This window comes from Pantoea sp. Cy-640, assembly GCF_011752635.1.
In the GTDB taxonomy this organism is placed as follows: domain Bacteria; phylum Pseudomonadota; class Gammaproteobacteria; order Enterobacterales; family Enterobacteriaceae; genus Pantoea; species Pantoea dispersa.
In genome coordinates this window covers 515,424-573,094 of sequence record NZ_VWXB01000003.1, presented here as the reverse complement: position 1 = coordinate 573,094, position 57,671 = coordinate 515,424, and the positions used below count along the sequence as shown (strand labels likewise).

The 57,671-nt window shown below is 51.7% G+C and carries 50 protein-coding genes (2 of these 50 cut by a window edge); 14 read left to right on the top strand and 36 right to left on the bottom strand.

Annotation, left to right across the window (positions count from 1 at the left end; genetic code table 11):
* The 8 genes from hisA to F3J36_RS11425 form a co-directional block, all read left to right on the top strand.
* Positions 1-368, top strand: the 3' end of a protein-coding gene (gene hisA / locus F3J36_RS11460) for a 1-(5-phosphoribosyl)-5-[(5-phosphoribosylamino)methylideneamino]imidazole-4-carboxamide isomerase (protein ID WP_166719726.1). The gene continues 370 nt to the left of window position 1, outside the view; the window shows 368 of its 738 coding nt (coding positions 371-738); the start codon falls outside the window, past its left edge; the stop codon is at positions 366-368.
* Positions 350-1,126, top strand: a complete 777-nt coding sequence (hisF, locus tag F3J36_RS11455; protein WP_021509351.1) for an imidazole glycerol phosphate synthase subunit HisF — start codon at positions 350-352, stop codon at positions 1,124-1,126. The genes hisA and hisF overlap by 19 nt, the downstream gene beginning before the upstream one ends.
* Entirely contained in the window at positions 1,120-1,731 is a 612-nt protein-coding gene (gene hisIE / locus F3J36_RS11450) for a bifunctional phosphoribosyl-AMP cyclohydrolase/phosphoribosyl-ATP diphosphatase HisIE (protein WP_021509350.1), read from the top strand. The genes hisF and hisIE overlap by 7 nt, the downstream gene beginning before the upstream one ends.
* 117 nt (positions 1,732-1,848) lie before the next feature.
* Positions 1,849-3,165, top strand: coding sequence for a type II toxin-antitoxin system HipA family toxin (locus tag F3J36_RS11445; protein ID WP_166719725.1), 1,317 nt, complete (start codon positions 1,849-1,851; stop codon positions 3,163-3,165).
* Positions 3,162-3,497, top strand: coding sequence for a helix-turn-helix domain-containing protein (locus F3J36_RS11440; protein ID WP_166719724.1), 336 nt, complete (start codon positions 3,162-3,164; stop codon positions 3,495-3,497). The genes F3J36_RS11445 and F3J36_RS11440 overlap by 4 nt, the downstream gene beginning before the upstream one ends.
* Positions 3,484-3,960: a YbaK/prolyl-tRNA synthetase associated domain-containing protein gene (locus F3J36_RS11435; protein WP_166719723.1), complete on the top strand. Its 477-nt coding sequence runs from the start codon at positions 3,484-3,486 to the stop codon at positions 3,958-3,960. Before F3J36_RS11440 ends, F3J36_RS11435 begins: the two co-directional genes overlap by 14 nt.
* 66 nt (positions 3,961-4,026) lie before the next feature.
* A complete protein-coding gene (locus F3J36_RS11430) occupies positions 4,027-4,824 on the top strand; it encodes an ABC transporter substrate-binding protein (protein ID WP_058782016.1) in 798 nt (265 codons plus the stop codon).
* A gap of 112 nt (positions 4,825-4,936) precedes the next feature.
* The gene (locus F3J36_RS11425) at positions 4,937-6,052 is read left to right on the top strand and encodes a succinylglutamate desuccinylase/aspartoacylase family protein (RefSeq protein WP_166719722.1); all 1,116 of its coding nucleotides are present in this window, start codon (positions 4,937-4,939) and stop codon (positions 6,050-6,052) included.
* 142 nt (positions 6,053-6,194) lie between these two features.
* On the opposite strand, the gene F3J36_RS11420 is transcribed toward F3J36_RS11425, so the two are convergent.
* The 31 genes from F3J36_RS11420 to wbaP form a co-directional block, all read right to left on the bottom strand.
* Positions 6,195-6,515 carry a cupin domain-containing protein gene (locus F3J36_RS11420; RefSeq protein ID WP_166719721.1) on the bottom strand — a complete coding sequence of 107 codons (321 nt, stop codon included), beginning with the start codon at positions 6,513-6,515 and terminating at the stop codon, positions 6,195-6,197.
* The gene (locus F3J36_RS11415; RefSeq protein ID WP_166719720.1) at positions 6,512-7,228 is read right to left on the bottom strand and encodes a glycosyltransferase family 2 protein; all 717 of its coding nucleotides are present in this window, start codon (positions 7,226-7,228) and stop codon (positions 6,512-6,514) included. The genes F3J36_RS11420 and F3J36_RS11415 overlap by 4 nt, the downstream gene beginning before the upstream one ends.
* Complete coding sequence (locus tag F3J36_RS11410) at positions 7,225-7,854, bottom strand: HAD family phosphatase (protein WP_166719719.1); 630 nt, start codon at positions 7,852-7,854, stop codon at positions 7,225-7,227. The genes F3J36_RS11415 and F3J36_RS11410 overlap by 4 nt, the downstream gene beginning before the upstream one ends.
* The gene (locus F3J36_RS11405) at positions 7,851-8,486 is read right to left on the bottom strand and encodes a hypothetical protein (RefSeq protein ID WP_166719718.1); all 636 of its coding nucleotides are present in this window, start codon (positions 8,484-8,486) and stop codon (positions 7,851-7,853) included. The genes F3J36_RS11410 and F3J36_RS11405 overlap by 4 nt, the downstream gene beginning before the upstream one ends.
* A 1-nt stretch (position 8,487) precedes the next feature.
* A complete protein-coding gene (locus F3J36_RS11400; protein WP_166719717.1) occupies positions 8,488-9,243 on the bottom strand; it encodes a glycosyltransferase family 2 protein in 756 nt (251 codons plus the stop codon).
* Position 9,244: 1 nt separating this feature from the next.
* Positions 9,245-10,162 carry an FkbM family methyltransferase gene (locus F3J36_RS11395; protein ID WP_166719716.1) on the bottom strand — a complete coding sequence of 306 codons (918 nt, stop codon included), beginning with the start codon at positions 10,160-10,162 and terminating at the stop codon, positions 9,245-9,247.
* A 2-nt stretch (positions 10,163-10,164) separates the two neighbouring features.
* Positions 10,165-11,358 carry a hypothetical protein gene (locus F3J36_RS11390; RefSeq protein WP_166719715.1) on the bottom strand — a complete coding sequence of 398 codons (1,194 nt, stop codon included), beginning with the start codon at positions 11,356-11,358 and terminating at the stop codon, positions 10,165-10,167.
* Positions 11,355-12,722 (bottom strand): glycosyltransferase, encoded by a 1,368-nt coding sequence (locus tag F3J36_RS11385; protein ID WP_166719714.1) that lies wholly within the window; start codon positions 12,720-12,722, stop codon positions 11,355-11,357. The genes F3J36_RS11390 and F3J36_RS11385 overlap by 4 nt, the downstream gene beginning before the upstream one ends.
* Before the next feature lie 9 nt (positions 12,723-12,731).
* Complete coding sequence (locus F3J36_RS24355; protein WP_166719713.1) at positions 12,732-13,937, bottom strand: ABC transporter ATP-binding protein; 1,206 nt, start codon at positions 13,935-13,937, stop codon at positions 12,732-12,734.
* The gene (locus tag F3J36_RS11375) at positions 13,937-14,731 is read right to left on the bottom strand and encodes an ABC transporter permease (protein ID WP_166719712.1); all 795 of its coding nucleotides are present in this window, start codon (positions 14,729-14,731) and stop codon (positions 13,937-13,939) included. The genes F3J36_RS24355 and F3J36_RS11375 overlap by 1 nt, the downstream gene beginning before the upstream one ends.
* An 80-nt stretch (positions 14,732-14,811) precedes the next feature.
* Complete coding sequence (gene gndA, locus F3J36_RS11370) at positions 14,812-16,224, bottom strand: NADP-dependent phosphogluconate dehydrogenase (RefSeq protein ID WP_166719711.1); 1,413 nt, start codon at positions 16,222-16,224, stop codon at positions 14,812-14,814.
* A gap of 133 nt (positions 16,225-16,357) precedes the next feature.
* A complete protein-coding gene (locus tag F3J36_RS11365) occupies positions 16,358-17,473 on the bottom strand; it encodes a glycosyltransferase family 4 protein (protein ID WP_166719710.1) in 1,116 nt (371 codons plus the stop codon).
* Positions 17,470-18,636, bottom strand: a complete 1,167-nt coding sequence (locus tag F3J36_RS11360) for a glycosyltransferase family 1 protein (protein WP_166719709.1) — start codon at positions 18,634-18,636, stop codon at positions 17,470-17,472. Before F3J36_RS11360 ends, F3J36_RS11365 begins: the two co-directional genes overlap by 4 nt.
* On the bottom strand, positions 18,612-19,514 hold the full coding sequence (locus tag F3J36_RS11355; protein WP_166719708.1) for a GDP-mannose 4,6-dehydratase: 903 nt from the start codon (positions 19,512-19,514) through the stop codon (positions 18,612-18,614). Before F3J36_RS11355 ends, F3J36_RS11360 begins: the two co-directional genes overlap by 25 nt.
* Before the next feature lies 1 nt (position 19,515).
* A complete protein-coding gene (gene gmd / locus F3J36_RS11350) occupies positions 19,516-20,556 on the bottom strand; it encodes a GDP-mannose 4,6-dehydratase (RefSeq protein WP_166719707.1) in 1,041 nt (346 codons plus the stop codon).
* A 28-nt stretch (positions 20,557-20,584) separates the two neighbouring features.
* Positions 20,585-21,961 (bottom strand): phosphomannomutase CpsG, encoded by a 1,377-nt coding sequence (gene cpsG, locus F3J36_RS11345; RefSeq protein WP_166719706.1) that lies wholly within the window; start codon positions 21,959-21,961, stop codon positions 20,585-20,587.
* A gap of 14 nt (positions 21,962-21,975) precedes the next feature.
* Positions 21,976-23,391 (bottom strand): mannose-1-phosphate guanylyltransferase/mannose-6-phosphate isomerase, encoded by a 1,416-nt coding sequence (locus F3J36_RS11340; RefSeq protein ID WP_166719705.1) that lies wholly within the window; start codon positions 23,389-23,391, stop codon positions 21,976-21,978.
* A 519-nt stretch (positions 23,392-23,910) separates the two neighbouring features.
* Positions 23,911-24,924, bottom strand: a complete 1,014-nt coding sequence (gene galE, locus F3J36_RS11335; protein ID WP_166719704.1) for a UDP-glucose 4-epimerase GalE — start codon at positions 24,922-24,924, stop codon at positions 23,911-23,913.
* 45 nt (positions 24,925-24,969) lie between these two features.
* The gene (galF, locus tag F3J36_RS11330) at positions 24,970-25,866 is read right to left on the bottom strand and encodes a UTP--glucose-1-phosphate uridylyltransferase GalF (protein ID WP_166719703.1); all 897 of its coding nucleotides are present in this window, start codon (positions 25,864-25,866) and stop codon (positions 24,970-24,972) included.
* Between the two features lie 90 nt (positions 25,867-25,956).
* Positions 25,957-26,259, bottom strand: a complete 303-nt coding sequence (locus tag F3J36_RS11325; protein WP_166719702.1) for a hypothetical protein — start codon at positions 26,257-26,259, stop codon at positions 25,957-25,959.
* Between the two features lie 132 nt (positions 26,260-26,391).
* Positions 26,392-27,732 (bottom strand): MOP flippase family protein, encoded by a 1,341-nt coding sequence (locus F3J36_RS11320; protein WP_104093120.1) that lies wholly within the window; start codon positions 27,730-27,732, stop codon positions 26,392-26,394.
* A complete protein-coding gene (locus F3J36_RS11315; RefSeq protein ID WP_058757296.1) occupies positions 27,729-28,952 on the bottom strand; it encodes a glycosyltransferase in 1,224 nt (407 codons plus the stop codon). The genes F3J36_RS11320 and F3J36_RS11315 overlap by 4 nt, the downstream gene beginning before the upstream one ends.
* A 3-nt stretch (positions 28,953-28,955) precedes the next feature.
* A complete protein-coding gene (wcaK, locus tag F3J36_RS11310; RefSeq protein ID WP_058757295.1) occupies positions 28,956-30,218 on the bottom strand; it encodes a colanic acid biosynthesis pyruvyl transferase WcaK in 1,263 nt (420 codons plus the stop codon).
* A 309-nt stretch (positions 30,219-30,527) separates the two neighbouring features.
* Positions 30,528-32,738: a phage tailspike protein gene (locus F3J36_RS11305; protein ID WP_166719701.1), complete on the bottom strand. Its 2,211-nt coding sequence runs from the start codon at positions 32,736-32,738 to the stop codon at positions 30,528-30,530.
* 69 nt (positions 32,739-32,807) lie between these two features.
* A complete protein-coding gene (locus tag F3J36_RS11300) occupies positions 32,808-33,842 on the bottom strand; it encodes a glycosyltransferase (protein ID WP_021509330.1) in 1,035 nt (344 codons plus the stop codon).
* 155 nt (positions 33,843-33,997) lie between these two features.
* Positions 33,998-34,750 (bottom strand): glycosyltransferase family 2 protein, encoded by a 753-nt coding sequence (locus tag F3J36_RS11295; RefSeq protein WP_166719700.1) that lies wholly within the window; start codon positions 34,748-34,750, stop codon positions 33,998-34,000.
* A 70-nt stretch (positions 34,751-34,820) separates the two neighbouring features.
* A complete protein-coding gene (locus F3J36_RS11290) occupies positions 34,821-35,738 on the bottom strand; it encodes a glycosyltransferase family 2 protein (RefSeq protein ID WP_058757292.1) in 918 nt (305 codons plus the stop codon).
* Between the two features lie 397 nt (positions 35,739-36,135).
* The gene (wzc, locus tag F3J36_RS11285) at positions 36,136-38,313 is read right to left on the bottom strand and encodes a tyrosine-protein kinase Wzc (protein WP_021509327.1); all 2,178 of its coding nucleotides are present in this window, start codon (positions 38,311-38,313) and stop codon (positions 36,136-36,138) included.
* 12 nt (positions 38,314-38,325) lie between these two features.
* Entirely contained in the window at positions 38,326-38,760 is a 435-nt protein-coding gene (locus tag F3J36_RS11280) for a protein-tyrosine-phosphatase (RefSeq protein ID WP_021509326.1), read from the bottom strand.
* Between the two features lie 9 nt (positions 38,761-38,769).
* On the bottom strand, positions 38,770-39,900 hold the full coding sequence (locus F3J36_RS11275; RefSeq protein WP_031280061.1) for a polysaccharide export protein: 1,131 nt from the start codon (positions 39,898-39,900) through the stop codon (positions 38,770-38,772).
* A gap of 299 nt (positions 39,901-40,199) precedes the next feature.
* Positions 40,200-41,633, bottom strand: a complete 1,434-nt coding sequence (gene wbaP / locus F3J36_RS11270; protein ID WP_058757291.1) for an undecaprenyl-phosphate galactose phosphotransferase WbaP — start codon at positions 41,631-41,633, stop codon at positions 40,200-40,202.
* 789 nt (positions 41,634-42,422) lie between these two features.
* On the opposite strand from wbaP, the gene F3J36_RS11265 reads away from it, so the two are divergent.
* Positions 42,423-43,991, top strand: coding sequence for a TerC family protein (locus F3J36_RS11265; RefSeq protein WP_058769963.1), 1,569 nt, complete (start codon positions 42,423-42,425; stop codon positions 43,989-43,991).
* Positions 43,992-44,190: 199 nt separating this feature from the next.
* Here F3J36_RS11265 and asmA read toward each other — a convergent pair whose 3' ends face one another.
* The 3 genes from asmA to udk form a co-directional block, all read right to left on the bottom strand.
* Positions 44,191-45,990 carry an outer membrane assembly protein AsmA gene (gene asmA / locus F3J36_RS11260; protein WP_166719699.1) on the bottom strand — a complete coding sequence of 600 codons (1,800 nt, stop codon included), beginning with the start codon at positions 45,988-45,990 and terminating at the stop codon, positions 44,191-44,193.
* A 59-nt stretch (positions 45,991-46,049) separates the two neighbouring features.
* A complete protein-coding gene (dcd, locus tag F3J36_RS11255) occupies positions 46,050-46,631 on the bottom strand; it encodes a dCTP deaminase (protein ID WP_021509321.1) in 582 nt (193 codons plus the stop codon).
* Between the two features lie 120 nt (positions 46,632-46,751).
* Positions 46,752-47,390 carry a uridine kinase gene (udk, locus tag F3J36_RS11250; protein ID WP_010615887.1) on the bottom strand — a complete coding sequence of 213 codons (639 nt, stop codon included), beginning with the start codon at positions 47,388-47,390 and terminating at the stop codon, positions 46,752-46,754.
* Between the two features lie 229 nt (positions 47,391-47,619).
* Here udk and F3J36_RS11245 point away from each other — a divergent pair, with 229 nt between their 5' ends.
* The 3 genes from F3J36_RS11245 (at position 47,620) to yegD (ending at position 52,566) form a co-directional block, all read left to right on the top strand.
* On the top strand, positions 47,620-48,231 hold the full coding sequence (locus F3J36_RS11245; RefSeq protein WP_021509320.1) for a phosphatase PAP2 family protein: 612 nt from the start codon (positions 47,620-47,622) through the stop codon (positions 48,229-48,231).
* 342 nt (positions 48,232-48,573) lie between these two features.
* The gene (locus F3J36_RS11240) at positions 48,574-51,138 is read left to right on the top strand and encodes a diguanylate cyclase (protein WP_166719698.1); all 2,565 of its coding nucleotides are present in this window, start codon (positions 48,574-48,576) and stop codon (positions 51,136-51,138) included.
* 75 nt (positions 51,139-51,213) lie between these two features.
* Complete coding sequence (gene yegD / locus F3J36_RS11235) at positions 51,214-52,566, top strand: molecular chaperone (protein ID WP_021509318.1); 1,353 nt, start codon at positions 51,214-51,216, stop codon at positions 52,564-52,566.
* A gap of 121 nt (positions 52,567-52,687) precedes the next feature.
* Here yegD and F3J36_RS11230 read toward each other — a convergent pair whose 3' ends face one another.
* Positions 52,688-54,022 (bottom strand): carbohydrate porin, encoded by a 1,335-nt coding sequence (locus tag F3J36_RS11230; RefSeq protein WP_021509317.1) that lies wholly within the window; start codon positions 54,020-54,022, stop codon positions 52,688-52,690.
* 221 nt (positions 54,023-54,243) lie between these two features.
* A complete protein-coding gene (locus F3J36_RS11225) occupies positions 54,244-55,206 on the bottom strand; it encodes an aldo/keto reductase (RefSeq protein WP_166719697.1) in 963 nt (320 codons plus the stop codon).
* A gap of 240 nt (positions 55,207-55,446) precedes the next feature.
* On the opposite strand from F3J36_RS11225, the gene F3J36_RS11220 reads away from it, so the two are divergent.
* Positions 55,447-56,676, top strand: a complete 1,230-nt coding sequence (locus tag F3J36_RS11220; RefSeq protein ID WP_088516600.1) for an MdtA/MuxA family multidrug efflux RND transporter periplasmic adaptor subunit — start codon at positions 55,447-55,449, stop codon at positions 56,674-56,676.
* Positions 56,676-57,671, top strand: the beginning of a protein-coding gene (locus F3J36_RS11215) for an MdtB/MuxB family multidrug efflux RND transporter permease subunit (protein ID WP_166719696.1). It continues 2,127 nt past the right edge of the window; the window shows 996 of its 3,123 coding nt (coding positions 1-996); the start codon lies at positions 56,676-56,678; the stop codon falls past the right edge of the window. Before F3J36_RS11220 ends, F3J36_RS11215 begins: the two co-directional genes overlap by 1 nt.

Below are 57,671 nucleotides of genomic sequence, written 5' to 3'. Positions count from 1 at the left end.
TTGTGCTGGCGCTCGATGTGCGCATTGACGCCAGCAATCGCAAAGACGTGGCGATCAGCGGCTGGCAGGAAGCCGCAGGCGTGACGCTGGAAGAGGTGATTGGCTGGTATCAGCCGGTGGGCCTGAAACATGTGCTGTGCACCGATATTTCGCGTGACGGCACGCTGAGCGGTTCCAATGTGGCGCTGTATCAGGAAGTATCCCAGGCGTTTCCGGACATCGCGTTCCAGTCTTCCGGCGGCATCGGTTCACTGGACGATATCGCTGCCCTGCGCGGCAGCGGTGCACAGGGTGTGATTGTCGGTCGCGCCCTGCTGGAAGATAAATTTACGGTAGCGGAGGCAATTGCATGCTGGCAAAACGGATAATCCCCTGTCTGGACGTGCGTGACGGGCAAGTAGTGAAAGGCGTGCAGTTCCGCAACCACGAAATCATTGGTGACATCGTCCCGCTGGCGCAGCGCTATGCCCAGGAAGGCGCTGACGAACTGGTGTTTTACGATATCACCGCCTCTTCCGACGGCCGCGTGGTGGATAAAAGCTGGGTATCGCGCGTGGCGGAAGTGATCGATATTCCGTTCTGCGTCGCCGGTGGCATCAAAACCCCGGAAGATGCGGCGCGCATTCTGCAGTTTGGCGCAGACAAAATCTCTATCAACTCACCCGCGCTGGCCGATCCGACGCTGATTACCCGGCTGGCGGACCGCTTCGGCGTGCAGTGCATCGTGGTCGGCATCGATACCTGGTTTGATGAAGCCAGCGGCAAGTATCACGTCAATCAGTATACCGGCGACGAAGCGCGCACCCGCGTTACCCAGTGGGAAACGCTGGACTGGGTAGAGGAAGTGCAGAAGCTGGGCGCTGGCGAGATCGTACTGAATATGATGAACCAGGACGGCGTGCGTAACGGCTACGACCTGGTGCAGCTGAAGAAGGTGCGTGACGTGTGTAAGGTGCCGCTGATTGCTTCCGGCGGCGCAGGAACCATGGCGCACTTCCTCGAAGCCTTCGAGCAGGCCAACGTCGACGGCGCGCTGGCGGCTTCGGTGTTTCACAAACAAATTATCAATATCGGTGAGTTAAAAAACTTTCTGATCGACAACGGTGTGGAGATTCGCGCGTGTTAACTGCAGAACAACTGGCCAGACTGGACTGGGCCAAAACCGCGGGCATGATGCCCGTCATCGTCCAGCACAACGTCTCCGGCGAAGTGCTGATGCACGGTTATATGAACGAGGACGCGCTGCACAAGACGCTGGCCGACGGCAACGTCACCTTCTTCTCCCGCACCAAAAACCGTTTATGGACCAAAGGCGAAACGTCGGGCCACTTCCTCAAAGTGGTCAGCATCACGCCGGATTGCGATAACGACACGCTGCTGGTGCTGGCCAATCCGATTGGCCCCACCTGCCATCTCGGTACCTCGAGCTGCTTTTCGCCTGCCGCACCGGACTGGACGTTCCTGTATCAGCTGGAGCAACTGCTGGCCTCGCGTAAAAGCGCCGATCCGGCCAGCTCCTATACGGCGAAGCTGTACGCCAGCGGCACCAAGCGCATTGCACAGAAGGTGGGAGAAGAAGGTGTTGAGACCGCGCTGGCCGCTACCGTCAATGACCGCCACGAACTGACCAACGAAGCCTCCGACCTGCTGTACCATCTGCTGGTGCTGCTGCAGGATCAGGAGCTGGACCTCAGCACCATCATCAACAACCTGCGCGCACGCCATAAGTAACAATTGTGCGCCATGCTGCTCAAAACGGGCTTTCTGGCTCGATTTTGAGCAGCATGCTTCTCAAAAAATCCTGATTCAGCTAAAATTGAGCAACATACTGCTCAATGGGATGTTGCTATGCTGACCCTACAACTTTGTCTAAATGGGACCTGGCACGATGCCGCTCAGCTTGAAATAAAAGCGCCGCAGCGTGGCCGTGATAGTGAAGCACTGCTGGCTTATGACTTTACCTATGCAGTAGAACACCTCGACCGCAAAGATATTGCCAGTTGTAGCCTGAACTGTCCTGTCATGCTGATCGGTAGCCATTACGCGAAGCCCTGGTTTGGATTTCTGGATGATATTATCCCGGCTGGTGCCAGCCGTCGTTACTGGATTAGCCAACTGGGCTTGCAGGGTAAGTCCGCTGGTGAGCAGGATTACGCGCTTTTGAAAGCGGGTACCATTGCCCCTGTGGGAAATCTGCGTATCAAAGAGTCTTTGCCACAGCTTCCTGAGAATAGCACTCTGCCAACCCGACGTTTTTCCGCCGAATGGGCGATTGAGCGTGACAGTGATTTTCTGGAATATGCGCAGCAGATGGGCGCGGCCAGCGGTGGTGCAACGGGTGCGGGTGGCGAAGCGCCAAAATTACTGTTACGTCGCAATGCACAGCAGGAAGTGTGGATAGATACCTGGCAGGACGACCCACTGAATCAGGATACGCCCTATCTGGTCAAATATCCGCGTGGAACCCGCAGCCCGATAGATTGCGATATCCTGCGCGCCGAATACCACTTCTATCACGAACTTCAGGCACTGGGCATTGACACCATTGATACCCGGCAAATGCTGCTGTGTGAAGGCTCGCGTTACCCATCGCTATGGCTACCGCGATTTGATATAGCGTTTGTTGAAAACAGAAAAGTGCTATATGGACTGGAATCAATTTATTCACTGATGCAAAAAGCGCCAGGCAGCTATCTTAATCATTTCGACATCATTCACTGCCTGACGGAGAAGTTGAATTTGCCACAGGCAGAACGCGAAGCACTGGTCGTCGAATGGGTTAAACGCGACATACTGAACATTGTCTTTGGCAACTCCGATAACCATGGACGTAACAGCGCTATCCTAAAAAAAACCAGCGGTATGTGGCTGGCTCCGGTTTACGACTTTGCTCCGATGAAAGCCGATCCTGAAGGTGTGGTTCGCACGACACAATGGGGCTCACCGTATGAGGAAGGCGGTCATTACAACTGGCATCGGATTGCACAACATCTTAACCATCTGGTTTCTGAACAAAGGTTACTGGATGAACTGCGTGCACTAACGCAAAAGCTCATCGGCCTAAAGGCGCGCCTGGCCCACCGCGGCGTGCCCAAATCGATCCTGGAAATGCCCGGCATCGGATTCAATTATCTGGATGAGCGTATTGCAGGATGGAGATTATGACGAAAACCATGACGCCGTTTGAACGTGAAGCGCTATTGCTGACGTTGTTACGTCAGTCGATTGAAGAAAAATCCACTCACGGCCAGTTACTCATGCAACTCCGCAAGCAGGTGCTGGGATTTTCCCAGGATCGCTATGCCGCGCTGGCTGGCATCAGCCGGCGTACATTGTCTGATATCGAGCAGGATAAAGAGAGCGTGACGCTGAATACGCTGAATCGCGCATTTAAGCCGCTCGGGCTGGAAATTGGTTTATTGCCACAACAATCCCATATGCGGCAAACGCTGCTGGCACAATTGGCTCAACAAGGGGCATCCCATGACCACCCATGAAAAACTTATCGCTCTGCTTGACCTGCACGGTGCGCGCTATCGCCTGCTTGAGCATGGCGCCGTCGGGAAATGCGAAGCGGTGGCAGCACTGCGCGGTACCGAGGTAGGCCAGGGCGCAAAAGCACTGGTGTGCCATGTAAAAGGCAACGGCATCAAACAGCATGTACTGGCAGTGCTGCCAGCCGACCAGCAGGCCGACCTGAGTAAAGTGGCAGCCGCCGTGGGTGGCCGGCGCGCCTCGCTGGCTTCCCCGGCAGAAGTGGATGCGCTGACCGGCTGCGTGTTTGGCGCGATTCCGCCGTTTAGCTTTCATGCGGATTTACAGCTGGTGGTCGACCCGCTGCTGCTCGAGCGCTACGACGAAATTGCCTTTAACGCCGGGCTGCTGGAGAAGTCGGTGGTACTGCAGGTGGAGGATTACCGCGCACTGCATAATGGTAACGTGATGAAAATAATACTCTAATTGCCATACACCACGCTGAGCGGTACTCTCGATGACTTATCATCACGACAAAAGAAGACCGCAACTATGGCAAGTTCCCGTTTTACCGCCCGTCTGCGCCAGACGCTGGCACTGGCTGTGCTGGCAGGCTGCGCGTTCGGCGCTCAGGCAAAAATCGATCAGGTACGTTTCGCCGTTGATCCAACCTATCCCCCTTTTGAATCCAAAACGCCGCAGGGCAAGCTGGTCGGGTTTGACATCGACCTCGGCAATGCGCTGTGCGCGCAGATGCAGGCCAAATGCGTGTGGGTCGAGAGCCAGTTCGACGGCATGATCCCGGCGCTGAAGGCGCGTAAGTTTGATGCCATCCTGTCGGATATGGGTATCACCGAAGAGCGTCTGAAGCAGATCGACTTCACCGTGCCGCTGTATGACACCCACACCCAGCTGATTGCGCGTAAAGGCTCCGGCCTGCTGCCCACCGCGGAATCGCTGAAAGGCAAAACCGTGGGCGTGGAACAGGGCACCGTGCAGGAGCGCTACGCGCTGGCAAAATGGCAGCCGCACGGCGTGAACGTGGTGCCGTATGGCGATCAGGCACAGGTTGAGAGCGACCTGATTTCCGGACGCCTTGACGTGGTGTTCACCGATGCCGCGCAGGCCGCAAACGGCTTCCTGAAACATCCGCAGGGCAAAGATTTCGAACTGGCTGGCCCGATTGTGCAGGATCCGATTATCGGCCCCGGCACCGCCATCGGCCTGCGCAAAGGCGATACCGAATTAAAAACCGCGCTGGACAACGCCTTCGCGGAGATCAAAAAGAACGGTACCTTTGATACCTTGCAGAAGAAGTATTTTGCGACGGATATCTCTATTAAACCGTGATCGATGGGGCGGCGCATTTGCCGCCCTTTTTCCAGCACAACTATAATTCCCTTCATCAATTTCATGCGGCGCGGCCACGAGCGTGCCCCAGACACAGGACATCGACTGCGTTATGCAACAACAACATCATCCTTTGTTAAGCGCGACGCTGGGCACCCAGCGGGAAATTGTCAGCTTTCACTTCGGCACCGACTCACAGCAGCGGGTGTATATTCAGGCGGCGCTGCACGGCGATGAGCTGCCGGGCATGGCAGTGGCGTGGTATCTCAAGCAGAAGCTGCTGGCGCTGGAGTCGGCGGGCAAGCTGAAAGCCAAAATCACTTTAGTGCCGGTCGCGAATCCACTCGCACTGGGTCAGCACTGGCATGGCACTCACCTCGGACGTTTTCATACTCTTTCTGGTCAGGATTTTAACCGTCGCTTCCCGGCGCTGGGCGATACGCTGGCGGCAGAACTGGCGGGCTCGCTGACACAGAGTGAATATGAAAACAAACGACTGATTCGCGACGCCATCGATCGTCACTACCGCGACCGCATCGCCAAAAGCGAACTGGAGGCCCAGCGCTTCACCCTGATGCGCATGGCCAGCCAGGCAGACCTGATGATTGACCTGCACTGCGACTGGGATGCCTTGCCGCATCTTTACACCACACCGCACGCCTGGCCGGAGATTGAGCCGCTGGCGCGCTGGCTTGGCAGTGAAGTGCAGCTACTGGCGCAGATCTCCGGCGGTGAGCCGTTTGATGAGGCCTGCTGTGAACCCTGGCTGACGCTGGCTGAGCGTTTTGGCAAAGATTACCCGATGCCGCGCGGCCTGCTGCCGGTGACGCTGGAACTGCGCGGCGTAGCCGATGTGTCGCCGGAACAGGCGGAGAAGGATGCGGATGCGATTATCAATGCGCTAATTGAAGGGGGATATATTGCCGGAGAAACCGGAGACTCCCCTGCCCTGATCCATGCGCCAACGCAACTGGCGGGCTGTGAGTACATCCACGCGCCTCACTCCGGACTGCTGCTGAACCGCAGAAAATTAGGTGAGTGGATTAAAGCGGGCGAAGTGGTGGCGGAGGTTGTCGACCCGATCAATGACTACGTGACACCGCTGGTGGCTGAGTTTGGCGGCGTGCTGTATGCACGAAACCTGACCAAGTTTGTCACGGCTGGAATGCTGGTGGTGAGGCTGGCGGGGGAAAATGCGGGACGTAAGGGGGAGTTGCTGGTGGTTTAGAGATTTTTGGTCGTTTTTTTAATTAAATTATGAAAGATGAAAAGCCGGGTGGGTTCCCGGCAAAGTCCTTCATTTAGAGATAAGTCACTTTGAAAGGCATGATGTTCAAATTAGTAATCAGGAAGAGAGAATATTATTTAAATTAAACTAAAAATTTGTCGTCTAGAGTGCCTGGCACCTTCACAACAGTGGTGACTACATCAGTTAATGCTTCAAAAGACGTCACATCTCCAGGAGAAAGAACAATTATGTCTCCGGCGTTCCAAATTTTACCACACATAACGACTTGCCCCTCTACAATACATGTTATTTCGGTCGCTACCTTATGGTAATGTGCGGCTTCAGTAGTGCCTTTTGCGTATTTCTTTACCGCGACCTCACATGAATCTGTCGAGTATACTGAAGGTGAAAATGCACCTACAAACCACCCTCCGATCATATCATTCAATTTAAAATCTTTCATAGATCGCCTCTGTTAGATTCAAATTGCGACTTTGTTTTCAAAGGGTGGTATTTAGACTTATCAATCCTAACAACTCCAATCTTTTTGTTTTTAAGTATTAATTCATTGAACGCGGGGCAGATATAAAAGTTATCATTTACTCTTGCATCTTTTCTAATCATATTTTTGACTGCATCAGAAAAATCGCGAGTAGTACTAAACCAATAAACACCAGCAGTTGCATTACGACTCACGGGATTTTTTTCCGATGCTTCAATAACTAGATTAGATTCATCTAGCAGAACGTATGAATACCTTGGATGGATTGAATCAAAAACAACCGTTCCAGCATCATAGTTATTTTCCTTCATAACAGTATAGAAATGCTGATAGTCAATGTCGAGGAATTGATTAGCACTTACAATCATAAGTGGTTCATCCTGGGGTAAACCGACAACGCCTAGAAGTGCGGTACAAGCTGCACCAGCTGTGTTTTCAGGCACAGGAAATGATTTAAAAAGGCCATTTGATAGTAGCTGTACAATGTTATCGAGATGATGCTTTTTTATATGTTTTTCCTGAAAAAGAAAAACAGAAAGACCCATATTAAAAGATATTTTTTCAGAGATTTTCTGTATTAGCGGCGTACCGTTAAACTCGGTCAAACATAAAGGATAGTCTTTATCTGAAGAGTCAATATAGTTTTCACCAGCAGCCAGAACCAAAATGTTCATTCGCTCACCCCCTGAAGAGAATCAATAAAGTTACGAATATTTCTGTAAGTCACATCATTTACATCCTGAACTATAAAAACATTAGCTCCTGCCGCAGTGGCTGATTTGATACCATTTTCATTATCTTCAACCACAACACATTCTTCAGGTTTCAAACCTAAATAATCAATAGTTTTAGTATAAATCTCAGGATCAGGCTTACCCTTTGAAACATCTTCATTAGACATCATTACGTCTAAATATCCAGTCAATGATGCCTTTTCCATCATTGTCACAACTGTATTCTTAATTGAATTGGACGCAACAGCTAATTTATAACCTTCTGATTTAAACTTGGATAAAGCATACTCATGAATGAACAAAGGTTTACATTTTGTGTGCACTATTTCCATAGTATAATGCTGCTTCATTTCATTTATAAAAGAATGCAGTTCAATCGGTAAAGAATACTCAGTCGAAAGAATATTTAATTTATCTTTAGTAGGAAGACCATCGAATTTAGTCAGATGATCATAGCGATTTATATTATAACCAAATAGGTTTAAAGATTTATTAAGGGCCTCGTAATGCCATTCTTTAGCTTCGATGAGAACTCCATCCATATCGAAAATTATCGCTTTTATCACATTGACTCCTTAAAAAATAATGCTGCCTCTTCAGGATAATCTGTACAAAGTATTATATTATCTGATTCGCTTAGCTTTTCATCTATCAACATACGCCATAAATTTTTATAATCTTCACGCTTGTGTAGCTCAGGAGATACTATACAGACTTTTTTTCCATCGTTGAGTAAATTATTTATGTAATCTGAGTCATACCAAATGGAGATAAAAGCATCCAACCAAACGCCACTGCACTCCTCATAGAGAGATATCACTGGTTCATATTCACTTGCTCGCGAAAAAAACTGTATTTCGCCATGTTTAAAGTAGCTAAGTTGATCAGGAATAGACATATCAAAGACGAAAGCTTTCTTAACGTTATATAAACTTAACGCATCGAATAATTTCTCGGCCAACCCATCTGATTTAATATTTAAAGCCAGTGATAAATCTTTATTCTTTACTAATTCCAAAAATTGTGTGAGTAGGATTTCGTTACCATATGGTATATCATGCGAAATAACGAGGTTGCCGTTAAAGTCTCGAACATCAGTTTCGGTACCAAAACCTAATTCAAAAGACCTTTTAAATGCTATGACACTATTCTTTTCATCATTATTTTTCCAATATCCACGATGACTAATGATTTCCATGTCATATACCTCTAACTGCATCGTGTGAGAGTGGTAAATTGAGAAAAAGATCTAAATCCGCTGGTATTCCTAGTCCATACATTCCCTGAGCTTCAGAACCAACATTGAAAATGCCAATCTTAGCTCCATTCTTGATTAAATCATTGTAAACAGGAGCCACATAGAATTCATTATTCACTCGTTCATTTCTTCTAATCATTTCTTCAGCAGCATCAACGAAATCATTCCCTTTTCGGAAATTATATATACCTACCGTTGCCTCATCTGAAATAACTTCTTTTTCAACAACCTTATTAATGTAGCCAGCATTATCAAAACCCACAAAAGACCATTTAGGATCATCTGCTTTCATCGTCATGATAATACCATCTAAGCGATTATTATCTAATTCATCTATATAATCGTTAATATTACAATCAACATATTGATCGCTGTTAGCGATCATTAAATGTGATTCATTATTTATAAATTCTTTCGCGAGGAGAACAGTACAAGCAGCACCTTCAGTCAATCCATTTGCGTGTACAATTTCGCAGGTTGGCTCCCAAGATTTTAATACCTCACTAAGCCCATACTCATCATCATGTTTTTTTTGCACAATAAAAATAAATCTATGTTCTTGTTGCGGCTTTAAGTTATTAACTACTAACTTAACCATAGGCACGCCATGAACCTTAATTAATGGTTTTGGATCTTTAAAACCTGCTTTAGCGAAACGACTACCGGCACCAGCCATTGGAATAACAATATTTATCATTTTACACCTCAACCAGATTTAGTTTTTTCAAAATCTTGACAAAAATATTTCTATTAAAATTCAGAATATTATCTTGCAGCACATGGATTGCTGCGTCTTTGTCTTTTATTTCAGCTCTTAAATGTTCAAGCTCGCTTTCCTTCTTTTTAAGAACGTCGTTAAGATTAAGAATATGTTGCTCAGGATTTTCTAGTTTATGTGAAGGAGCATGCCAAAAATGCTTACCATCGTAAAAGTGAAAGTCGTTTAGTTGTAAGTCTGCTTCTATCTCTTTGAAATCAAGTCCTTTTTTTGTAAAAAAAACATTAAATTCATTTGAAGCAGGATCGTTAGGTTTTATGGCATAAACATCGAAATTATTTTCTTCGAGAAAATTCAAAGCTTCACGTAAATCTTCGTTAGTACTACTGTAGAGTGATTTAGAAATTACTGACGGAACTTCAAGCATGCCAGCTTGGACTTTATCAAGATATCTTCCAGCTGATTTTAGAACGGTTAGATCTAAACCTTGTACATCTATCTTTATGAACTTTATTTGCACAGGGTCATAGGAATCTAATATTTTTTCTAGAGTTACAGCTTGGACTTTGAAAGTCTTAGAGTGATAAAGATCTGTCCTTTCTTTCCAATATTCATCTCTTGTGATATTATTTTCTGAAAACTGCAGCAGACTTGATGTTCCATGGTCACCAAGTTCTGATACGTGAAAGTCAAACTCTCCTTCATTTTCGTTAACTGCAAAGTTTATAACATCATGGTTGTCAAGCTCCATTTGCGAAGCTTGATTTAGTAAAGTATTTGCTAAAACAGGTTCAGCTTCTATTGCAAGTACATGTAAGCATGGGTTTCTTTTGGCAATTTCTAAAGAGAAACCTCCATAATTAGCTCCAACATCTACAATGATACTTTTTCCTAACATATTTAGACCTTAAATCTTGATTTCAACTTTTCAACAAAGATACGGGGCTGAAAAATTAATTGAGTGATATTACGTTTCAAAAAATTATATTTATTAACTTTATTTCTATAGTCTTGATGAAACAGATCCAAATTCTTGTAAAAAAAATCTATATCCGGATCTTTAAAATCAGTAATAATTTCTTTTCTTAAATTAAGAACTGTTGCTACAGTACGGCTGTTTAAACGAGGTAAGAAACCCGACTCTCTTAATCTTTGTGATAACTCAACATCCTCTGCCATATTCCATGTTGCTAATTCATTGAAAGGAATGGCATTCAAAATGTGTTTTTTGCCAATTATCAGCCCCCCGGGAATATATTGAAATGGTGAATAAACACCATATGGTAAAAGATAATTAGCTGTTAATTTTTCATCAGACGCTTGTGATACCCAATCAGGCACTCGTTCACCAGTATCTAACAAAACTTGTTTGACTACACAAACATCATAGTCATGATGAAATTTATCAAAAGATTTAATGAAATTATCGTTCAATTTGTATCTATTATGAGCGATACAAATATTTTCGTATTCTGCTTGATTTATAATAAGGTTTTTTTTGCGAGAAATATTAGCAAATAACTCTGTATTCTGATCGGTCTCAATTAATTTATACTTTAAGTCAATTTTAAAAGATGGTTGAGGACCACAGATTAAAATTTCAACTTGGCTATCGTTATATTTTATTTTCTTGATACTGTCAATATATTCATAAAGATAACCTTCGTTTTTACCATCCCAAATAATACCAAAAGACCAGTCTTTACTATTATCAAAGTACCTTCTTTTCGCTAAAAAATTGATGGTGTATATTCCAACTTTACTGTCATTTTCAATCGACAAAAACTGCACATTTCCGTCAGATAGGTGAAATATTTGTTTATAAAATTTAGCTATTGAAAAGCTGGTTGATAAAGAGTTAAATTTCAGAGTGAACTTAGCCATACCTGTACTTAACTTAAATAGCTCATCAAGTATTATTGGCCATTTAGTATGATCTGAAATACAAGATTCAGTGAAATTTATTTCATCATATTTTTGATAGTGTAAAGCAGAAATCCTAGTATCTATGGTATTAATAAAATCAAGACTTAGAGAGACATATCCTGCTGGATGGTTATTTCCAAACCATATTTTAGATGATAATGTTGTCATTGAATTTTCTCTTCACGATAAAATAAATCCTTGATATCAGATGAAAAGTCTTTCCAGCTACGCAATTTACTTTTGTTGTTTTCTATAATATCTATTTTCTTTTGATAATAGTCATCATCAACCATTAAACGTGAAAACTCTTCATAGTATTTTTTATAGTCTGGATAATCTACAGCAATTGTCATTCCGTATCCTGCTTCTTTTAAAGAAGATGTATCGAAATGTAAACATGGTTTACCGGAAGCTAATGATTCACCAAGTGGCAATCCCCATCCTTCATAATGCGACGGATAAGCAGTAAAACGGCAATTTTTGTAAAGCTCAGCTATTTCTGCATCTGAAGCATCATGCAGTACAATTACACTTCCATACACGTGACCTGAATAGGTTAATTGTTTAGCTAGTTCTTCCGTATCCCAAAGCCATTTACCCGCTATGACTAGTTTTTGGTTAGCATATTCAGGACTGTTAAAAAACTTGATCCACGTCAATATTAAGTTGACATGATTTTTTCGTGATTCAATCGAACCTACACAGAATGCGTAAGTCTCATTTTTTAATTTTCTTACTCTTAACGGATATTCTTGTTCATCTAATAAATTTTTTCTTTTAACATCCTCAGGTAACTTGTGTGAAAGATGAATGATATCAATTTCAGGTGAATCAGCCCCTCTTTTATGACAATATTCTAATAAATCAACTTTACAACTATTAGAGTTTACTATTATTTTATCAGCATATTCCAAAACAAAAGGAATATATTTTTTAAACATATTTTTTAATTCATCTGGCACATAAGGAGATACTATAGGTATCATGTCATAGACCATGAAAATTTTCCGCAAACTATGCCATTTACTTTCCATTAACGCATGATATTTATCTTGAAAATTCCATACGCCACCGAACAATGCGATTGTAGCATTTGGTGAAAACTGATCTATTTCGCTAATTTCCAAGCCAGGATATAGACTTATTCTGTTCTTAAGATAGTGTATGACAGCTTTATGACTAATTTTCTTAACACTTGGAATTCTGGAAAGAATGAAATAAGTATCACTTACCACCTTTTTTTTACGGCCAAGCGTTCTTATTTTCTCAAAGTATTTATCTATATTCCCGTAAGATCTAGAAATATAGATATCGGCATATATCCATAGATTAATGAATGGAGTAAGATCGTTTAAAGGAGCGTTTTTAAGACCATTTACTATATAAGTTTTTCCAGTGATGGGACTTATAAAAAATATGCTATAATCTCCCTCAAGGCCCCTTAACCCTTCAAGTACAACTCGTTGTATTCCGCTTACCTTAGTTGAAAATTTTGAATGGTTAATTATATCGGTAATATCATAGTAAATCATAACTTGTCCTTAGTTTACAAAAATGTTCGGTTCTATATTAATTATACCAGCCCACTTATTGACATCAGGGTTATCGATTACCTGAAAAGATGTAACTCTTTCAGTTAAGGCAATAACGGTATCAAAAAGTCCATCACCATGACCTCCTGATTCAACCCCCATTGCCAATGTGTATTCGCCTGGGGTAAGGTTATTTTTAAAAGAAAATCTTACAATGTTAATTCTTTTATTTGCCATATTAATTTTCTGACAGTAGGTGTTGGTTTCATACAAAACTTGCCCTAGCCTATCCTGTATGCGAAAGCCAATATGTGGGTTTTCATACGAATTAATATTTTTACATTTTATTTCAAAAGTATAATTCTTACCAACTTCGAGACAATTAACTACATGCTCATCTTGATTCAGCAAAGTTACACTATCTACGAAATTATTAATTTTAATAAATCTTTGTTCGACAGTTTCTTCTTCTTTAACAACAGCTTTGCTATTATTAAGGTAACCATAATATCTTTCTACTGCTTCTATTGTCTTGCCAACGAACTGACAACGACCAGATGCAAGAAGAACAGCTTTATCACAAATTTTATGTAGCGCAGAGAAATCATGAGTCACGAATAATATACTGGTACCGTTATTTTTAAACTCTTGGATTCTCTCAATACATTTTTGTTGAAAGTAGATATCCCCTACAGAAAGGGCTTCGTCTATTATTAATACATCAGGCCTTATTATTGTCGCAACACTAAACGCTAAACGAACTTGCATACCACTTGAATATACCCGAACAGGCTGGTCAATGTAGGGGCCGATTTCTGCAAACTCTTCAATTTTGGGCATTAACCGAGTTATTTCTTCTACTGTCATGCCCAGAAGTTGACCAGACATAAAAGCATTTTGCCTGCCGGTGAATTCTGGATGAAAGCCCATTCCTAATTCAAGCATAGCTGCTACACGCCCATTTACCAATACTGAACCCGTTGAAGGTCTGGTTGTGCCAGTAATAATTTTTAATAAAGTACTTTTACCTGCTCCATTAACTCCAATAATTCCTACGGACTCTCCCGGCTCTACAACAAAGTCAATATCTTCCAAAATCCATTTCGTGGTATGTCTGGGCTTAGAAAATGGTATAACCCACTCAATAAGCCTGCCAAGTTTACTATTATATCTTTTGTATGCTTTACCAACATTTTTCACGATTAAGCTAGACATTATAATTCATCCACCATATCACCAGAATGTTTATTGAATAGAATCATGCCTATGGCGCATAAAATTAAACCTAATGAAAGAGGATAGAGCAGATCAAACCAGTGGGGCCATTGATGCTGAACAAATACAAGCTGAAATGAGGATATAATCGATAACATAGGATTCAATTTTACAATGTTTTGAAATTGCAATGGTAATATTGCTGGCGAATATACGATAGGTGTAAGCCAGAACCAAAACTGCAAAATGATCGAAAAAAGCATACCTACATCTCTAAAGAATACATTCATCACTCCAAGAGTAATACCCAAACCTATAGCAAAAACTATCAAAGTTAATATTAAGGGAAAAATGGAAATAAACTGAATGCCGGGAAACTCTCCGCTTATTAATAGGAATGCCGTAAAGAGAATAAATACTATAAAGAAATTCACCAAAGCATTTACTATTACTATAGCGGGCAGGCAAATCCTTGGAAAACTAATTTTTTTAATTAGATTAGCCTGCTCAATAAAAACATTCTGGCCTCTTGAGATTATTTCTGAAAATAAAGACCATGTTAATATCCCGGAACATAAATATATACTATAGGCAAAAGTATCTTCTACTCCGGGTAATTTTGCCTTCATTACTTGGGAGAAAATAACGGTGTATACAGTTATCATTGCAAGTGGATTTAAGACATTCCACGCTGCGCCTAAAATTGAATTTTGATATTTTGCTTGAAATTCTCTCTTTACATTACCTAAAATAAACCCTCTGTATCGCAAAATAGATTTAATAAAGCCGATCATTAACTTAATCCTTAATATAAGAAAGCACATCGTAAGATGTGCTTTTTATTTGTATCTAAATAAAATCTACAAAGCTGTTATTATTTTGTCAGCCATTCAGTATGGAAAATTCCTTCTTTATCCACTCGCTTGTAGGTATGCGCACCAAAGTAGTCGCGCTGCGCCTGAATCAGGTTAGCAGGCAGCACTTCTGAGCGATAGCTATCGTAGTATGCAATTGCCGCTGAGAAGGTTGGCGTTGGAATACCGTTCTGGATGGCATAAGAGACAACATCACGCAGCGCCTGCTGATATTCATCAGCGATGTTTTTGAAGTAGGGATCCAGCAACAGGTTTGCGATGTTAGCATCGGTCGCATAAGCATCAGTAATTTTCTGCAGGAACTGTGCACGGATGATGCAACCAGCACGGAAGATCTTCGCGATTTCACCGTAATGCAGATCCCAGTTGTTCTCTTCTGAAGCCGCACGCAGCTGAGAGAAGCCCTGAGCATAAGAAACGATCTTACCCAGATAAAGTGCACGGCGCACTTTCTCAATGAACTCAGCTTTGTCACCGGTGAAGGCTTGCGCCTGAGGGCCGCTCAGCACTTTAGAAGCTGCAACACGCTGTGACTTGAGTGAAGAGAGGTAACGTGCGAACACAGACTCAGTGATCAGAGAAAGTGGCTCGCCAAGATCCAGGGAGCTCTGGCTGGTCCATTTACCGGTACCTTTGTTGGCTGCCTCATCCAGAATCACATCAACCAGGTATTTACCGTCTTCATCTTTCTTGGTAAAGATATCTTTGGTGATGTCGATCAGGTAGCTGCTAAGCTCACCGTTGTTCCAGTCAGTGAAGGTTTTAGCCAGCTCTTCGTTGTTCAGACCGAGTGCGCCTTTCAGTAAAGCATATGCTTCTGCAATCAGCTGCATATCGCCATACTCGATACCGTTGTGAACCATCTTCACATAGTGACCAGCACCGTCCGGACCGATGTAAGTAACGCAGGCTTCACCGTCTTCTGCACGCGCAGCAATTTTATCCAGAATTGGCGCTACCAGTTCATACGCTTCTTTCTGACCGCCAGGCATGATCGATGGGCCTTTCAGAGCGCCCTCTTCGCCGCCGGAGACACCGGTACCGATGAAGTTGAAGCCCTGATCAGACAGTTCTTTATTACGACGGATAGTGTCTTTATAGAAGGTGTTACCACCATCAATCAGAATGTCGCCCTTATCGAGGTGTGGCGTCAGTGAAGCGATGGTTTTGTCTGTCGCTTCACCTGCCTGTACCATCAGAAGGATGCGGCGGGGTTTTTCTAACGACTCAACAAACTCTTCCACGGAGTAATAAGGAGCAAGTTTTTTGCCCTGATTTTCAGCGATAACTTCATCAGTCTTTTCACGTGAACGGTTAAAGATTGAGACTGTGTAACCGCGGCTTTCGATGTTAAGAGCAAGGTTACGCCCCATCACTGCCATACCTACAACGCCGATCTGTTGCTTGGACATTACATACTCCTGTCTGTGGTCTCGCTAGGTGTTACCAGTAACACCATTCAGTAAGTGACCAATATGTTAACTCATGAGAGGTGATAAGAGGTAATTATTGATGCTTTTTAAGAAATGCAGCGAGTGATGAAATTTACTTATTTAACAGAGACATATATAAACCTGCATAACTTTCAATCATCTTGTCTGCTGTAAAAAGTTTTTCGAATCGTTGTTGAGCAGCCTGGCCAAAGGTACGAGCTTTCTCTGGGTTGAACCAGATCTCATCCATAGCTTTGCGTAAAGCCCTGGGGTCTGAAGGCGGGACAACCAGACCGGTAAGACCGTCAATGTTGATGAAAGTAGTACCGGTTCCAATTTCGCTTGAAATCAGTGGTTTTGAGTACAAAGCCCCTTCAAGCAAGGAAATACCAAAAGCTTCTGAACGAAGATGTGAAGGAAAAACTAAGCAAGTACAAAGCTGTAATAACGCAGATTTATCGTCATCCTGTAATGCACCAAGGAAATGAATATTGTCGATACCCAACGACTGGGCTTGCGCTTTCAGTTCAGATTCAATGGGTCCCGCACCAACAATGACAACAGGATAATCACTATCAGCGACAGCATCGATGAGTATGTGAAGCCCTTTATAGTAACGAAAGGTCCCAATGAAAAGAAAAAAGCCGTTAGGGAATCGCTGGGACCACTTTTCTAATACCTGGGGATCATTGTTTTGATAAAAACTTTCATTCAGACCGTAGGGAATAACCTTAACTTTATCTTTGAATTTTTGCAGAATCGGGCTACTTTCGACATAATTTGGTGATGCAGCAACAATGCAATCTACACTGGAAAGGAACCTATTCATCAATGGTGTATAAAGTTTTAGCAGGGCCTTTTGTTTAACAATATCGGAATGATAGCTTACGATCGATGGCTTTTTTGTAAAATTTGTGAAATGCAGGACATCCATAAAGGGATAGGGAAAATGATAATGAATAATATCTGCATGTGTTGCTAGCTTTTTAAACTCAGTAATAGCAGCAAATGAAATTGGCGTAGAAGCATACTCTAATAATGTTTTAACACGATGAATAGTATGATGATCCAACATTGAAATAGCATCATCAAAATCAGGGCTATGCGTAAAAACCGTTGATTGGATATTTTCTTTCACACCGCCTTCAGCGAGCTGATAAATAACTTGCTCAATCCCACCAAAAGTATCCGGATAATATGTTTTATAGCAGTGAAGGACTTTTATCATATTAATTTAGAAACCTGATCATACGCTTCTATCGTTTTATCGGCACAGAATGACCACGAATAATTTTGGGCTTGACTAAGACCAACCTGGATCATTTTCTGTTTCAACTCCTCATCATTAATCATCATTTTTAGATAATGCGTGAGCAATTCTATGTCTTCCGGTTCATGCATTAGCGCGGCATCTCCAACAACTTCAGGTAATGACGTTGCATTTGAACAAATAACGGGAGTGCCAGATGACATAGCCTCCAACACTGGTAATCCAAACCCTTCATAAATCGAAGGGAAGAGGAAACTGTTAGCAGCACTAAAGAGCATGGGTAAATCGTTACCTGGTACAAAGCCTAAATATTTCAACCAGCCTTCCCGCTCACCTTTATCAAAAAGACGAAAGAGCTCTTCATTTTCCCAGCCTTTATATCCGCTAATTACGAGCGGGAAATTTTTCTTCTCTTGTAATGACAAGCGATCATATGCACGTAGAAGCGTTAAAATATTTTTTCTGGGTTCGATTGTACCAGTATAAAGAAAGAAGCGACGCCATTTTAACTGATACTTATCCAATACTGCGTGAACATCTTCTTGAGTGCGCGAATGAAATTGGTGATTACACGCCAATGGTGCAACTGATATTTTCTTTTCATCCAAAGAAAAAAATTCCATCAACTCATTTTTTGTATAATACGAATCCGTTATCAATACCGAAGCACGCTTTACAGTGTTACGCAGCTCTTTCTGCATGAGATGTACTCTCCCGGCAGGATGGAACTGTGGCCAATGAAATACTGACAGATCGTGAAAAGTCGCAACGCAATTTTTAACACGCGGAGGGAGATAATAATTAGGACTATGGTAAATGTATTCTTTGAATTTTTTAAGTGCCCGGGACTTTAAATGAGGAAAAACAAGGCGATAAACTTCACTAACTATTTTGCTTTTTTGTAACTCTCGCTTAAGCGACTGAACGGATTGCGAAGATTCACTTGCAACCGCCAATGAATCTCTTATTCTTGTTCCATGCAAAAAAGTAAGTGAAAGTTTATCTTCCCGTTGCTGAAGTTGTTTCGCCAGTTCAAAAGCATAACGCCCGATACCCGTTAAAGGGTATTTTATGCAATCCGTCGAGAAAACAACCTCTAGCTTTTTGTTTCCAGCATCCATTTCAGAGTTTCCCTAAGTGGTACTTTTTGCATTTCATGGCCAATCAGACTATTCAGCAACGAAATATCACCGCACAACTCTTTGATTTCATTTGGTCTAACAAAACCAGGATTTACCTCAATGGTTATGGAGTGACCGGTAATATCTTCACAAAGGCTAATAACATCTCTAAGTGAGTGCATCTCTCCAGTAGCAACATTGACCACTTCCCCAAAAGCTTTACACTTTAGTAATTCAGCATAGCATTTAACTAAATCTCGTACATCAGAGAAGTCACGCCATACATCTATATTACCAAGTTCAATAACGTCTTTGCGTTCGCGGAAATGTTTGACAATTTTAGGAATTAAAAAATTTTCAGCTTGTCCCACTCCCGTGTAGTTAAAAGGACGGGTAATAATTAATGGCAACCTATCTTTAAATAGGTTAGCCATATATTCCATAGCAAGCTTGCTAACGGCATAATCATTAGCAGGATTCGGAAGCGTTGATTCATCAAGCTTACCAGCAATATTATTTCCATAAACGTTTGCGCTACTTGCCACTAATACGGCTTCGGGCTTTTTCTTTGTTTCTGTTAATGCAGATAGCAAGTTGCGCGTGCCAGAAAGGTTGACATCATAGAATGCGTTCGGATTTGAGTGACCAACAAAAGCAATTGCTGCCAAATGAACTACAACATCGGGACTTATACAATCTACTGCGTTTTTAACTTGAATATTATCTGTGAGATCTACTTGAAAATAGTTATCGATATTATCCGAGCAAGCTGAGCCCAGGCCATAAACATCATATCCAGCAGCGGAAAGTTCCGCTGCCATATAATGGCCGGTAAAGCCCTTGATCCCGGTGATCAATGCTTTTTTGCCATTAGTCATATTAGAAAGAGAATCCTTGTTCGTTACGGCGAAGGTCTTCTTTAACCATCATAGCGCATAACTCTTCAAGAGTAGTTTTAGGTTCCCATCCAAGGATATCCTTAGCACGCTGAGGATTACCGATCAGTAATTCAACTTCGGCTGGACGGTAGAATTTCGGATTTACTTTTACAACAACTTTATTTGTTGCCACGTCAATTGCCACTTCCTGTTCGTCTTTACCTTCGAAACGTAATTCAATACCAGCAGCTTTAAATGCCATCGATACGAAGTCACGTACAGTTTCTGTTCGGTTGGTAGCAAGTACAAAGGTATCCGGTTCTTCTGCCTGAAGCATCAACCACATTCCTTCTACATACTCTTTAGCAAAGCCCCAGTCGCGTTTCGCGTCAAGGTTGCCCAGTTCAAGCACGTCAAGCTTACCGAGTTTAATCTTGGCTACTGAGTCAGTAATCTTACGAGTGACAAATTCCTGACCGCGCAAAGGAGATTCGTGGTTGAACAGAATTCCGCTTGAGGCAAAAATATCGTAGCTTTCACGATAATTAATCGTCATCCAGTGTGCATAAAGTTTGGCAACACCATACGGGCTGCGTGGATAAAATGGTGTATCTTCTTTTTGCGGAATTGCCTGCACTTTACCAAACATTTCTGATGTAGAAGCCTGATAAAATCGAATTTTTGGGTTGACGATACGAATAGCTTCCAACAGGTTGACCGGACCAATACCGGTGATCTCTGCTGTAGTCAGAGGTTGCTCAAAGGAGACACCAACGAAGCTTTGTGCGGCAAGGTTATAAACCTCTGTCGCGCCACTTTGTTGAAGCAGACGAATGCTGGCGGAAAGATCGGTAAGGTCGTATTCAACTAAATGCAGTTTGGCGTTGTTTTTTATTCCAAGCTCTTCAATACGCCAGAAGTTGACAGAACTGGTACGACGATAGGTACCATAAACAGTATAACCTTTATCTAACAATAATTCAGCCAGATACGCACCATCCTGGCCAGTAATACCGGTGACGATTGCAACTTTATTTGACATATTTTGATCTACCATTTATTACATGTGATTAATTTGAGTTGATAATAGAATTAAACTCTGCGAGTAAAACATCAAGTTTTTCTATATTGCCTTTAGTTTCAATATTCAACCGCAATAACGGCTCTGTATTTGACTTTCTTAAATTAAATCGCCAGTCTGAGCAATCAAGACTAAGGCCATCAATAGTATCTTGTGCCACACATGAGGGTGAATATTTTTCAGAAAGTGAGGCAATAATGGCAGTTGCATTCACTACTTTGAAATTTATTTCGCCACTACAAGGGAAGGCTTTCATTCTTTCTGAAACCTGCTGAGATAATGTCTGCCCCTTTACTGCGAGTAATTCTGCCACTAAAAGCCAGGGGATCATACCGCTGTCACAGTAAGCAAAGTCGCGAAAATAATGATGCGCACTCATTTCGCCCCCATAGGCCGCATCTTCCTCGCGCATGCGCTCTTTAATAAACGCATGACCTGTTTTAGACATAACAGGTATGCCACCCGCTTTAGTGACGACGTCGATGGTGTTCCAGGTCAAACGGGGATCGTGAATGATCTTCGCGCCAGGCTCTTTCTTGAGGAACGCTTCGGCCAGCAGGCCAACAATGTAATAACCTTCGATGAACTCTGCATTCTCGTCAAACAGGAAGCAGCGATCAAAGTCGCCATCAAATGCGATGCCCATGTCGGCTTTGTTCGCGTTCACCGCGTCGGAGGTATCTTTCCGGCACTCTGGCAGTAAGGGATTAGGAATACCGTTAGGGAAATGACCATTCGCTTCATGATGAACTTTAATGAAGGTGACCGGTGCATTCGCCTGCTGGAAGCGCTTTTCGATCTCATCGATAACATGGCCGGCAGCGCCGTTACCCGAGTTGATGACTAGCGTCATGGGTTTGGTGAAATTGGCCAGGTCAATGTAGCCCATCAGGTGATCGACATAGGCATCCAGTACCGAGATCTGCTTATAGCTGCCACGCTTAGCGGCATCCACCGGCGCAAAATCGTTAGCTTCCGCCAGACGCTGAACATCACGTAAGCCTGTATCGCCACTGATAGGACGGGAACCTTCACGCACCAGCTTCATGCCGTTATAGTTCATCGGATTATGGCTTGCCGTCACTTCAATGCCACCATCAATGCCCAAATGGAAAGTGGCGAAATAAATCTCTTCCGTGCCGCTTAAGCCGATATCGAGTACATTGGTACCCGCATCCATTAAACCATTGGCCAGGGCCATTTTCAGGCTTTCGCTGGTCAGCCGAACATCGCCGCCCACAACAATCGTTTCCGGCTTTAAAAATTCGCCATAAGCGCGACCAATACGATATGCAATTTCTTCATTTAATTCCGCGCCAAGCTCACCGCGAATGTCATAAGCTTTAAAACAGGTCAATGCTGCCATGATCTCGTCTGTCCTTACTTACTTGCAAATTGTTCTTTAATCAGAATTAAATCGTCATCGCCCAGATAGGAGCCTGACTGAATTTCCAGCAGCTCTAACGGAATCTTGCCTGGATTTTCTAACGTGTGCTGATGACCAATAGGAATAAAGGTCGATTGGTTTTCCGTCAGCAATAAGGTTTTATCCTGAATAGTCACTTTGGCAGTGCCGGATAAGATCACCCAGTGTTCAGTCCGGTGATAATGCATCTGTAATTCGAAACGTTCACCCGGTTTAACGGTGATACGATTTACATTAAAACGGCCGGTATTGACCACCAGATCGCAGCGTCCCCATGGCCAGTAAGTTTCACGATGACGACGATATTCCGTACGGCATTCGCTCTTCAGGAACTCGACCACGCGTTTGACGTCCTGAACCTGATCTTTGCGCGCCACCAGCACGGCATCTTTGGTGTTAACAATCACCAGATTTTCCACGCCGATAGCTGCCACTAACTGATCTTCGCTGTTGATATAGCAATTTTTAGTGTTGTGCAGGAAGGTATCGCCCTTCAGCGAGTTACCGGCTGCATCTTTTTCATTCACTTCCCACAGCGCGGACCAGGATCCGACATCGCTCCAGCCCGCATCCAGCGGCACCACAACGGCTGCGTCCGTTTGCTCCATCACGGCATAGTCAACTGACTCATCCGGGCAGGCAATGAAATCGTCTTTATCAATGCTGATGAAGTCGTTACCTTCTGCCACGTTCGCCATCGCACGGCGGCAGGCATCCAGAATATCAGGACGGAATTTTTCCAGTTCCTGCAGATAACGTTTGGCGCGGAACATAAACATCCCGCTGTTCCAGTAATATTCACCGGAAGCCAGATAATCCTGAGCCGTTTTCAGATTAGGCTTTTCAACAAAACGCTGCACGCTAAACGGCGCATGTTCATCACCCGCCAGCTGCTCACCGCGATGAATATAGCCGTAACCGGTTTCAGGTCCGGTGGGCACGATGCCGAAGGTGACCAGATGCCCCTGCTTGGCATATTTCGTTGCGGTGGTGATGGCCTGGTGGAATGCCGCGCGGTTCTCAATGACATGGTCGGCGGCTAAAACTAGCAGCACCGGATCATCGCCTTGCTCAATCGCGTTAATCGCTGCCAGAGCAATCGCCGGCGCCGTGTTGCGACCAACCGGTTCAAGGATGATGTTATGGGAAAGTTTGTTGATCTGACGAAGCTGTTCAGCGACGAGGAAACGGTGCTCTTCGTTGCAGATGACCAGCGGAGCTCGCGCTTCAACACCGGTCAGGCGGTTGACAGTCTCCTGCAGCATCGAGTGCTGTCTGTGCAAGCTGATGAACTGTTTTGGATACAATTCACGTGAAAGGGGCCACAAACGACTGCCGGTTCCTCCGGCCATGATTACGGGAAGTAACATTCCACAACCTCTAATGTGTCTTTTAGACTGCTCTATCATTTCCAGCGGGACAATTTTTCAGCAAAACAAAAAATAGCCACGCTACCGCCCTTGGCTTGCAGCAACCAATATGCTGTGTAACAAGTCAATCCTGTGCTTTCCGTCTCGGCTAATTATGGTCAATATTGCAGCATCAACCGCTTTGTCTGAGACCATCGCAAATAATACATTTTGTGCTGCCGAATTAACATGGTTATTGTCCGATGCCAGCGCGACGAATCTTAATTTTCTTTCACCGGTGCGTTTATCGCCAAGCTACTGAGTCTGAAAGAATATAGTCGCCGATTCGCAGAATGAAAGGCTGCAGCGAGTTTTCACTAAATCAATATGATGAGTTGTGAACTTGATGCATTGGTCTGGCGCTGATTAGGATTTTTCTGCATCCCGCAAATGAATACCTGAGCAAAAAAACACCAAAGTAAATTATTTACCCATAAAAAAACCCGGCATATGCCGGGTTTTTACTCATAACCTGCTTAATCACTTAAACCCATTCGGATTCTTCGACTGCCAGTTCCAGGTATCGCGCATCATCGCATCGATACCGCGCGTGACGCGCCAGTCGAGCTCTTTGTTGGCCAGGCTGGCATCCGCCCAGAACGCGGGCAGATCGCCGTCGCGGCGCGGTTTGAACTCGAACGGAATCTGTTTACCGGATGCCTGCTCAAACGCCTTGATCATCTCCAGCACCGAGAAGCCTTTGCCGCCGCCGAGGTTGTAAGCTTTGTAGCCTTCAACTTTTGGCAGGTGATCCAGCGCTTTCAGGTGCCCTTCCGCCAGGTCAACGACGTGAATGTAGTCGCGCTGGCAGGTACCATCTGGCGTCGCGTAGTCATCGCCAAACACGCCCAGCTTGTCCAGACGCCCAATCGCCACCTGCGCAATGTACGGCAGCAGGTTGTTCGGAATACCGGTTGGGTCTTCGCCAATCTCACCGGATTCGTGCGCGCCGACCGGGTTGAAGTAGCGCAGCGCGATGGCTTTGAAGTTCGGCTCGGCTTTGGCGAAGTCGCGCATCACGAACTCAATCATCAGCTTGGAGGTGCCGTACGGACTGGTGGTGCCACCAATCGGCGTCGTTTCAACGTACGGAACCGGTGCGTCAGCGCCATACACGGTGGCGGATGAGCTGAAGATAAAATTCCACACGCCGGCGGCGCGCATCTCTTCCAGCAGCACCACGGTCCCGGCGACATTGTTCTCATAATATTCCAGCGGCATGCGCGTGGATTCGCCTACCGCTTTCAGCGCGGCGAAGTGGATGACGGCCGAGATGTCATTTCTGGCAAACAGATCGCGCAGGCAGGCGCGGTCGCGGATGTCGCCTTCAACGAAGACCGCTTTCTTACCGGCCAGCTTCTCAACGCGATTGATTGCTTCGCGCGAGGCATTGCAAAGGTTATCCAGGACTACAACGTCGTCGCCGCGCTCTAACAGCGCCAGCACCGTATGGGAGCCGATGTACCCTGCTCCGCCCGTTACCAAAATAGCCATGTGTACTCCTTTAAAACCGCGCAACCTGCGCGGCGGGGAAAGAGATTATTTTGCCAGAATTTTTTGGATTGCTTCGCGGAAATCGCGGCCCTGCGTGTTGTTGCGCAGACCATAAGAGACGAAGGCCTGCATGTAGCCGAGTTTACGGCCGCAGTCGAAGCTGGTGCCGGTCAGCAGCTGGGCATCAACCGGTTTTTTCTGGCTCAGGGAGGCGATGGCATCGGTCAGCTGGATACGGCCCCAGGCGCCTGGCTCCGTGCGCTCCAGTTCACCCCAGATATCCGCAGAAAGCACGTAACGGCCCACGGCGGTCAGGTCTGAGTTCAGCTCGGACGGATGCTCAGGTTTTTCTACGAAGTTGGTGATGGTGCTGATATCGCCCGGATTATCCAGCGGCTGCTCGGTGGTCAGCACGCCATATTCAGACAGGTCTTCGCCCGGCATGAGTTTCGCCAGAACCTGACTGCGGCCGGTCTCTTCGAAGCGTGCCACCATCGCGGCAAGGTTGTAACGCAGGTGGTCAGCGGTGGAGTCATCCAGCAGCACGTCTGGCAGTACCACCACAAAAGGGTTGTCGCCAATCATCGGACGGGCACACAGTACCGAGTGGCCAAGACCCAGCGGGTTCGCCTGACGCACGTTCATGATAGTCACGCCCGGCGGACAGATTGACTGCACTTCGCTCAGCAGCTGGCGTTTTACGCGCGCTTCTAGCAACGCTTCCAGCTCGTAGGTGGTATCGAAGTGGTTTTCCACTGCATTTTTGGAAGCATGGGTGACCAGCACAATCTCCTTGATGCCCGCCGCCACGCACTCGTCGACAATGTACTGAATCATTGGTTTATCGACGATAGGCAGCATCTCTTTCGGAATGGCTTTAGTCGCAGGGAGCATATGCATACCGAGACCCGCAACCGGGATTACTGCTTTAAGCTTGGTCATATTTATTCCATTTCATGAAGTGAATACGTGGGGTCGATTATGCAGGATCGGCCGGTTGAGCAAGTATAATCTTTATCTGAAAAACCGGCACTAACTCTCTGTCATCACATAAAAAATCGTCAAAAAGTCCATCTGCCACCCGGTAATCAGGCGGTTAAAAAAAGCGGCTAAATGGCTGAAAAACAGTGGAAGGCAGAGTGCTGAGCAATGACCGGTGAGGCCAGTGATTGTTGAGCGTTTTGACCGGCGTTGCGGAAACATCATTGGGGTGAAGATGTGGTGTCGCAGCGGAAAAAGCTGGCGGCGATTAAGGATGTTGTTTTGACCGGTGGCGTCAGGGTTTGGTCGCAAAATGGCGTAATGCCGTTCAGTAACAGCAAACACAAATCGCATAAAATTCGTAGCGGCGCGATTTATCGCGCAATAAATTGCGCCGCTACCAAAAGTGCAACGGTTGCTGAACGGTTTCAGAGCTTAACTGACAAACGTGCTGTCATTGCCAACGACCACTCCCGTCATCACCGCTTACAGCCAGCCCTCAAACCACTCGGGCATCACGAACAGGTTGAAATGATTCACCAGCAGCATCAGGCCGACAAACACCACCGACACCGACACCCACTGGCGCGCATACGGCATAAAGCGGATGCCAATCACCGGTTTGATGAAGAACGGATGCGCGAAGGCGGAGATCAGCACCTGTGAAATCGACAGCGTCAGCGCCACGTAAATCACATTCGGCCAGATCCACGTAGTGGCCAGCACCACCACCACCACCAGGCTGGCGACGATATTCCAGTAGAACTCGACGTTGGTGCGTCCGTTCGCCTGGGAGATCGCGCCGGTCAGGCCGCCCATCGGGCGCAGCATACCGAACAGCAGCATCAGTGGGATCAGGTGATACACCTGCTCGTGCGAGGCGCCATACAGCACACGCACAATCACCGGAGAGAGAATACCAATCGCCAGGTACATCGCACTGCTGAACAGCATGATGACGAAGGTGCCCTTGAGGAACAGTTTTTTCAGCTGCTCGGGATCGTGCTGCTTCTCGGCGAAGCGCGGCAGCGCCAGGCGGTTAATCACCGGCGACACCAGTTTCAGCGGCTGCAGAATCAGCTCTTTCGCCAGTGAGTAAACCCCCAGCATCTCGGCACCCATCACTTTACCGACGATCAGCGCATCGGCCTGAGTACGCAGCTGATTAATGGTCTGCGAACCCAGCTGATAGATACCGTAACGCACCGCGCTGACAAAGGTTTTGCCGTCGAACTCCCACGTTGGCCGCCACGACTTCTCGCCAAAGTAGATCATGCAGAGAATGCGCGTGAAGGCGTTGATGAACAGCCCGAGAATCGCCGCCGCTACCGTCAGGGAGGTGAAATAGAGCATCGCCACCGTACACAGGAAGGCAAACAGCTTGGTGCCCATCTCAATCTTCGCCAGCGTCACCATGCGTTTGGTTTTCACATAGTGCGCCTGATACTGCGACAGGTGACCGAGCACGAGGAAGTTGAGGCTGGTGAGCATAATCAGCGCTGTCAGCTCCGGCAGATGGTAGAACCACGCCACCGGCCAGGCGATGGCCAGCATGATCAGACCGGTACAGAAGCTCAGCGAGACGTTAACCCAGTAAATGGTGCTCTGCTCACGACGTGTAATCTCCTGACGATGCACGATGTAGCTGCTCATGCCCATGTCCTGCAGCACGGTAGCCACCGCCAGAATGGCGTTGATGATCGCCAGCAAACCCAGCTCGTGCGCTTCCAGCTTGCGCGCCAGCACCGCCAGCTGCAGCACCTGCAGCAGCGCGGCAAAGCAGGTGCTGCCGAACAGCCACACCGCCTGTTTTTTTAATCCACTCACACCATGCGCTCCAGAATTTTCGCCAGCTCACCGTAAGCGATGTGCTGATTGAACTCGGTTTCCACTTTATGGCGCGCTGCGGCCACCACCGGTGCAACGTCAACGTCGCCGCGCGACAGGCGCAGCAGCGTGTCCGCCAGCTCACCGGCATCATTTTCCGATACCAGCCAGCCGCTGACGTTATTCTGAATCAGCTCCGGGATGCCGCTGTGGTAGGTGGACACCACCGGCAGGCCGACCGCCATCGCTTCCATCAGCGCCACCGGAATGCCTTCCATATCGCCATCGGCGGCGGTTTTCGACGGCAGCAGGAAGATATCGGCCTCGCTCAGCGCCTGACGAATCTCCTCCTGCGGCTTGAAGCCCGGCATGGTCACCATGTCTTCCAGGCCGGCCCGTGCGATGTGCTCGCGCATCATGCCGTCCTGCTCGCCGTTACCAATAATGGTGAACTGGAACTGACCGCCGTTATCGCGCAGGATTTCACTGGCTTTCACCGCCACGTCCAGCCCTTTTTTCTCGGTCAGGCGCGCCACCGAAACGATGCGCAGCGGTTTGTGGAACGCGTCACGCGGCTGGAAGTTAAACTTCTCCGGCTCGATGCCCATACGCGTGACGTGCACTTTCTCGCGCGGACAGCCCATCTCAATCAGCTTGTTCTCCCACAGATGGCTGATGGGCAGCATCAGTTCGCTCTGTCTGAACAGGTTGATGTAATCCTGTTTGTGCTCTTCAAGAATGTGGCGACGCGAGATATCAGCGCCGTGGAACACCGTCGCCTGCTTGCCCTTCAGTACCCCCAGCTCGCGCAGTTTATTCGCCAGCGCACCGGCATAGCCGAAGTGCACCAGGAACACATCGGCGGTAAAGGTCTGCCGGGCGTTTGCGACAATGGCCGGCAGCAGCAGTTTTTTCGCCTGCGCACCGTAGCGGCCAACGTTAAGCGACTTCAGCAGCGCCGGTTTGGCGATTTTCGGCAGCATCAGCCCGATGCGTTGGGTCAGTTTGTCGAGGTTTGATACCTTCTCTTCCGGCAGCAGATAGTGGGTTTTCGCCGCCAGATTGTACTCATCGAACGCGGCATGACGATTGATCATGTCGCCCGGAAACACCGAGATGATCTCGACGTCATAGCCGGCATCGATGAAATGCGTCACCTGATTGAGGACAAACGTCTCAGAGGCAACCGGAAAACGCATGGTGAAAAAGGTTAGCTTCATCACTTACCCCAGGACGTTGAGAATTTCTTCGGTGATGCGGTTGCCGATTTCACGCTCCTGCGCCACCGCGGTGTTCACTTTTTGCTTCACGTTGTCGTAGTCCGCCAGCACCGTCTGCACTTTGTCGATCAGCGAGCCGTCCATCAGGCTCTGCACGTCGGTGGCCATCTGCGGCAGACCCAGCTGGTTCATCACGCCGAGCGATTTGTGCTCGTAGTTGATGGCCACGGCTGGCGTGCCGAAATTCATGGAGATGATTGCCGAGTGCAGGCGCGTGCCGATGGTGAGATGGCAGTGGCTGAGCAGGATGCCGAGCTCCAGGTCGTTGAACTCGTCCATGATCACATGGTAGTGCTCCGGCTGCTCGACGTGGTCGCGCAGCGTCAGCGCCACCATACGGTCATCTTTGGCATAGCTGTCGATGCCGGTACAGGTGGAGAACGCCACCACCTGATAGCCTTCGGCGATCATGGCGTTGATCACCCGGCCAAACGCGGCTTCGTACTCTTTCTGCGTGACGCCAAGACGTTTGTCGAACGGTGCCAGCTCACGCACGGTGATAGCGATGGTTTTGCGCGACTGAATGATGTTCTGCCAGTGCAGCAGGTTGTGGCTCGGATTTTCCACCTCGCGCGCCTGCACCAGGAACGCGGTGTCCACGCCCTTCTTCACCCGGCTGGTGGTCACACCATCCTGCTTCAGGCGATCGAGGCTGACCTCTTCGCGCAGCACCAGGCTGTCGACGCGGTCAAAAACAAAGTTTGCCAGCGCATTGACGCGAGGGTTTTCAAACGGGCCCACCGAGTGACCGATCATGTGCAGCGGCTTCTTCGCCATCAACGCGCACAGCGCGTGATCGAACTGGGTGACGCCGTACAGATCGACGAAGAACGAGCCGCCGACCTGAATGATGGCGTCATATTTCGCCAGGCTGCGGGTGAATTCCGCCAGATGCGGCGGCACCGAGAAAGATTTATACACGCCACCTTTGCCAAGGTGCGCCATCATGATGTCCGGCATCAGACGGTTGGCGACTTTGCGCTTCAGGCTGCTGACCAGCCCTTTTGGCGCCTTACTGTTGTGCAGAAACAGCGAATCCTGCTGGATATGCTGCTGCAGTAAATATCCGGAGCTGGTTGGATAGCGGCTGATGACATCGATATCCAGATCCCCACGCGCGGCCTGCAATGAATCAATCAGTCCACGTAAAATCGCGCCATCCCCACGATTTCCACAGGTATGGTTACCCACCAATAAAATCTTCATAAAAACTCCAGATAAATTTTTGTAATTTTTTACAAGCCGCCAGTTCCATACTGGCTAAGTGAACTCTGTAAGAAAAAACTGCTAATGGGCCAGCGGCCCGAAATTAACGACTGCCTGTTGTGACATAATTGATACCTGCGACAGGTGTTACATGCGCGATAAATCGCGCCGCTACAGACTGTGCAAAGGGTTAGTGCAGAAATCTCCTCTGCACAAACCGTAGCGGCGCAATTTATTGCGCTTTGCCCGTCCTCGCTCGGTGCCGTTGTGGCCTTCGCGATAAATTGCACCGTTACCTGCGTTAAATCCTCACGACTTCAGCGCAAAATACGGCAGCGCCACCTGCTCGCCATTGATCACCACGGAAACAAACCCCTTCGGCTGGCGCGTATCCACCTCTTCGGGTTTGAGCGCGCGCGACGCCAGCAGCAAATCGCCCTGCTCGTTGCCGCCGATGCCGGCTTTACCGTTGTGCAGACTAAACCGCTGCGGGGCCGGCTGGCTGCCGCTGGTCGGACTGCCCTGCGCCATGGTGGCGTCAACGCGCGCACAGCGGCCGGTGAGGAACCGGTCTTTGGCGGTGCTCTTAATCAGCACCACCGCCGTCGGCGTCCAGCCCGCCAGTTTGACGAACACTTTGCTATCGGTATCGCTGCGCGCATCGACGCGCACCTCCAGCACCGGCGAACTACCTTCCGCGGACCAGCTGGCTTCTGCCTTGCTGGTTTTGCGCTGCAGATGAATCACCGCGCGACCGCCGGTCTGTTTACCGCCCATCACGTCGAGCAGCGGCTGCTTGTCGCTGCCGTTGCTGAACTGCGACTGACCAAACAGCTCGATCTCCCAGCTGTCACCCACGGTTGGCGAATAAAAATTTCCCAGCTCGAACCAGGTGGCCTGATTGGTGTTGTTGGTCAGACGGAAACGCGACGTGATGTAGTTGTATTTCAGGCTGCCGTCGATGGCCACGCCGTAAGACTCCACCCGCGTTGAGCCCATCTCCCAGATATTCAGCCAGCGCTCGCCTTCCAGCGAGTTATCGATCCAGCTGCCAGACTGCAGATTGGTCTGGCGCATGTTGAGGCGGGAATTGCGCGCGTTCAGCGGGTTTTTGCAATCTTCCAGGCTCAGCGCATCAATAATCCACTGGCCGTTCGAGATGTCGCCGGGGTGCTCACTGTGCTCAATCCAGCCGTTATGAATGATCGACTGGCTGCAGCGCGGCAGGTTAAGCACCATGCCGCCGGTACAGCGCTGGGCGTTGAAGTTCGACAGCTCAATCGCCGTACTGTGGTCCCACGCCCCCTGTTTCTGTCCGGACCAGCTGGCTTTGATCACGTCACCGGTACAGGTGTCGGCGTACCACTGGTCGATTTTGCAATCCAGCGTATCCAGCAGGCTGATTGAGGTGCCGCCGACGCGGTTGAAGCGCAGGCAGGCGCCGCGGAAGAACTGGCCGCCCGGACAAGTGTTGCGGAACAGCCCCTGTTTGTTTGGCCGCTTGTCGTTCTGACCGTTGAAGATCAGGTTGGAGATTTCGGTCCAGCGCGCATTCACCTGGAACAGGAATTCGGAACGACCGTCAGAAACCAGCGTGGTCGCCGGGAAATAGCCGAAGTTCACCATCGCGCCGGAAATGCGGAAGAAGCGCTGCTGCTGATCGCCAAAGTCACAGCCGGTCACAAAGAAGGTGCCTGCCGGAAACTGTACGCAGATCTGCTGGTTAGCCTTGAGCGACCAATGATACATGGCTTTGATCGCCGGTGCCGTATCGGTTTTGCCATCGGCGATGGCGCCGAAGTCAAACAGCGTCAGACGGTTGAAATCTTCCACCACGCGGCGCCAGTAGAACCCGTTGCCGCTGAAAATCACGCCGCCATCATCTTCGCCTTCGCCATACACGCCGACAAACTCGCCGCCGCCCACTTCCAGCCCTTCGTGCCAGCTTTTCAGCTTGATTTTCGCCCCGGCAAACAGCGGTCGGGTTTTACGCAGCTCTTCCACCGACGGGATTTCGCCGATCAGCTGATAGCCGTTCGGCTGCGCCAGGCGCTGGCTGAAGTTGCTGGCGTTCGGGCGCGACACGTCGCTGATGGAAAACAGCGTATTGCCCTGGTTATCTTCCACTACCATCGAGTGCGCAGGATTGGCGATTAACGCGGCATTATCGTGAATAAACTGCGCAAAGTTGCCTTTATTGAGCGCAATGGGCTGGCTCACCTGGGACACCTTACCGCTGGCGTCGCGCAGATACACCGGAATCTGGTTGCCGGCCTGACTGGCATCTTTGCCTGCTGCGCCAATCCACAGTTTGCCCTCAAAGTTCTGCCAGAACTGCGGTGGCATGGTATAGACGTTTTCCGGCGTCAGAATCGGCACATCGCCCGGCGGGACGCTGGAGGCATCAACCGCTTTCAGCGCCGGCTGACCACTTTTGGCGGCGTAACTGGAAAACGCGCTCACCGACAGTGCGGCAACAATGGAGGAGGCTGCAGTTTGCAAGACTTCTCTTCTTTTCATGCTAACAATCCCGTGGTCATGGGGCCGCATGGCGGCCGAAAAGGTATCCCCGAGGCACGATAAAAGTGGTTACACCAGCGCCAGCCAGCTCTGTTTGATCTGATTACCGTCAAACTTCAGCGCCGTCTCTTTGGTCTTCTCGCTCATGGCAAAGAACAGGCGATCGTCGCTGGCCAGCTGCTCCATGCGCGCCAGGAAAGTGGCTTTGTCGTTCATTGGCACCAGGAAGCCATCTTCGCCGTGATTGATGATCTCCTGCGGTCCGGTCGGACAGTCATAGGCCACCACCGGCAGCGACCAGGATTTGGCTTCCAGCAGTACCAGCGGCAGCCCTTCATAACGTGAGGTCATCAGCGCCATGTCGCTGTCGCGGTAGTAATCATTGATATTGCTGACTTTGCCGACAAAGTTAACGCTGCCGGTGATGCCCAGCGCCGCGGCCTGATCGTGCAGCTGCTGGCGCAGTTCGCCGTCACCGGCGATCACCAGCTTCCACTCCGGGTGTTTTTTGCTGAAGTCAGCCCAGATATCCAGCAGCAGGTCAAAGCCCTTCTGGTTATCAAGGCGGCCCACCGCCAGCGCCTGACGGCTGCGCGTCTCGCGCTGCCAGGATTTGTACACCACCGGGTTAGGAATTTGCTGGCTGGGGATATGCCAGCGGGTGAAGACCTGATGGTCTTTGTCAGTCAGCACGATCACCTGGTCGTAGTAGCGCAGCAGCAGCCACTTCAGCAGTTTGATCGGCTTGCTGAACGAGTTGATAGCGATGTGCTCGCAGGCGTAGGCTTTGAAGGTTTTTTTCTTCATTGCCATCAGGTTCCAGAAGGCAAACATCACGCTCAGGCGCCCCATACTGATCAGGAATACGCTGTCGAAGCCCTCCTGATGGATACGCGCCACGGCACTTTTAATCGGGTTGCTGTGGCCTTCGAAGCTGACAATTTCTTTCACCCGCTCAAACGGGTAAAAGGTTTTGCCGTGCCCTTCCAGCGAGTAAATGGTGACGGCATGCTCTTCACCGAGGCACTCCGACATGAAGTTGCAGATGTTCTCCGTGCCTGCGTAGGAGTAGGCATCCTTAATAACCAAAACAATCTTTTTCATCTGATACTTTTCACCTCAAATTGCTCAAATCCAGACCCAAGTCATTTGCGTTGCCGCAACGCGGCAAGTGCGTTCATTCCCGGGAGCTTACTCAAGTAAGTGACCGGGATGGACGTGCGCAGCCAACGTAGCGGCAGCGCGAAGGACACAGGGTCTTAGCGATGTTTAAGGGTGAAAAGAACCCCATTCACCATATACCAGCCGTAATAGTAATAGATTTTTAAAGGATTGTTTTTATAGATAATTCTTAATAATTCGAGGTGCCATTTCGCCGCTTTATTTTTGTTACGCGACAGCGAATCGCCCAGCTCGTAGTAGTTGACCAGCGTCTTCTGGATCACCCGGGCTTGTTTGTAGCGGAGGAACAGCTCATAGAGGAACAGGAAGTCTTCATGGCCTTTACGCTGGAAGAAGATGCCCTGTGGCGGACGACGGAAACACACCGAGGAGAAGCAGACGCGATACTGCTTCTTCACGAAGTTTTCCTGCTGCAGATAAGGTTTGTGGTAATTGATGTCGTGATCGGCGGTTTTGGTTTTGTAGTGATAATGGGTGATCACGAAGTCGTCACCGGCGGTCAGCGCCGCGGCCTGTTCGGCCAGTTTCTCCGCGTGCCATTCGTCATCGCTGTCGAGAAACGCAATGATCTCCTCTTTGGCCGCGCGCAGGCCCACGTTGCGCGTTTCCGCCGCGCCGAGGTTGACCTCGTTGCTGAGGATAGTGATGCGCGCGTCCTGGCAGTGCTCGCGTACAAAAGCGAGTGAATCATCGGTGGATTTATCATTGACCAGGTAGAGATGCCAGTCGCTGTAGGTCTGATTCACGATCGACTCAACCGCACGCAGCACGGTGTTGCGCGCGTTGTACATCGGCATCACGATACCGATGGTGCCAACATGATTTGTCATTTGTATACCCGGAGTGTCAGGAACCGAAAAAATGCTCCCGCTGCGGGAGCAAGTGAAAGTCATAAATCGATCAGGAAACCGCTCTTCGCCCCGTGAAGCGCGACTTCAGCTTATCGACCAGGCGATTGATGAAGTAGGCGCGGTTATCACGGTTGGTGAGGAAGAAGTAGCGCGCAAAACTGACGCTGGCCAGCAGCGAATTGCCATCCATTTTGTAGCGCAGCGGCAGCTTGAACGCTTTGTAGGTATGGATATCACGCGCCGTCAGGTGCGGCTTCATGGTGTCGAGCCAGAAGAAGGAGTACTTCACCGACTCACCTTTGTGTTTGGAACCAAATTTGGTCACCAGATGGTAGGTCGCCAGCGGTTTGGCGATCATCACAAATTCATAGCCCATGCGGTCGGCGCGGATGCAGAAGTCATAATCCTGATGGCGAATATAGCGCGCATCAAACTGGATTCTGGCGGCATCTTCGCGCTTCAGCACGATGGTACTGGTCTGGATAAAGCCATAACAGCCAAACAGGTACTCCGCCACGGTCTCGTTTTTACCCGGCGGCTGCATCGGCATCACTTTGAGGAAGCTGCCGTCCTGATGAATATTGACCTGGCTGAAGATGACATAGCGCGATTTACCCTGCGCTTCCAGCTTGCGGATGGTATCGCACACTTCCAGCAGCTTGTCCGCGTGCCACTCGTCGTCGGCATCGAGGAAGCTGATGAAGTCGCCCTGCGCCAGTTCAATACCTTTGTTGCGTGCGCCGGCGCCGTTGAGTTTGACCTCAGACAGCTCCAGTTTGATGTCCAGATCCTGATAGCGCTCGCCGCGCACCACCTGCGCCAGTTCCGCGGCATCGGCGGATTTGTCATCCACGATGATGACTTCAAAGTTGCGATAGGTTTGCGCTTTGACGCAATCCAGCGTCGTGACAATCGATTTCGACGCGTTATAAGCGGGAATTACAATTGAGAAGCGGATGTCCTGCATTGCCAGCACCTCTTAAACAGCTGTTCCAGATTCAACGGTAACGCGAGCGGCCTGTAGAAAGGAATCGGCTTTGTTCTGAAAAATCATGCCGTTAGTATTCTTTTTCAATAAGACTTTTCGTACCGTCACGGAAATACCTAAGATTGTGCTGTGTGTATGTTTGATGGTGCAAAACGCACCGAAAATAAATCGTTATTATGTTCGCGGTATCAATTTCACCGCCGCAGTTTTCTGCGCTTAATCACCGCACGTTCCGTAGCGGCGCAATTTATTGCGCGATAAATCGCGCCGCTACAATACTCTGCGGTGTATCCGCATGTTTTGCAGAGGCACAAGGCATGGCGCTTAGCCAGAAACGCGCCATAAAAAGGGGCGGAAAATCCGCCCCCGATAGTGCTTAGCTTTTGCTCTCTTTGCCGTATTCGTAGTTGTAATAGTCGTAGCCATAACCATAGGCATTCGACGCTTTACGGACCACGGCGTTGAGGATGACGCCTTTAATCTCGATACCGTTCTGGGCGAAGCGCTTGTAGCTGACATCCAGCTCTTTGGTGGTGTTGGTTTCGAAACGCGCCACCATCAGCGAGGTACCGGCCAGCTTACCGATGATGGAAGCGTCGGTCACAGCCAGAATCGGCGGCGTATCGATCAGCACCAGGTCATAGTTTTTGCTTGCCCAGTCCAGCAGCTCCTGCATGCGACGATGCATCAGCAGTTCAGACGGGTTCGGTGGCACCTGACCGCGCGGCAGGAAGTCAAAACCGTACACGCCCTTCTGAATCATCGCCGGCGAGAACTCGCTCTTGCCTGACAGTACGTTAGACAGGCCGGTCTTGTTGTCCGCACCCAGCAGCTCGTGGGTATAGCCGCGACGCATATCACCATCGATGAACAGCACGCGCTGACCTGCTTTGGATACCAGCGTCGCCAGGTTGGCACAGATAAAGGTTTTACCAATACCCGGGCTGGCACCGGTGATCATCAGGATGTTGTTTTTCGCTTCCATCATGGCGAAGTGCAGGCTGGTGCGCAGGCTACGAATCGCTTCGATGGAGAGGTCAGTCGGGTTACCCAGCGCCAGCAGCGTGTTGTGCGGATCCGACTTCTCTTTGCTGCCGCGTCGCGCCAGCGCTTCGGTGTCTTTCTTACGCTGCCACTCGGAGAGCGGTACGCTGGCATAGACGTTCATGCCCAGCTCTTCCAACTGCTCCGGATTGTCGATACCGTGGTGGAACAGCGCTTTCAGCAGCACCAGACCAACCGACAGCATCAGACCCACAATCAGGCCCGCGACAATAATCAGCAGTTTCTTCGGTGCCACCGGGCTGGTGCTGGTTTCAGCACGGTCGATGATGCGCACATCACCCACGGTGCTGGCCTTGCTGATGCCCAGTTCCTGCTGACGGTTCAGCAGCTGCATGTAGATTTCCTGACCGGCCTGCACATCACGCGTCAGACGCAGAATCTCCTGCTGGGTCTGCGGCATGGCCGAGATTTTCTTGTTCAGCTGCGCCTGTTCCGCTTCCAGCGTTTTGCGTTTTTCCAGCAGCGCGCGGTAGGTCGGGTGGTCTTTGGTGAACAGCTGGGAAACTTCGGCTTCACGGAAGGTCAGCTCGTTCAGCTGGCTCTGGACGCTAACGGACGAGTCGAGCGCCGATTTGGCTTCCAGTGACATGTCGACCGACTCGTTCTGACGACGGAAGGTGTTCAGCTTGTCTTCCGCATCGTCCAGCTTGGCACGCACGTTAGGCAGCTGGGTGCGCAGGAATTCGAGGCTCTTCTCCGCCTGCTCAGACTTACGCTCAACGTTCTGCAGCAGATAGTTGTTGACGATCTGGTTCAGCACGCGGCTCGCCTGCTCCTGATCTTCATCCTGGAACTCCAGGCCCAGCACGCCGGTGGTTTTGCCTTTATCGGCGACGGTCAGCGCGCCCAGTACGGTTTTAATCGCCTGCAGGTCACTCAGCTTGGTGACGCTGAAGCTGGTGCCTTCGTCAGCCTGAATGCCGCTAACCAGCATGGTGACGTCGCCGTGCTGCTCCAGCTGACCCACGCGGCCTTTGAACAGCTCGTCGCCGTCTTTGCTCACGGTATAGGTTTGCGGACCGGTGACTTCCAGCTCAACGGTACGTTTGTCGATGCTGCGCGGAATTTCCAGGCGTGAAATGGCAATCTGCGCTGGCTTGTTGCCCATCAGGCGTGACAGACCTTTACCGATCACCGGGAAGTAGTTTTGCTGAATGACCGTGTCCAGACCGAGGTCGTTAACGGTTTTACCAATCACCATGCGGGATTCGATGATCTGAATCTCGGTGTCTGATGCTGGCGTGGTCGGAATCACATCCTGTAATTCGTTCAGCACCGAGGCGGTGTTTTTCTGCTCCACCTGCACCATAGCGTCCGCGCTATAGATTGGCGTAGCAAACAGTGTGTAGAGCGTTGCCATCAGCATAAAGAAAGCGGTGACCGCCACGATGATCCAGCGATGATCGATCAGCTGTCCCACAAGATGCGCCAGATCCCATCCATTCGAATCTTCTTTTGGCGCAGTCATAACCTTGTTTTTGATATTCATGGATATTCCCAACTATCGGCTTAGTACGTTAACCCATTTCTGGGTAGCGTTTTCCAGTAACCCGTAAACCTCTTCAAAGGCCTCACGGCTTTTTTTGTACGGATCCGCAATTTCCTGTTGGTTAAGCCAGTGGCCCAGCAGCATGGTCTTCCCCCGCGCGGCCGGATCGATGCGGTTCACCTGCTCAACGTGGCGCTTCTCCATTACCAGAATCAGGTCAAAGTCACGGCACATGCTGGCCGTTAACTGCTGAGCCTCATGACCGTCCAGCGAGACGCCATGTTCAGCGGCGACGGCGCTGGCCGTCTTATCCGCCGGATGGCCCTTCAGGGCACCAAGACCGGCAGAAGCGATACGGGTATGCGGAAGTGCGCGTTTAAACAGACGCTCCCCGGTGGGGGAGCGGCAAATGTTGCCGACGCAGACGACTAACACTGACTTAATCATGGTAAAACCTTAGTCCGACCAGTTGCGGAAACGCAGCGCTGCGGAGCTTGCATCGTCGATACCCACGATGGTCGGCAGCAGTCCGGAAATCACGCGGTTCCAGCGGGTGATTGGTGTTGCGGTGACGTAGACAATGTCGTACGGCTCCAGTTGGAATTCGGTGCCCATCACCATCGACGCCGCATCTTTGGTGTTCAGCTGATAGATGTTGGCGATCTTGGTGCGGTTAGCACCGCGAATCGGACGAATGACGAATACGCCGGTGGCGTCAGAGGTGGTTTGATCCATGCCCTGTGCGTTACCCAGCGCTTCAGCCAGCGTCATGCCGCTGCGGTCCATCTTCAGCGTGGTCTGCTGTTTCACTTCGCCCATCACGAAGATCTTCAGATCGTCGTTACGCGGTACGTAAAGGATATCGCCCGGATAGAGCAGATGGTTCTGGCTCAGGTCGCCGTTTTGCATCAGCGCCTGCAGCGAAATGCGCTGCTCGCGGCCGTTGTGCGTCAGCACCACGTTGCGCCAGTCGGCGTCAGCGGCAAGGCCACCCGCGGCGTTCACCGCATCCAGCACGGTCAGCGGCACGTTGGTGATCGGCTGCTGGCCGGAGGTGGTGACCGAACCGGTCACGTAGGCTTTCTGCGAACGGAACGCGGCCACATTGACATCCACCTGCGGACTTTCAATGAACTGCGCCAGACGACGCGCGATTTCACTGCGGATTTCCGTCACGGTGCGGCCTGCAACGCGCACTTTACCGATGTACGGATAGAAGATGGTACCGTCTGCCTGCACCCAGTTACCGGTGTCGCTGGCGCTACGGTACTGACCGGCCGGCGTAGTCAGCTCAGGGTGATCCCATACGGTGACGTTCAGTACGTCGCCGATGCCAACGCGGTATTGATAGCTCTGAATCTCGTTCTGCAGCAGCGGGTTAGCCTGAGCAACCAGCGGCTTCGGACGCATCTGTTCAACCAGACGCGGCGTCAGAGGGAAGACGTTAACGTATTTGTCGATGTCAAAATTGCTATCCTGTTGCTCAATGACATCTTTTCCGCTAGTGGAAAGGTGCGAACCTGGTTCGATGGTGCACCCGGAGAGGAAAGTCGCGGATACCAGTAACGGTATCAATTTAGTTTTCATTATCATCTGGTTCTTCGCTATCAGTTAATGATTGATAGAGGCGAAAACGCCGCTGTGTAAGCGTCTAACAAAAATAAAGGCAAGGAATTAAACACTGAAACTGAGGTTCATTATCATTAGCTCCCTGGTTTATGTTGTCATCCTGGTTGCAGACGACTTCAATTAAAGTGGGTTATCGTTAAGCGGCTTAATAACCCGCTCTGTTCGGGCTCGATAATGGCAGTTATCAGTTACAGACACTCCCAGCACCGGCAGTTATCAGGCGGGAACGTTATTTCGTCCCCTGCCCTTGCTGTCTATCAATAAGCGCCGTCGCGTTTGAGTACCACGCCGACCGTCTTAAACAGAATCGCGATGTCATTCCACAGCGACCAGTTTTTGACATACCACGAATCGAAATAGACGCGCGTCTCATAGTCAACGTCGTTACGACCGCTGACCTGCCACAATCCCGTCATGCCTGGCTTTGCCATCAGGTAATAATCAACATCACCGGCATAACGGCAGAGTTCATCTTCAATCACCGGGCGCGGGCCAACGAGGCTCATGTCACCGCGCACGACGTTCCACAGCTGCGGCAGCTCATCCAGGCTGGTTTTACGGATGAAATGACCGACTTTGGTAATACGTGGATCGTTTTTCAGTTTGAAATCTTTGTCCCACTCGGCGCGGGCTACCGGGTCGGTGCGCAGCACCTCTTCCAGCACCTCTTTCGAGTTAATCACCATCGAGCGGAACTTCAGGCATTTGAACTTGCGGCCATTGAGACCCACACGTTCGTGACCGTAAATCGGTGGTCCGCCATCACGGCCAACCATGAAGCCGAGTACCAGCAGCGCAGGTGACAGCGCGATGATGATGCTGAGCGCGCCGACGATATCGAATGCCCGCTTCAGGACACGCGAGGTGCGTTTCGCCAGGTTGTTATTCACACGCAGAATCATCACTTCATGGCTGAAGATGTAAGCCATATCGGTGCCGTAAAGCGGTACGCCGCGCAACGTCGGGATAACCGAGACCGAGCGACAGTTATGCATCGCCAGCATTTTCAGCCAGCGGTCGCGGTGCTGACTCTGCTCAAACTCAACCGCGACGATAAACTGGGTTTCGCTGTTGGTCAGCTGCCACAGCTCCTGCTCGTTATGCAGTACCGGTACACCGGAGATGCTGGCCTGCGGGCAGCTGCCATCGACGTCGAAGAAGGCGATCACATCAAAGCCCATCACCTCTTCACTCTGTAGCGCCTGCCAGGCTTCCTGCGCGTTACGGTTGCTGCCAATAATAATGGTTTGCTTTTTCCACATACCGAAATGATTCAGTACGCGTTTGGAAATAGCGCGCGCCAGCGGAATCAGCACCAGTGCTAAAATCCACGTTAATACCCAGACAAAACGGGACATCTGCCATTGTGATAATGCTGAAATTGACAAATCGATGACAGAGAAAATGAGAATGGTACGAAAGATCTCTTTCAGCTCAAACCAGAAGGGTTTGCGATAGGTATAATGACGCAGGCGAACCCAGAACCAGCCTGTACAAATTAAGGACAGACAGACATGGGTGGCGATTTTTAAGTTGAGGTCTTTTTCAGAAATATCTGCCAGTGGAGAATCGGCGAACGAATTAATCAGCGCGAGTGCAATAAACAATGCCGCGTTGAAACAAATTAAATCCGAGCACGCCAGTAAAATTTTTGTCAGAAGACTTTTATATGTAAATTCATTATCGCGCATATTTGACTCTTTTATTTTATTTCCCTTAATCCCTAACGCCTAAGCCTGAGTAATTAATGAGCGATGCACTAACTAAACCAGCGAGACAAACTGCGGCGAACTCCCCGGCATTTAGGCCAATTCTCTTTCCAGTTAAGCAAGAAAATTGTGATAAATACCAACAGATTAGTCTGACTTCCTTTTGCCGCAAGGCCAGACAATTCTTAACCTGTGAAAACCACGTCAGGCACGCTACCGCCCTTGGCTGTCGCTGCCAATACCGCTTACAACACCCTATTTTTTGTCCGCGCTTTGTCGCCACGCCGGGAAATACCCGCCTTAACCCGTGCACGATCACAATTCACAACATTAAGAAGCTAAACAGCGCGCTATTAACAACATTGGCGCAGACATTTACTAACACGTTGCTATACTAGTTATTACTGGCTTGTTTACAAGTAGGCCCCGTCTTCCCTGCACTATTTTAGGAAAAAGACTACCAGCCATAAGTATTGATACCAGCCCCGCCAGGCAATTTCACGCCAAAATTCAGAATAATTCGATACCCGCCTTCAGATTAGTCGCATTAAAAATGTACGCTTTTGCCGCTGGATAAGAATAAATAGTGGTCTTCATCCACACAGGATGTTTATCCATACTTTTCACTTATCGCCCGGCTGAACAAGGTAAGATTAATCCTAATAAGCCGCCAGCCCGCGACATCCGCGCGGCCGGGGCGTATTTGTACCCTGTCTGACGATTAACTATCATCAGACTAAGCTCATTTTTAGACATTATGGTGATGAAAGTATGTGGGAGTGGATCATCGATCCGTCGCTCTGGGCAGGATTAGTCACGCTAATCGTTCTTGAGCTGGTGCTGGGTATTGATAACCTGGTTTTCATCGCCATCCTGGTGGAGAAGCTGCCGCCAACGCTGCGCGACCGCGCGCGGGTGTTCGGCCTGCTGCTGGCGCTGATATCACGGCTGGTGCTGCTGGCGTCGCTGTCGTGGCTGGTTACGCTGACCCAACCGCTGTTCACCCTCTTCCAGCACAGCTTCAGCGCACGCGACCTGCTGCTGCTGGGAGGCGGTATCTTCCTGTTGTTTAAAGCCACCACCGAACTGAACGCCCGGCTGGAGGGCAGCGACGAGGAATCGGGTCAAAATAACAGCGGTGCTAAATTCTGGCCGGTGGTGGCGCAAATCGTGGTGCTGGACGCCATCTTTTCACTCGATGCCGTCATTACCGCCGTCGGTATGGTCAACGACCTGCCGGTGATGATGATCGCCGTGACCATCGCCATCCTGTTAATGCTGCTGGCCAGCAAGCCGCTGACGCGCTTCGTTAACGGCCACCCGACCATTGTGATTCTCTGCCTGAGCTTTCTGCTGATGATCGGCTTTAGTCTGGTGGCAGAGGGTTTCGGCTTCGTCATCCCCAAAGGCTATCTGTACGCGGCCATTGGCTTCTCGATTGTGATTGAGATTTTTAATCAGCTGGCGCTGTTTAATCGCCGCCGTTTTCTTACCGCCGGACGGCCGCTGCGCCAGCGCACCGCCGAAGCCGTGCTGCGCATTCTGCGCGGTGAAGCACAGCGCGCCGATCTGGATGCCGACACGGCATCGCTACTGAGCGATAACCAGGGCGCAGCGCTGTTTAACCGTCAGGAGCGGCGCATGATCATGCGCGTGCTGGGCCTGGGTCAGCGCCAGATCAACAGCATCATGACGTCACGCCATGACGTCGAGCACATCGATCTTAGCGAAGACCCGCAGTCGATCATGGATAAACTCGACCGCAACCAGCATACGCGCCTGCTGATCACCGAACAGGGACGCGAGCCGCTGGGCGTGGTGCATGTGATCGATCTGCTGCATCAGTCGCTGCACAGTAAATCGCTGGATTTGCGTGCGCTGATCCGCCAGCCGCTGGTGTTTCCCGAGCGCGTCACCCTGCTGCAGGCGCTGGAGCAGTTTCGCCATGCGCGCACCCATTTTGCCTTTGTGGTGGATGAGTTTGGTTCGGTGGAAGGCGTGGTGACGCTGAGCGACGTGATGGAGACCATCGCCGGCAACCTGCCCAATGAAGGGGAAGAAATTGATGCCCGTTACGATATTCAGCCCGCAGAGCATGGCGGCTGGATCGCCAACGGCCATATGCCGCTGGAAGATTTAGCGCTGTATGTGGCGCTGCCGCTCGACGAGAGGCGCAATTACCATACGCTGGCGGGATTGCTGATGGATAGCCTGCAGCACGTGCCGGCCGAAGGTGAGGAGTTGCGCGTCGGGGATTATCTGCTGCGCACTCTGCAGGTGGAGAACCATCGGGTGCAAAAAGTCGAGATTGTGCCGGTCGCGCCCGCACCGTTTATTTAACCCGGCGCCGGGGCGTGATTTATTATGCGTGTCCGGCCACCAGTGTTGCGATTTGTAGCGGCGCGATTTATCGCGCATGCCTGACATCCGCACCGTTGTACATTGCGCAATAAATTGCGCCGCTACCCGTCAGTGCAACGCGGGGTCGCGGCGCGAATCATCGCGCGATGAACAATCCGATAACGTCGCCCTGGTCCTTTTATTGCCGCGGTGCAGACTTCTGGCTATCCAGCCACTGATTGAGGCGCGTTTTAGCTTCGCCCTGTAACTGCTGGCGCACCACGTCATCCACCGGCAGCGAATACTGCAGATTGCCCCAGCTGCCGTACATGCGCAGCGGAATCGGCTGGCCGTTGAGGACTTTCGCCAGCCGGTCGTCGCCCTGCCAGCCGCGCAGAATCATATTAATGGTGACATCCAGCTGCTGCTTGACCACATCCACGTTGCCGTGGGTTTGCAGTGCCAGCCGACTACTGCCGCCCTGCAGATCCGGCAGCGTGACGTTGCCCTGCTTCAGGCTGATGCGCCCGCTTAACTGTTCAATTCCCTGATCATCCGGCTGATCGTTACTGACGCGATTGCTGACGCGCGCCACGGCGCGGCGCACCATCTGCTGTAAATTCAGCTGCGCCAGCTGCAGATTAGTCGCTTCCAGTTCTGCATTGCCCTGCCAGTTCTGTTTCGCCTCCGCCACGCTCAGCCCGGCACCGCTGATGTCGCCCTTGAGCGAGACCGTGCCCTGCAGCGAAGCCGGCAGTTCCAGCGCTTTAAGCAGCGGCGCGATGGCAATGCTGCTCAGCTCCGGCTGAAACGCCACCTGCGTGACCGGCTGACGGATATCCACCGAGCCGGGAATGGAAAAGTGGCCGTCACCAAATTTGCCCTGCAGCTTGTTGAGCGTCAGCAGTCCGCGCTGATTGCGGGCGTCAATTTGCAGATTGCTGAGCGTCAGACCGCGCCACACGCTGCTGTCAGCGTCGAGCGTCAGCTGCAAATCCATGCTATTGAGCGGCGAGTCGGCATTATTGTGCGCGCGCGGCTCAGCGATCACCGGCGTGCGCATCACGTTAGCCTGCTGCGTGGTGCTGTTATCGCTGGCGGGCGCGCTGGCCATCAGGTTATCCAGATTGAGCGAGGTCGCATGCAGCGCGAGGTTGAGCTGCTGCGGCAGGGCCAGCCGGCCCTCAGCGCTGCCGTCGAGGGCGCTGTCGTTCGCGGTTAACTGCAGCTTGTTCAGCGCAAACTGCTGCTGGTCGCCATCCCACAGCGCCTGCCCGCTCAGCGTGCCCTTGATGCCCTGCGGCGGCAGGTTGGCGCCGTCAAGCGTGTACTCCAGTTCATCCAGCTGGCCGCTGATACGGTGCGGATAGTGCGCCACGTCCATCTGCCCTTTCAGGTTCAGGCTGAGATTGCGCTGATTGCGCGACACGCGGGTCGCCAGCTCAACGCTGGCCTGCCGGTTATCGTCCTGATTCAGATTGAGGTTGAGATCGCGGAAGTTATACTCGTCACCGCCCGGCTGCTGCCAGATGAGCAGGCTATCGGCAATGCGCAGTTTACTGATGTTAAAGGTCCAGCCGTTGCTGGCGGCGATGGCCGGTTCACTGTCGCCCGGCTCAATCGGCGCGCCCTGCGGTTTCTGCACCGCGCTGTCTGGCGTGGCGCGAATAATCGCGTTTTTCAGCATCACCTGACTGACGCTCAGCTGATGCGACAGCAGCGGCCACAGATTGACGTCCAGACGCATATTATCGGCGGTCACCATCGGCTGGCTGGCGCCGGGCGCGGTCAGGCTCATGCGGCCCGCCAGAATGCTGAGCTGCGGCCAGACGTGCCAGCGCAGGTCGCCGCTCACTTCAAGCTGATAACCACTGCGCTGTTTTACCTGCTGTACCATATAGGTACGAAAGTCGTTGGGATTGACCAGCAACACCAGTGCCGTCATGCCCGCTACGACCACCACTAACAGGATGGCCAGCGTGGTTATCAGTCTTCTCATTGCATCCTCATCACCGTCAGATTTCAGGCCGCTGGCGCGAAATCACTCCAGGAGAAACGTTAGTCTTTATCAATACGGCTGGCGTCAGCGCCCTGCTGCCCGCGATATTTGGCGTCTTCGCGGCGATTGTAAGGACGCGCCGCCGGCCCGGACAGCGGTTCAAAGCTCAGTGCGCCAATCAGCATGCCGGGACGCAGCGCCAGCGGCAGCTTGCCGGAGTTGTAAAACTCCAGCACGATACGGCCCTGCCAGCCCGGGTCGATGCGGTGCGCGGTAACGTGCACCATCAGCCCGAGGCGCGCCAGCGACGAACGGCCATCCAGCCAGCCCACCAGATCGTCGGGGATGGTGACGGATTCCAGCGTCACCGCCAGCGCCAGTTCTCCCGGATGCAGAAAGAACGCTTCGCCTTCCGGCAGCACAATCTCATCGCTCATCACGCGATCCAGCGCCGCGCTCACTTCATGCTTTGGACCACTCAAATCTATAAACGGTGCGGTGTGGCCGCTAAAGGTACGGAACTGGTTACCGAGGCGCACATCCACGGTGGCACCGTTGATGCGCTCAACCGGCGGACGGGGATCGATGGCCAGCTTGCCGCTGTCCAGCCAGCTTTCAATATCGCGATCGCATAATCTCATCGCAGAAACTCCATGATTTAAGTGTAGCGAAAGGTGGTCAGGTTGTGACAAACCGTTCGCGTCACGTCCATCCGGACGCACGGTGTCCCGTTCCGGTCACGCTGAACCGGACGGGCGTCGTCAAAGATACTGGTTAATTTTGGCCTTGAGGATATCAATGGCGATGCGGTTTTTACCACCGCGCGGCACAATGATGTCGGCATACTGCTTGGAAGGCTCAATAAACTGCAGGAACATCGGGCGCACGGTCTTTTGGTACTGGCTCATCACCGAGTCCATCGAGCGCCCGCGCTCGTTGACGTCGCGCTTCATACGGCGCATCAGGCAGATATCCAGCGGGGTATCAACGAAGATCGAGAAGTTAAGCTCCTGGCGCAGCCGTGCATCGGTCAGCAGCAGAATCCCTTCCAGAATAATCACTTTCTTCGGCTTCAGGTGAATACACTCATCGGTGCGGGTATGCTCAACGTAGCTGTAAACCGGCAGGTCGATATCTTCGCCGGCCTTCAGTGCGCGCAGATGCTGCAGCAGCAAATCGTGGTCCATCGCGCTCGGATGGTCGTAGTTGGTTTTCACCCTCTCTTCCATGGTGAGGTGGCTTTGATCTTTATAGTAGGCATCTTCGGGGATCACACCGATATGCTCGTCACCGACCTGGTCACGGATTTCACGATAGAGCGTGCTGGCAATAAGACTTTTTCCGGATGCGGATGCACCTGCAATGCCAACGATCACGCACTGATGAGACTTGTCAGTCATACTTTTTTAAGACCTGATAACTGGAGCCGGTTTCTGTCTGCACAAAAACAGGCCGATTGAGAGGGTTAGTTGGCGGCAATTATAGGGATTTCACCGGGTTGATGCCAGTGAAAACCGGCGCGCCGCCTTTTCAGACTATCCCGTTTTGCAGCCAGCGGCTTAATCGATACACTGTTTCTCTGCCCGCCGTGTGACTGGCGGGAGCCCGATAGTCGTTGCAAGGAAAAGTATGAGCTGGAGAACCCTGACCTATTTCGGCGACAGTATGTTGCTGATCCCCACTGCGGTGATCATCGCACTGGTGCTGCCGTGGAAAAGCGACAACCGTCGCACCGTCTGGTACTGGCTGCTGGCGTTTGGCCTGGCGGGCCTGCTGGTCAGCATCTCGAAAATTATGTTTCTCGGCTTCGGCATTGGCAGCGCGCGTTATAACTTTACCGGTTTCAGCGGCCATAGCGCGATGTCAGCGACGCTGTGGCCGGTGATGATGTGGCTGATTTCCGGCCGCTGGCCCACGTTCTGGCGCGCCCTGACCATCGGTATCGGCTATCTGATTCCGCTGATGGTGGGATTATCGCGTCTGGTGATCCATGCGCACTCGGTAAGTGAAGTGCTGGCCGGACTGATGCTGGGCTTTACCCTGAGCAGCGCGTTCCTGCTGAGCCAGCGTCGCACCGCGCTGAAGGGTTTTAGCGTGGTGCAGGTGGCAGTGGCATTTCTGATTCCGCTGTTGCTGATGGGCCACGGCCGCGTCGCCACCACCCAGCAGTTCCTCGAGCGTTTTTCCGCTGACCTCGCCGGGCTGGAAAAGCCCTTCACCCGCGCCGATTTGTTCCGCTGAGTGCGTTGCGCGGTAAAGGGTGTAAGGTCTGTCCATTACGTTTTGAACACGTTCCACAAATGATTGCACATACGGTAGCGGCGCAATTTATTGCGCGCTAAATCGCGCCGCTACAAATCGTGCAATTTGTCGTGTCCTTACCTGAATCCCTGCAGATCCAACAGGCGCGATACTGCCAGCAGATTTCACCGTTTTTGTAGGGTGCACATTCATGCGCACCTGGATGCAGGCCGCAAAAAAACATTTCCGCACAAAGATATCTGACAGATGTGCTAGCATGGATTGAGAGATTGACTGGCGCATTTTTCTTCGAGTAATCAATGCGCGCTGCTGGATTCGTGCATGACTCTTGAGATAATAACCTCGCAGGATAATCCGCAAAAAAAGTGGCTCAGCGCCCTGCTGCTTTGCGCGCTGGCATTTTTACTGACGCTGTTCTGTCTGGAACTGATTGTCGTCAGCGGCCGCATTTCCCCGCTCTGGTACTCCACCGCGTTAATGACCATCGTGGTGTTCCGCGCACCCTCGGGACAGGTACCGCTGCTGCTGGCCAGCTGCGTGCTCGGCACGGCGCTGGCCAATCTGCTGGTGATCGGCCCGGCCCTGAGCAATGTCAAATTCGCCATCCTTAATATGGTGCAGGCCATCCTCGGCGGGCTGATGCTGCGCGCGCTGCTGGACCGCAAAGCCCCGCTCAACTCACTGGCCGACTGGATACGCTTTGCGCTGGCTGCGGGCCTGATCGCGCCGCTGCTGGGCGGCGTGGTGGCGCTGTGGATGCTGCACGTCGACGGCCACGCCTCGCTGCCGTTTTTCTCCACCTGGGTGATCTCTGAAGTGATTGGCGTGCTGGCCTTCGGTCCGGTGCTGCTGCTGTGGCCTGATAAACCGCTGCGCCAGCTGATCACGCCGGAACGTCAGCTGGAGACGCTGCTCACGCTGATCGTCACGCTGCTGGCCAGCTATCTGGCGCTGCGCTTCCTGCCGTGGCCGTTTACCTTTATCGTGGTGATTCTGTTCTGGTGCGCGGTGCGCCTGCCCAAATTCGAAGCCTTTCTGCTGTTTTTCCTCAACGCCAGCTTTATCTCGCTGCTGCTGGCGCTCGACTGGGTCAACCTGGCGCGCAACGACCTGCTGCTCGGCCAGATCAGCACCTGGCTGCCGTTTCTGCTGGTGCTGCTGCCGAGCCACGTAATGTCGCTGGTGATGGATGCCTTCCAGCGTGAAAAGCACCACATCAGCGAAAGCGAAACCCGCTTCCGCAACGCCATGGAGTATTCCGCCATCGGCATGGCGCTGGTATCGCCGGAAGGCGGCTGGCAGCAGGTCAACCAGTCGCTGTGCCGCACGCTGGGCTTCGCGGCGGAGGAGCTGAAAAAACTCACCTTCCAGCAGATCACCCATCCGGACGATCTCAACAGCGACCTGCAACAGCTGGAGCGGCTGATCGCCGGTGAGATCCTGACCTATACCCTGGAGAAGCGCTATTTCCGCAAAGATGGCGAGATCGTCTGGGCGCGCCTCACGGTCTCGATGGTGCGTGATGCGCGGCTGCAACCGCTCTACTTTATCGCGCAGATTGTGGATATCTCCGAGCTGAAGCAGAGCGAGCAGGTCAACCAGCGGCTGATGGAGCGCATCACGCTGGCCAATGAAGCGGGCGGCATCGGCGTGTGGGAGTGGAACCTGCTAAACGGCGAGATGTTATGGGACAAGCGCATGTACGAGTTGTTTGCGCTGGAGCCGCACCGGGTGCCGAGCTACGACCTGTGGCTGCATCTGGTCGATGTTCAGGAACGTGAAGCGGCCGCGCTCATCATTCAGCAGGCGATTGAACGCCGCAGCGCCTTCCAGCTGGAGTACCGCATCAATCTGCCGCAGGGCGTGCGCTACGTGCGCTCCGAGGCCAATAGCATCATCAGCAAGGATGGGCAGATCGAACGCATGCTGGGCATTTGTCAGGACATCACCTCGCTGCGCACGCTGAATGAAGCGCTGTTCCAGGAGAAGGAACGCATGGCCATCACCCTCGACTCGATCGGTGAAGCGGTGATTTGTACTGACGATGAGATGCGGGTGACCTTCATGAATCCGGTGGCCGAGGCGCTGAGCGGCTGGCCGCAGGCGAAAGCGGCTGGCGTGGCGCTGAGCGAACTACTGACGATTACGCGTGGTGCGCAGGGGCCGCGGGTGGAGAATCTGTTGCTGTGCAGCCTGCCCGCCAGCAAAACCACACCGGACCTCGAAGAAGAGCTGGTGTTGCATACCCCGGATGGTGCCCAGGTCGAGATTCACTACAGCATCACGCCGCTGAAAACCCTGACCGGCAGCGACATTGGTGCCGTAATGGTCATTCATGACGTCAGCGAGTCGCGCCGCATGATGAAACGCCTGAGCTACAGCGCCTCCCACGATATGCTGACGCGTTTGCCGAACCGTCACAGCTTTGAGCAGCAGCTGAAGCGACTGGTGAATGACGCCGCCGCGCATCACAGCGAGCACGTGCTGGTGTTTATCGATCTGGATAAGTTTAAAGCGGTCAACGATACCGCCGGCCATGCCGCTGGCGATGCGCTGCTGCGCGCACTGGCCGATCTCATGCAACAGCACCTGCGCAATAGCGATGTGCTGGCGCGCCTCGGCGGTGACGAATTTGGCCTGCTGCTGCCCTACAGCAATGTTGACCAGGTGCGCGAGGTGGTGCAGGGCATCGTCAGCGCGGTGCATGACTTTACCTTTATCTGGCAGGACCGGCCGTATCACGTCGGTGCCAGCGCCGGTATCACGCAAATCGATCAGCATAACTGCATCAGCAATGTGGTGATGTCGCAGGCCGATGTCGCCTGTTACAGCGCCAAACACGCCGGGCGCGGCCAGTATCAGGTTTACCAGGAAGTTCAGGGATAAACTGCGGCGCTGCCCATTGCCAGCCCGCGTTGGCTGCGCTAAAGTCGCCCCCTTTTTTCTGGCATGGGGGATACAATGTTTATCGGATTCGACTACGGCACGGCTAACTGTTCCATCGCGGTAACGGATAGCGGCACACCGCGGTTACTGACCCTGGAAAACGGTCAGCGCCTGCTTCCCTCCATGATTTGCGCGCCCACGCGCGAAGCCATCAGTGAATGGCTGCATCGCCATCATCAGGTCCCCACGCCAGACAGCGAAAGCACCGCGCTGCTGCAGCGCGCGCTGCGTTATAACCGCGAAGAGGATATCGAGGTGACGCCTGCCAGCGTGCAGTTTGGTCTGACCGCGCTGCAGCACTATATGGTCGATCCGGAAGAGGTGTGGTTCGTCAAATCGCCGAAGTCGTTCCTCGGTGCCAGCGGCCTGAAACCCCAGCAGATCGCCTTCTTTGAAGATCTGGTGTGCGCCATGATGCTGCACATTCGCCAGCAGGGTGAAACCCAGCTCGATCAACCGATTGACCAGGCAGTGATTGGCCGGCCAATCAACTTCCAGGGGCTGGGCGGTGAAGACGCCAACCAGCAGGCGCAGGGCATTCTGCTGCGTGCTGCACAGCGTGCCGGGTTCCGCGACGTCGAGTTTCAGTTCGAGCCGGTTGCCGCCGGTCTGGAGTTTGAAGCCACGCTGCAGCAGGAGACACGCGTGCTGGTGGTGGATATCGGCGGCGGAACCACCGACTGCTCCATGCTGCTGATGGGTCCGCAGTGGCGTAATCAGTCCGATCGCCGTGCCAGCCTGCTTGGCCACAGCGGCTGCCGCGTCGGCGGTAACGACCTCGATATCATGCTGGCGTTCAAAACGCTGATGCCGCTGCTGGGTCTGGGCGGTAACACGCTGAAGGGCACTGCCCTGCCCGCGCTGCCGTGGTGGAACGCGGTGGCGATTAACGATGTACCGGCACAAAGCGACTTCTACTCGGCCGCCAGCGGTAAGCTGCTGCGCGATCTGGTGCGTGATGCCGAACAGGGCGATAAAGTCGCGCATCTGCTGAAAGTTTGGCAGCAAAAGCTGAGCTACCGGCTGGTGCGCGCGGCGGAAGAGAGCAAGATTGCGCTCTCCGATCAGCGCGAAACCGCGGCCTCGCTGGCGTTTATTGCGCAAACGCTGCAGGCGGAGATCAGCGCCGCGCAGCTGGAAGAGGCGATCAACCAGCCGCTGGCGCGCATTCTTGAGCAGGTGCAGCTGGCGCTGGCCAGTTGTGACACCCGTCCGGAGGTGATTTACCTCACCGGCGGTAGCGCCCGTTCGCCGATCCTGCGCGCCGCGCTGCAGCAGGCACTGCCCGACACGCCCATCGCCAGCGGCGATGATTTCGGCTCGGTCACCGCCGGCCTGGCGCGCTGGGCCGAAGTGATGTTCAGATAATTCCCTCTCCCGCTTGCGGGAGAGGGTTAGGGTTAGGGTGAGGGCCAGACAGCTCCGTGCGATTTTCCCCTCACCCTGCCCTCTCCCAAAGGGAGAGGGAAAAGTCACACATTCTGCCAGATTAGAAATTCACGTTCGCACTGATGCCGCCGACAAACGCATCTTTCACTTCGCTCACCGCACCCGGTGCCACCACGTATTGCAGGTTTGGACGCAGCTGCAGCCATTTGGTCAGCTGCGCATTGTAATAAACCTCGTAGTTGTACTCGGAACCATCCTGAATCGGCAGATAGGTTGGGCTGTCGAAATCAGTTTCGCCGTTGGCATCATTCTGCTGACGCAGCGAACGGGTATACGCGCTGTTGACGTGAATACGCGCCGCGCCGACGCCAATCTCATCCTGCGGACGCGCATCAAACGGCCCTTTCCAGGTAAAGCTGATCGACTGATAGTTGTCGGTTTTTGAGGTTTTGTGATCGTTCATCACCGCCTGCACCGTCACGCCGAGGCCACGGCTGGCATCGCCGCCCTGCGCGGTCAGCTGCTGCTGTAACAGCACGTAGCCGCCGTAAGCGTGATCCTTGCTCTGATAAGCGCCATCGCGCCAGCTGCCGTAATTATCGCCGTTGGCCGACGAGTAGTAGTAACCAATGCGGTAGTTACCCGGCAGGTTGGCCGGCCCGAAGGTCGGTTTCCAGCCCAGTTCCACCGGCACCAGGTTGCCTTCGGAGTTGCTGGTATCCAGACGGAAACCGTCACCGCGATCGTAGTTGGCACTGTTCTGGTTGTAGAAGCCCACCTGGAAGAACACTTCCGGCGTGAAGTTAACCTTCACGCGGCCGCCCCACTGGGAAACCGGCCAGTTAAACCAGCGATCGCCGCGCCAGTTACCCGCCTGGCCGCTGCCGAATGCGAGGTTCTGGAACTTGCTGTCGAAGTTGTCGAAATCTTCCCCGACGGTGACGCGGCCGGCTTTCAGGTTGACGGTGTTATCAAACAGCCCTTTGCTGAGCCAGAACTGCGTCAGACGCCAGGTCTGGCCACGTCCGTACACTTCCTGCACCGATGACAGCATGCCGGTACGGCGGTCTGCCACCTGATCGGAGATATTGCGACCGTTACGGTCGGTAATGGTCATCTGGAACTGCGCATCCTGCCAGTCGAGCAGTTTTTGCAGGTCAAGATTCAGGCCAAACGCCCACTGATCGCTGTAGCGCATCGAGGTGTTGGTATCGGCACCGCCGCCCAGGTTCGAGGCACTCTCCATGGTGTAGTTAACGTCGAATTTCACGCCGTCGTTTTCCAGCTGCGTTCGGTTACCGCCCCAGTCGCCAAACATATAGGGAGAATCGTAGCTGAACGCATCGGCTGCCACCGCCGACGCACTCAACATGGCAAACATCAGGGTGCCCGCTGCCAGGCGAGGCATATGCTGCACTGCTTTTTTTCTGTTCATGATGATTATTCTTCTGTGAATTTCCGGAGAGGAACGGGCAGAGAATAATGCTGAGGTTGTGTCAATTTTTGCAAATCTGTGCGCAGTGAGTGCAAAGGTGACAGTGACTTAACGCAATTGTGACAGCGATCGATGAATGGATATGTTCTGGAGGAAAAAGGCATTTTTTGCGTGGCGAAAAAATTATTACGTGACGGGACGCCGCAGCGTCCCGCTTCGCGTTACGGCTTGCTGGCGCTGGCCAGCTCTTCAATCTCCTGCTTGCTGAGCTCCAGCTCGGTGGCTTTCACCAGCTCATCCAGCTGCTGCAGCGAGGTGGCACTGACAATCGGTGCCGTGATGCTCGGTCGCGCAATCTGCCACGCCAGCGCCACCTGAGTAGCAGAGGCATCGTGCGAGGCCGCGACATCTTCCAGCGCTTCAATGATGCGCTTACCGCGATCGTTGAGGTATTTTTCTACAATGCCCTGGCCGCGCGCGCTTTTGCTGGCGTCTTCCGGTTTCTTGTATTTCCCGCTCAGGAAACCGCTGGCCAGCGAGTAGTAGTTAATCACGCCGAGACCGTTTGTCACCGCCACCTGCTCCAGTCCGCTTTCATACTCCTGACGATCGTACAGGTTGTACTCCGGCTGCAGGGTTTCATAGCGCGCCAGTCCCTCCTGCTTACTGATGTCGAGCGCTTCCTGCAGGCGCTGCGCGCTGTAGTTGGACGCACCAATAGCCCGCACTTTGCCCTCTTTGATCAGCGAGTCGAAGGCTTTCAGCGTCTCCACCAGCGGCGTGCTGTCGTCATCACGGTGCGCCTGGTAGAGATCGATGACATCCGTCTGCAGGCGGCGCAGCGAATCTTCCACGGCCTGGCGGATATAGGCCGGTTTCAGCCCGGTTTTCTCCGGCGTCAGCTCCATGCCTACCTTGGTGGCGAGCACGATACTGTCGCGCTTACCGCTTTTTTTCAGCCATTTACCGATGATGGTTTCCGATTCACCGCCGGCGTTGCCCGGCGCCCAGCGTGAGTAAACGTCTGCGGTATCAATGAAGAACAGCCCCTTTTCCACCAGCGCGTCGAGCAGTGAAAACGAGGTTTTTTCATCGACCGTCCAGCCAAAAACGTTGCCGCCAAACGTCAGCAGCGGCACGCTGATACCGCTGTCGCCCAGCTGACGGGTTTTGTGTTGACGCATGTGATCCTCCTTAGTGAAACGAGACTGGTCTGTCATTCAGCTTAGCAAAGGAAAAAGTCACGCTTATGCGTATTGCTGCCAAAATATTTACTGAATATGAATACTTAGCGTGCCCGGGGCGATATTCTTAATTCCTTCAATTTTTGCCCGGCCCGGGCGACTACAATCATTTCGTTTGCGCCGCGGTTCGTTTGCGCGCGCATGTGGGGAAAACGAAACCGCCGGAGAGCACACAGAGCAATGAATAAACGATTAAAAACAGGCCTGATTAGCGTGGTGGTGCTGGCTGCGCTGGCGGGCGCTTACTACTGGTGGCAGCATCCGGCCGAGCCTGCGCAGGCTACCCAGGCTGATGGCCAGCCGCATCACGGACGCGGTGGCAACAACGGCGGCGGACGCCGTCCGCTGGCACCGGTGCAGGCCGCAACCGCGACCACCGAAAGCGTGCCCTATTACCTCAGCGGACTCGGCACCGTCACCGCGGCCAACACCGTTACGGTGCGCAGCCGGGTCGACGGCCAGCTGATGGCGCTGCACTTCACGGAAGGTCAGCAGGTGGAGGCCGGCGCGCTGCTGGCAGAAATCGATCCCCGCCCATGGCAGGTAGCGCTCACCCAGGCGCAGGGCCAGCTGGCCAAAGATCAGGCGACGCTGGCTAATGCGCGCCGCGACCTCAGCCGTTATGAAAAACTGGCGAAAACCTCGCTGGTGTCGCAGCAGGAGCTGGATACCCAGCGCTCGCTGGTCAGTGAAACCCTCGGCACCATCAAAGCCGACGAAGGCAATGTGGCCAGCGCGCAGCTCAATCTGACCTACAGCCGCATCACCGCGCCGATTGCCGGACGCGTCGGGCTGAAGCAGGTGGATGTCGGCAACTACATTACCGCCGGCGATACCAATGGTCTGGTGGTGATCACCCAGACGCACCCGATTGACGTGGTGTTCAGCGTTGCCGAGAACAACATTAGCCAGATCCTGAAAGCCCAGAAAAGCGGCCAGCCGCTGCCGGTTGAAGCCTGGGATCGCAGCAATAAAACCCTGCTGACCACGGGTGCGCTGCTGAGCATTGATAACCAGATCGATGTCACCACCGGCACCATTAAACTCAAGGCGCGCTTCAGCAATCAGGACGACGCCCTGTTTCCCAACCAGTTTGTTAATGCCCGGCTGAAGGTGGATACGCTGCAAAACGCGGTGGTGATCCCGACTGCCGCGCTGCAGATGAGCAACGACGGCCACTTTGTCTGGGTGGTGAACAGCGATAACAAAGTGAGCAAGAAACGCGTCACCGCCGGGCTGCAGGATAGCCAGAAAGTGGTGATTGATGCCGGGCTGCAGGCCGGTCAGCGCGTGGTCACCGACGGTCTCGACCGCCTGACCGAAGGCGCCACGGTGGAAATTGTCGCCGCACAGAGTACCGCCACGCACAGCACGCGCGCGGCGCAACCGGCTCGCGGAGAACGTCAATAATGCAGGTGATGCCTCCCGACGCCAGCGGCGGCCCGTCACGCCAGTTTATTCTGCGCCCGGTGGCCACCACGCTGCTGATGATCGCGATTTTGCTGGCCGGCGTGCTGGGCTATCGCTTCCTGCCGGTTTCCGCGCTGCCGGAAGTCGATTATCCGACCATTCAGGTCGTCACGCTCTATCCCGGCGCCAGCCCGGATGTGGTGACCTCGTCGATTACCGCGCCGCTTGAGCGCCAGTTCGGGCAGATGTCCGGCCTGAAGCAAATGGCGTCGCAAAGCTCCGGCGGTGCCTCGGTGATTACGCTGCAGTTCCAGCTGACGCTGGCGCTCGACGTTGCCGAACAGGAAGTGCAGGCGGCGATCAACTCTGCCACTAACCTGCTGCCTGGCGATCTGCCGAATCCGCCGGTGTACAGCAAAGTCAATCCGGCCGATCCGCCAATCATGACGCTGGCCGTTACCACCACCAGCATGCCGCTGACGCAGGTGCAGGACATGGTGGAGACGCGGGTGGCGCAGAAGATTTCCCAGGTCTCCGGCGTCGGTCTGGTCACGCTCTCCGGCGGCCAGCGCCCGGCAGTGCGGGTGAAGATGAACGCTCAGGCGCTGGCGGCCCTCGGCCTCACCAGCGAGACGGTGCGCACCGCCATCAGCAACGCCAACGTCAATTCGGCGAAAGGCAGTCTTGATGGCCCAACGCGCTCCATCACGCTGTCAGCCAATGACCAGATGACCTCCGCGGAGGATTACCGCAAGCTGATCGTCAGCTACAGCAACGGCGCGCCGGTGCGGCTGGGCGACGTCGCCACGGTTGAACAGGGCGCAGAAAACAGCTGGCTGGGCGCCTGGGCCAACCGTCAGCCGGCGATTGTGCTGAACGTGCAGCGCCAGCCGGGCGCCAATATTATCGCTACCGCTGACAGCATCCGCACGCTGCTGCCGTCGCTGACCGCCACGCTGCCGAAGTCGGTTGACGTCAAACTGCTCACCGATCGC

Coding starts and splice junctions, on each gene's coding strand:
- F3J36_RS11340 (WP_166719705.1), bottom strand. CDS start 23,391: ATGTTACTTCCCGTAATCATGGCCGGAGGAACCGGCAGTCGTTTGTGG.
- F3J36_RS11385 (WP_166719714.1), bottom strand. CDS start 12,722: ATGATTTACTATGATATTACCGATATAATTAACCATTCAAAATTTTCA.
- F3J36_RS11390 (WP_166719715.1), bottom strand. CDS start 11,358: ATGACAACATTATCATCTAAAATATGGTTTGGAAATAACCATCCAGCA.
- hisF (WP_021509351.1), top strand. CDS start 350: ATGCTGGCAAAACGGATAATCCCCTGTCTGGACGTGCGTGACGGGCAA.
- F3J36_RS11395 (WP_166719716.1), bottom strand. CDS start 10,162: ATGTTAGGAAAAAGTATCATTGTAGATGTTGGAGCTAATTATGGAGGT.
- wzc (WP_021509327.1), bottom strand. CDS start 38,313: ATGAATATCAAAAACAAGGTTATGACTGCGCCAAAAGAAGATTCGAAT.
- F3J36_RS11440 (WP_166719724.1), top strand. CDS start 3,162: ATGACGAAAACCATGACGCCGTTTGAACGTGAAGCGCTATTGCTGACG.
- gmd (WP_166719707.1), bottom strand. CDS start 20,556: ATGTCAAATAAAGTTGCAATCGTCACCGGTATTACTGGCCAGGATGGT.
- F3J36_RS11375 (WP_166719712.1), bottom strand. CDS start 14,731: ATGATCGGCTTTATTAAATCTATTTTGCGATACAGAGGGTTTATTTTA.
- F3J36_RS11245 (WP_021509320.1), top strand. CDS start 47,620: ATGAGCTGGAGAACCCTGACCTATTTCGGCGACAGTATGTTGCTGATC.
- F3J36_RS11415 (WP_166719720.1), bottom strand. CDS start 7,228: ATGAACATTTTGGTTCTGGCTGCTGGTGAAAACTATATTGACTCTTCA.
- galE (WP_166719704.1), bottom strand. CDS start 24,924: ATGGCTATTTTGGTAACGGGCGGAGCAGGGTACATCGGCTCCCATACG.
- F3J36_RS11290 (WP_058757292.1), bottom strand. CDS start 35,738: ATGCAGGACATCCGCTTCTCAATTGTAATTCCCGCTTATAACGCGTCG.
- F3J36_RS11400 (WP_166719717.1), bottom strand. CDS start 9,243: ATGATAAATATTGTTATTCCAATGGCTGGTGCCGGTAGTCGTTTCGCT.
- cpsG (WP_166719706.1), bottom strand. CDS start 21,961: ATGGCAGCATTGACCTGTTTTAAAGCTTATGACATTCGCGGTGAGCTT.
- F3J36_RS11420 (WP_166719721.1), bottom strand. CDS start 6,515: ATGAAAGATTTTAAATTGAATGATATGATCGGAGGGTGGTTTGTAGGT.
- F3J36_RS11355 (WP_166719708.1), bottom strand. CDS start 19,514: ATGACTAATGGCAAAAAAGCATTGATCACCGGGATCAAGGGCTTTACC.
- yegD (WP_021509318.1), top strand. CDS start 51,214: ATGTTTATCGGATTCGACTACGGCACGGCTAACTGTTCCATCGCGGTA.
- F3J36_RS11405 (WP_166719718.1), bottom strand. CDS start 8,486: ATGGAAATCATTAGTCATCGTGGATATTGGAAAAATAATGATGAAAAG.
- udk (WP_010615887.1), bottom strand. CDS start 47,390: ATGACTGACAAGTCTCATCAGTGCGTGATCGTTGGCATTGCAGGTGCA.
- F3J36_RS11280 (WP_021509326.1), bottom strand. CDS start 38,760: ATGATTAAGTCAGTGTTAGTCGTCTGCGTCGGCAACATTTGCCGCTCC.
- dcd (WP_021509321.1), bottom strand. CDS start 46,631: ATGAGATTATGCGATCGCGATATTGAAAGCTGGCTGGACAGCGGCAAG.
- F3J36_RS11300 (WP_021509330.1), bottom strand. CDS start 33,842: ATGAAAAAGATTGTTTTGGTTATTAAGGATGCCTACTCCTACGCAGGC.
- F3J36_RS11365 (WP_166719710.1), bottom strand. CDS start 17,473: ATGATAAAAGTCCTTCACTGCTATAAAACATATTATCCGGATACTTTT.
- wcaK (WP_058757295.1), bottom strand. CDS start 30,218: ATGAAGATTTTATTGGTGGGTAACCATACCTGTGGAAATCGTGGGGAT.
- F3J36_RS11275 (WP_031280061.1), bottom strand. CDS start 39,900: ATGAAAACTAAATTGATACCGTTACTGGTATCCGCGACTTTCCTCTCC.
- F3J36_RS11220 (WP_088516600.1), top strand. CDS start 55,447: ATGAATAAACGATTAAAAACAGGCCTGATTAGCGTGGTGGTGCTGGCT.
- F3J36_RS24355 (WP_166719713.1), bottom strand. CDS start 13,937: ATGTCTAGCTTAATCGTGAAAAATGTTGGTAAAGCATACAAAAGATAT.
- F3J36_RS11425 (WP_166719722.1), top strand. CDS start 4,937: ATGCAACAACAACATCATCCTTTGTTAAGCGCGACGCTGGGCACCCAG.
- F3J36_RS11265 (WP_058769963.1), top strand. CDS start 42,423: ATGTGGGAGTGGATCATCGATCCGTCGCTCTGGGCAGGATTAGTCACG.
- F3J36_RS11445 (WP_166719725.1), top strand. CDS start 1,849: ATGCTGACCCTACAACTTTGTCTAAATGGGACCTGGCACGATGCCGCT.
- F3J36_RS11430 (WP_058782016.1), top strand. CDS start 4,027: ATGGCAAGTTCCCGTTTTACCGCCCGTCTGCGCCAGACGCTGGCACTG.
- wbaP (WP_058757291.1), bottom strand. CDS start 41,633: ATGCGCGATAATGAATTTACATATAAAAGTCTTCTGACAAAAATTTTA.
- F3J36_RS11315 (WP_058757296.1), bottom strand. CDS start 28,952: ATGAAGCTAACCTTTTTCACCATGCGTTTTCCGGTTGCCTCTGAGACG.
- galF (WP_166719703.1), bottom strand. CDS start 25,866: ATGACCAAGCTTAAAGCAGTAATCCCGGTTGCGGGTCTCGGTATGCAT.
- F3J36_RS11325 (WP_166719702.1), bottom strand. CDS start 26,259: ATGCGATTTGTGTTTGCTGTTACTGAACGGCATTACGCCATTTTGCGA.
- F3J36_RS11240 (WP_166719698.1), top strand. CDS start 48,574: ATGACTCTTGAGATAATAACCTCGCAGGATAATCCGCAAAAAAAGTGG.
- F3J36_RS11230 (WP_021509317.1), bottom strand. CDS start 54,022: ATGAACAGAAAAAAAGCAGTGCAGCATATGCCTCGCCTGGCAGCGGGC.
- F3J36_RS11305 (WP_166719701.1), bottom strand. CDS start 32,738: ATGAAAAGAAGAGAAGTCTTGCAAACTGCAGCCTCCTCCATTGTTGCC.
- asmA (WP_166719699.1), bottom strand. CDS start 45,990: ATGAGAAGACTGATAACCACGCTGGCCATCCTGTTAGTGGTGGTCGTA.
- F3J36_RS11360 (WP_166719709.1), bottom strand. CDS start 18,636: ATGGATGCTGGAAACAAAAAGCTAGAGGTTGTTTTCTCGACGGATTGC.
- F3J36_RS11435 (WP_166719723.1), top strand. CDS start 3,484: ATGACCACCCATGAAAAACTTATCGCTCTGCTTGACCTGCACGGTGCG.
- gndA (WP_166719711.1), bottom strand. CDS start 16,224: ATGTCCAAGCAACAGATCGGCGTTGTAGGTATGGCAGTGATGGGGCGT.
- F3J36_RS11225 (WP_166719697.1), bottom strand. CDS start 55,206: ATGCGTCAACACAAAACCCGTCAGCTGGGCGACAGCGGTATCAGCGTG.
- F3J36_RS11295 (WP_166719700.1), bottom strand. CDS start 34,750: ATGACAAATCATGTTGGCACCATCGGTATCGTGATGCCGATGTACAAC.